Raw genomic sequence first — 47,098 nt, 5'->3', positions numbered from 1 at the left:
GCCCGAAGCAGCCGCCCGCCCCGCCCTCGTCCGCGTGGATCGCCGGCGTCCGCGGCTCCGGCTTCACGCTGCTGGTGATGGGGATCATGATCCTCGCGGTGGTCGTGCTCGCCCCGAGCATCAAGAACTTCGTCGAGCAGCGCGCCGAGATCGCCGAGCTGCAGCGCTCGGTCGACGCGGCTAAGACCCAGGCGCAGAACCTCGACGAGCAGCGCACCCGCTGGTCCGACCCGGCGTTCATCCGCGCGCAGGCCCGCGAGCGGCTGTACTTCGTGATGCCCGGCGAGGTGAGCTACCTCGTGCTCGACGACGTGACGCTCGCCCAGCAGGCGCAGCAGCCCGCGAGCGACACGGTGCAGGAGACCCCGAGCGACTGGGCCGGCTCCCTGCTGTCCTCGATCGCGGTCTCGGGCCTCGGCGAGCCGACCGCCGACGAGCTGACACCGACTCCGTAGCTCCTGCCCGACTCCGTAGCTCCCGCCCGACCCCGTCGCTCCCGCCCGGCCCCGCGTACACTGGAGCGTCCTCCCGGCCGTCCGTCCTCTGGAGCCCCCGTGACCACGCCCCCCTTCGATCCGCCGTCCGAGCGCGACATCGCGGTCGTCTCCGCCCAGCTGGGCCGTCCCGCCCGGGACGTCGTCGGGATCAGCGCACGCTGCGTCTGCGGCGACCCGACGGTGGTCTCCACGAGCCCCCGCCTGTCCGACGGCACGCCGTTCCCCACCTTCTACTACCTGACCCACCCCGCCGCGACGGCCGCGATCTCGCAGCTCGAGGCCACCCAGGTCATGGTCGAGTACAACGCGATGCTCGCCGAGGACGAGGAGCTGCGCGAGGCGTACGCCGCTGCGCACCGGGCGTTCCTGGCCGACCGCGAGAGCGTCGGCTCCGTCCCCGAGATCGCGGGCATCTCCTCCGGGGGCATGCCCTCGCGGGTGAAGTGCCTCCACGCCCTCGCCGCGCACGCCCTCGCGGCGGGCCCCGGCGTCAATCCGATCGGCGATCTGGCCCTGGCCCGCGCCGACTGGTCTCCCGAGCGCTGCGCCTGCAGGCCGCTCGACGCGTAGCCGCTCCTACCGGAGCCACGGAGGCGCCACCACCGGCGCGCTCTTCGCTAAGCTGATTCCCAGTCGGGGTCAGTGCTGCCCACCGCATCGAGAGCGGGCACTTCGCATTGCGTGAGGGTGTTCGCATTGTCCATCCCTCTTGGAGAGTCAACCGTGCCCAGAATCCTGATCGTCGGAGGCGGCTACGCCGGCTTCTACACCGCGTGGAAGCTCGAGAAGCAGCTCCGCCCGCACGAGGCAGAGGTCACGATCGTCGACCCGCTGCCCTACATGGCGTACCTGCCCTTCCTCCCCGAGGTCGCCGCGGGGTCGATCGAGCCGCGCCACGCGATCGTCTCGCTCCGCCGCCACCTCAAGAAGACCGCGATCCTCGCCGCCAAGGTGACGAAGATCGACCACGCGAACCGCACCGCGACGATCACCCCGACCGTGGGCGAGCCCTACGAGTTCGAGTACGACCAGATCGTCGTCACCGCCGGCTCCGTCTCGCGCACCTTCCCGATCCCGGGCGTCGCCGACAACGCGATCGGCCTGAAGACGATCGAGGAGGCGACCGCGATCCGCGACCGCATGCTCACGAACTTCGACAAGGCCGCGTCGCTCCCCGCCGGCCCCGAGCGCTCGCGCCTGCTGACCGTCACGGTCGTCGGCGGCGGGTTCGCGGGCATCGAGGTCTTCGCCGAGCTGCGCTCCTTCGCGAGCGCGCTGCTCAAGCGCTACCCCGAGATCGACTTCGAGGAGACGCAGTTCCACCTCATCGAGGCGATGGGCCGGATCATGCCCGAGGTCGCCCTCGAGACGAGCCACTGGGTGCTGAAGAACCTCGACCAGCGCGGCGCCACCGTGCACCTCGACACGCAGCTCAAGTCGGCCGAGAACGGCGTCATCCAGCTGTCGACGGGCGAGAGCTTCGAGTCGGACCTCATCATCTGGACCGCGGGCGTCATGGCGAACCCGTCGATCAAGAACTCCGACCTGCCCATCGAGGAGCGCGGCCGCCTGCGCGTGCGCGCCGACCTCCGCGTCGGCCACGACGACGTGCTCGTCGAGGGCGCCTGGGGCGCCGGCGACGCGACGGCCGTCCCCGACCTCACCGGCGGCGGCGTCGGCGGCTTCTGCGTGCCGAACGCCCAGCACGCCGTCCGCCAGGGCAAGCTCATGGCCAAGAACATCACCGCGGTGCTCCGCGGCGAGGAGCCGGTCGACTACGTGCACAAGAACCTCGGCGCGGTCGCGGGCCTGGGCATCGGCATCGGCGTGTTCCAGTCCGGCAAGATCGCCGTGAAGGGCTTCCCCGCCTGGGTGATGCACCGCGGCTACCACGGTCTCGCCATGCCCTCGTGGGAGCGCAAGTTCCGCGTGGTCTGGGGCTGGTGGAACAACCTCTGGCTCGGCCGCGACATCGCCTCGATCGAGGCCCGCGAGTACCCCCGCGGCTCCTTCGAGACCTACGCGTCGCGTCCGCGTCCGGCGGCCCCGGCCGCCGAGGCTCCGGCCGCGCAGGCCCCGGCGCAGATCCCCGGCCAGGCCGGTGCTCCGGTCCCGGTCGGCGGCGAGCCCGCCAAGTCCTGACACCGCCGCCGGGAGGGTCGCTCCTCCCGGTGGTCGCCCCCATAGCCCAATCGGCAGAGGCAGACGACTTAAAATCGTCTCAGTCTGGGTTCGAGTCCCAGTGGGGGCACTCCGTCCGACGTGCCGCTCTCTAGGCGGCGCGGGCGTGCGCGCTGCGTCGAGCGGGCTCGAGCAGCCCGGCCTCGAGGGCCTGGGTGATCTCGCCCGGGGTGCAGTCGGCGCAGAGCACGACGAGCTCCTCCTCGGTGTCGCGGCCGCCGGAGCGGTCGAGGACGACGGCGTCGGTTCCGCAGAGTGCGCATTCGATCATGCGGGTACCGTACGTCCGACCTCCGACATGCGCGCGGCAGCGCCCCGGCGCGTCTCGCCCGGATCCGGCAGGGCGCCGGGCGCGCCTCCGGACCGGTCGTCCTTCCGGCCGGAGGAGCCCGGTGTTCGGGAATCGGACGAGGATCCCGCGCGCCCGCGCCGCCTCGCCTAGAGTCGTCACCGGGCGGTTCCGAGCCCGGGCGCCCGCGTCCGGATGCGAGCCGCCCGGTCCACGGCGGGCGCCGGAACGGTCCCGCTTCTCGTGCCCGCGGGCACCGTCATGCACCGCCCGGCGACGGGCGGCCGGGAGGCCCCCATGGGGAAGCTGCTCTACGGAGCCTCGGGAGTCGAGATCGAGTTCGACGACCGCACGCTCACGCACGTCCAGATCGTCATCGCCAACAAGCTGCGCCGCCGCGAGAGCTTCTTCTTCTCCTGGCGGGACGACCCCGCGGTCGGCGACGGCCGCTCGAGCATCTGGCTCGACCCCTCCGTGCCCCTCTACTTCAAGTACTTCGGCGGACGGGTCCCCTCGATCAACCGCACCTGGATCGACCTGCTGACCGTCTCGGCGAACTCGTCCGGCGGGCTGCAGCTCGTGCAGGAGCCGGACGCCGCCCCCACCCCGCCGCCGAAGGGCGAGCAGGGCGCCTGACCCCCACCCGCCACGCCCCGGAGAAGAGCCCCATGCAGCGCGACGTCTCGGCCCACCTGACCCTCGACGTCGCGGCTCCGGCCGCCCTCGTCCTCTCGATCGCGGTGGCCGACGCGTACGGGGCGGAGGAGTCGCTGACGCTCACCGTCGACGGCCGCCCGCTCGCCGCTCGCGAGGTGATCGACCAGCACGGCACCCGGCTGCACGTGCTCGACGCGCCGGTCGGGCACCTCGTCGTGGACTACTCCGCGCGCGTCCTGGGACGCCTCGATCCGCTCGAGGGCGACGAGGTGGACCGGCTGCGGTACCTGCGGCCGAGCCGCTACGCCGAGTCGGACGTGCTGTGGGCGACGGCCCGGGCCGAGTTCGCCGGCCTCGCCGGGGCGGACCTCCTGCACGCGGTGAGCTCCTGGGTCGGCACGCGGCTGGCGTACGTCCCCGGCTCGAGCCTTCCGACGGACGGGGCCGAGCGGACGCTGCTCGCCCGCCGCGGCGTCTGCCGCGACTTCGCGCACCTCGTCGTCGCCCTCCTCCGGGCGCTGGACGTGCCCGCCCGACTGGCGGCCGTGTACGCGCCGGGACTGCAGCCGATGGACTTCCACGCGGTCGCGGAGGCCTGGATCGAGGGGGAGTGGCGCGCGGTCGACGCGACGACGCTCGCGCCGCGGTCGAGCCTCGTGCGGATCGCGACGGGACGCGACGCGGCCGATACCGCGTTCCTCGGCGTCTACGGCGGCATCGCGACGCTGCGCGAGCTGACCGTCGGCGCCGTGGCCGACGTGCTGCCGGGCGACGACCTCGACCGGCCCGTCTCGATCGGCTGAGCGGGCTCCGAGCCCGGCTACTCCGACTCGACGAAGCGCCGCCAGGCCCAGATCGACGTGCACACCGCGCTGAAGGCGACGACGGCGAAGAGCACCGGACCCGCTCCACCGTCGGTCGACCAGGACGCGATGGTCGGGGTGAGCAGCACGAACAGCACGGTCGTCGCGAGGAGCGTGAGCCCGAGCCAGAGCAGCGGGGACCAGCGCAGGATGCTGCGGCCGGCGGGGCGCCCGACCGGGAACAGCAGCACCACGCTCGAGCCGACCGAGATCAGCGTGGTCGCGCTGAGCACCTCCGCGGCGAGCACGGAGCCGAACGAGCCGTCGGGCGGGACCACGGCGGAGGCGCCCCAGGCGAGTCCGGCGAGGCCCAGCAGCGAGACGACGCGGACGGTGGAGAGCTTCGCCCGGTCGACGGCGGATGCGCCCTCGGGGAGGACGAGGCCGATCACCACGCCGAAGAGGAGCGCCGGGTCCAGTCCCGCGAAGCGCGAGACGAGAGCGGCCGCCGCGACCAGGAGCAGCGCGCGCGGAGCGGCGACGACGCCGATCCCGCTGACGCCGATCCGTCGGCCGACCAGCGCGGGGACGGCGGCGGCGACCGCGTTGACCACGGCGACGGCCACGATGACGGCGATCAGCAGGCGCAGGTAGGCGGGCTGGCCGTCGACGCGTCCCGAGAGCAGGACGAGGCCGGCTGCGCAGCCGATCATCCCGACGACCATCAGGCGCGGCGAGGCGGGACCGGTGTCCGGCTTGTCGTCGTACTCGACGGCGGCGCGGTTCCGGCCCGTGAGGTGCCAGCTGCGCTCGGCGCGGGGCGCGCGCCCGGCCGCGGCGAGGCGGGCCGGCACGACGACCAGGGCGAGCGAGAGCAGAGCGAGGGCGAGGGAGCGCATCCAGTCGGCCATCGAGACGACGGGCGATCCGGCGGACAGCGCGGTGGTCATCCCGGTCGCCGCGCTCCAGCCGCCCGGCTCGGATCCGGCGTCGGGGGCGGGCTGCGGCGGCACGTCACCGCCGTCCTGGTCTGGAGCCGGGACCGGTGCTGCGGTGGGCTCGGCGGTCGGCTCGTCCTCGGGCGCGGGCGCGGCCTCTCCGGGGCGGACGGGCGACGGGGACGCGGTCGGCGCCGCACTGCTCGGAGCGGGAGACGCGGCGGCCCCGGGTGCGGTGGGCGCGGCACCGGGGGCGGCCGGCGTCGTCGCGCTGGGCGTGCCGGTGGGAGCGGTCGTCGCCGCCGCGAAGGTCACGTCGATCCAGGGGCTCGGCGGGCTGTAGTTGCCGGCGCTGTCCCCGGCGATGGCGGAGACCCGGTGCGCGCCCGCCGTGATCGTGCCGCCGGTGCAGCTCCAGGCGCCTCCGCTGACCGCCGCGTCGCAGGTGTTGACCCGATCCACGTACACGTAGGCGCGGGTGCCGTCCACGCCCGTCCCCGAGTAGGACGCGCCGCCGAGCGGCAGGGCGGCGCCGTTCGACGGCGAGGTGAGGGCGGGGGCGGCAGGAGCAGCGGTGTCGACCACGAGGGTCACCGGCGCGCTGGCCGGCGAGGCGGCGCTGCCGGCGAAGGAGGCGGTCTGCGTCGCGGTGACGCGGTAGCTGCCCGGCGCCGGAGTGGGGGCGAGCTGGCAGAACCATGCGCCGCCGGAGTCGGCGGTGGCCAGGCACGCGGCGCCGCCGTTCGAGACCGCGGCGACGCTCGCGCCGGGGTAGGCCGTGCCGCGGACCGAGCCCGCGGAGGTCGCCGAGCCGTCGACCGACTCGATGACGGGGGCGCTGAGGACGGCGATCGGGACGGCGGCCGAGGTGGTCCCGCCGCCGGCGAGGAGCTCCACCGCGACCAGGGTCGCCGGCCCGTCGTCGAGGGAGACGGCGCAGCTCCAGCCGCCGTCGGGGCCCGCGGTGGTGATGCAGAGGGGGTCGCCGCCGCCGCGGAGCCCGATCTGCACCTGGTCCCCGGCCGTCGCCGTGCCGGTGACCGTCGTCGCTCCCGTGCTGAGGACCGCGCCGGAGGAGGGAGCGGTGATCGTGAGAGCGGCGGCCTGCGCGGCCGGAGCGGCCAGCCCGGAGACGGAGGCGACGGCCGCGAGGAGCACCAGCAGCAGGGCGGCCGTGCGCCGCGGGGATCGGCGGAGTCGGGGCACCGGCACGACCGGTGAACCCCCCGGTACTGCCACGTCGACGCCCGATTTCACGATGCGTCCATTGCACGGGGGCAGGGGGGAGCTGTCAAGCGCGCCGCACCACTGTTCCCGGATGTACACCATCCGGAGGAGGCGTCTCAGTCGGTCGGGGGAGTCGGGGAGATCCGGGAGAGCGCTTCCGCGAGAATATACCCGTCGATCAGATCCGGAGGACAGTGGAATGCGCGAAGACGAGGCCCGCGGGCGCGATCGGCGGGAGGTGCGCGTCGAGGCTGCGCGCTTCGACGATCCGCGCGAGCTGGGCGGGCTCCTGCCGCCGGGCCTGCGCATCGGACTGGCGCAGAGCGCCTTCCAGACGGAGGGCTCCCTCGAGACGGGCGGCCGGGGCCGGTCGGTGTGGGACGACTTCGCGCTGCGACGGGGGACGATCGCCGAGGAGGCCACTCCCGAGATCGCGACGGACTTCCTCCTGCGCTGGCGCGAGGACCTCGCGCTGCTGGTCGATCTCGGCGTCGACGAGCTCCGGCTCTCGGTCTCGTGGCCCCGGCTGCAGCCCGACGGCCGCGGGCCGATCGACCGCGGAGGGCTCGGCTTCTACGACCGCCTGCTCGACGGGCTCGCCGAGACGGGGATCCGGGTCGCGCTGACCCTGCACCACCGCGACACCCCGTCGGCGCTCAGCGGCGGCTGGATGAACCGCGACACCGCGTTCCGCTTCGGCGATCTCGCCTTCGAGCTCGGCGGGCGGTTCGGCGACCGGGTCGCCGACTGGATCACCCTCGACCAGCCGTCGACGGTGATGCTCGAGGGCTACGCGCTCGCGCGGCAGGCGCCGGGCGCCGGCCGGCTGTTCAGCGCCCTGCCGGCGCTGCACCACCAGCTCCTCGGGCACGGCGTGGCGCTGGAGGCGCTGCGGGCGGCGGAGGTGACCGGGAGGATCGGCCTCGTCGACGCGCTCGCGCCGGTCGAGCCCGCCTCGGACGACGACCGGGACCGCGCCTTCGCCTCCCTGGCGGACGTCCTGCGGAACCGCCTGGTGGCCGACGCCGTGCTGACCGGGTCCTACCCGGTCGGACCGGAGGCGCTGCCGCCGTTCCTCGGCGCCCTCGCGCAGGCGGATCCGGTCGACCTCGCGCGCATCTCGGCTCCGCTCGACTTCTACGCGGTCGCGCCGCTGCCGCCGCTGCGGATCGTGGCGGGCCGCGACCCGGCGCTGCCGACCGGGGTGGGCGCTCCTCCCGCGCTCCCCTTCCACACGGCGCCCTGGCCGGAGCTGGACCGCACGGGCGACGGCTCGCCGGTCGCACCCTGGGCGGTGGTCTCGGTGCTGCGGTCCCTCGTGGAGCGCTACGGCGACGCCCTGCCGCCGCTGGTGGTGACCGCGCTCGGCGCGAGCTACCCCGACGAGCCCGATCGCGAGGGTGCGATCGTCGACACGGAGCGGATCCGCTGGCTCGGGGCTCACCTGGCCGCTCTCGCCGAGGCCGTCCACGACGGACTGCCGGTGGAGGCCGTGCAGCTCTGGACCCTGGTCGACGCGTTCGAGTGGCAGCACGGCTACAGCCGCCCGCACGGGCTCGTGGCCGTCGACACGCGCAGCCGGGACCGCGTGCCCAAGGCGTCGTTCGACTGGCTCCGGCGCGTCCTCGACGCCCGCTCCTGACGCGGGGGCGTGCGAGACTGCCGCCGTGCGCAGCCTCCTCGCCCTCGCCTCCGTCCTCCACGCCGACCCCGCCCCGGTGCTCGCCGCCCTCGCGGACGTCCTCGCCGCCGACGGCGCGTACGAGCGGCGGGGGAGCGGGCTCGAGCGCCGACTCCCCGTGCTCGGCGTCGAGCAGTGGCGGGTCCTGGCGGACGAGGAGGGGGCCCGGGTCGAGTGCGAGCTGGTCGCCGCACCCGCCTCGTCGGCGCTCGCCGGGGTCCTCCTCCGGCGGCGGATCCGCGAGGCGCCGGACCGGTTCCGCGCGGTCGTGACCGCGGTCGCCGACGCGGTGGAGTGACGCTCCGGGGATGCCCGCGCGGGTCCGCTCCGACGCCCGCTCTCCGCTCCGCCCGCCGACCCGCCCGCCGCCCCGCCTCCACACCGCGCCAGCGCCCCCCGAACGGGGAATGCGCGGGCGCTCGCCGCTGTTGTCTACCGATGACGGGACGGGGCTCGGCGCCCCGCCCACCGGACAGCTCGGAGGAGCCAGAGGCAGATGGCAGGAACAGGGATGAACAAGGGTCGAGGGGCGCGCGGCAGTGACGACGAGATCGTCTACCGCCGCCACGCGAACGGACGCGGCATGGTCGCTCCCGGATCGCGCGTCTCGGCGACCGCGTACGTGGAGACCGGCGCCTACGTGGAGCCCGGCGCGACCGTGGGCGAGCGCGCCTGGATCGGCGCGGGCAGCTGGGTCGACCGCGACGCCATGATCGGGCACAGCGCCTTCATCGGCGCGAACGTGCACGTCGGGCCCGAGGCGATCATCGGGCCGGGGGCGCGGATCGGGAGCTACTCCCGCATCGGACGCTCGGCCGTGATCGCGACCGGCGCCCGCATCGACCGCGACACCGTGGTGCCCGACGGCGCCCGGAAGGGCATCGACGAGGCGAGCGAGAGCGGCCGCCGCGCGGCCTGACCCCCACGACCCTGTTCCGCCGGCTCCCCGGAGCGGCGGAATAGGGTCGTTCCATGTTCGAACTCCACCACCTCAGCGCCCAGGAGCAGTGGGACTGGCTGCAGCGCGGAGAGGTCACGCCTCTCGAGCTCGCCGATCACTACCTCGCCAGGATCGAGCGGTGGAACGGGGAGCTGGGCGCCTTCGCCACGGTGACCGCCGATCGGGCGCGGGAGCGGGCGTCATCGCTCGGCACCGGGCCCGGCACCGCTCCGCTCTGGGGCCTGCCGAGCGGCGACAAGGACCTCTGGCGGCGCGCGGGCGTGCGGACCGCATTCGGATCCCGGCTGCGCGAGCACCACGTGCCCACCGCCTCCGACGAGATCGTCGAGGTGCTCGACGCGGCGGGAGCGGTCAGCCTCGGCAAGACCGCGGCGCCCGAGTTCGGGATGCCCTCCTACACCGAGACGCGGATCGGCCCGCCCGCCGTCACGCCCTGGGACACCCGCCTCGGGGCCGGCGGATCCAGCGGAGGAGCGGCGGTCGCCGTCGCCGCGGGACTGCTGCCGTTCGCCCCCGCCTCGGACGGCGGCGGGTCCATCCGCATCCCCGCCGCGGCCTGCGGCCTGGTAGGACTGAAGCCCTCCCGCGGACGCGTCGCCGCGCTCTCCGGCATCGGCGGGGTCGGCGGCCTGACGGTCGCCGGGCCGATCACCCGCTCGGTCGCCGACGCGGGCCTCCTGCTCGAGGGCATGCTGGAGCGGACGAACGGCCGCCTTCCGCAGCGCTGGTCGCTCGGCGCGCCCGGTGACGGCGACGGCTCGTTCCTCGGCGCCGCGGTGCGCGGAGAGGGGCGCTTCCAGATCGGCGTGCTGACGGACTCGCCCTGGGACGAGGAGTACGAGATCGCTCTCGCTCCGGAGGCGCGCGCCGCGCTGGACGAGGGGATCGCCGCGCTGGCCGCCGTCGGCCACGGGCTCGAGGAGGCGTCGCTGCCCCCGAGCGCCCCGTACCCCGCCGCGTTCCGGACGCTGTGGCAGAGCGGCGCGGCGACCCTGCCCGTCGAGGGCGCGGACCTCGATCTGCTGGAGCCGCTGACCCGCTGGCTGGTGGAGGAGGGACGCCGGCGCTCCGCCCGCGAGATCGTCGAGGCGGCGTCCTGGCTCTCGGGCTACGAGCGCGCGGTGATCGCGGCGTTCTCCGGCGTCGACGCGGTCCTGACGCCGTCGCTGGCGATGACGCCGCGCCCCGTCGGCTGGTACGACCTCGAGGATCCCGAGCGCAATTTCGAGCAGCAGTGTCTCTACACGCCGTACACGTCCTTCGTGAACGTGAGCGGCCTCCCCGCGATCACCCTTCCGCTGAGCACCACGGAGGAGGGCCTGCCGATGGGAGTCCAGCTGATCGGGCGACCCGGCGGCGAGGCGACGCTGCTGGCGATCGGCGCACAGCTCGAGCGGCGGGCGCGTTGGCAGAGGCGGCACCCGCCGCAGTGGTGACGGGGCAGGCCGCAGTCGTGACGGGTCCGGGCGCGGCCGCACGGCGGATGGTCAGGTCCGGCTCTGGTCACTGAGGTAAGCCTTGCCTATACTCGAACACGATGTGCATGTTCGAGGACCGCGACGGCTCCGCGCCGGTCGACGTGAAGCAGTTCCTGATCGCGGGCGACGAGACCGTCGTGCCGTGGATCCAGAGCATCCTCGACACCCTCCCCGCGAACGCCCGCGGCCAGGTCTTCGTCGAGGTCGACGACGCGCGCGGACTGCCGCCGCTCGCCGCCCCCGGACGGGTCTGCGTCACCTGGCTCGGCCGCTCCGAGCGCTCGGGCGCCCCCGGCACCGGTGAGCGCTGCTCCCGCGGAGTCGCGCTCGACCGCGCGGTCCGGGCCTGGGTCGGCGAGATGTCGGTCGTCGACGGCGACTACCCGTGGGCCGACGGCCGCCACGACTTCTGCGCCTGGATCGGCGGGGCCGGCCCCGTCGTCGCCGAGCTCGCCGCCGACGTGGAGGCGCGCCTGCGCACCTCCGCCGAGCACGCCGCGCGCTGACCGTCCGCCGGGCGTCCCGGCGGAGTGTTAGGCAAGGCTTACCTTCTGTGCGAGACTGAGGCGATGCCTCCGACGACCGCCGCCCCCGCCCGACCGGCCTACCGGCCGTACCTCGCGACCGTCGCCGCAGCGACCCGGATCGCCCCGCACTTCATCCGCGTGACCCTCACCGGCACCGGCCTCGACCACGTCGGCTGCACCGGCCCCGACCAGCGCATCAAGCTCGTCGTCCCCACCGCCGCCTCCGACGCCCCCGCCTTCCTCGCCTCCGTCTCGGACCCCGACGGACCCGACGGACTCGACCCCGACTGGTACGGCCGCTGGCGACAGCTCCCCGACGAGCTCCGGAACCCGCTCCGCACCTACACCATCCGCGCCGTCCGCCCCGAGGACGCCGAGGTCGACATCGACTTCGCCGCCCACGGCGACACCGGACCGGCCTCCGCCTGGGTCGAGAGCGCCCGCGCCGGCGACCAGATCGTCATCATCGCGCCCGACACGCGCTCCGACCTCCCCGGCGGCGGAGTGGAGTTCCACCCCGGCGCCGCCACCTCCCTCCTCCTCGCCGGCGACGAGACGGCCGTCCCCGCCATCGCCGCGATCCTCGAGAGCCTCGACGACGACGCCACCGGAGCTGCGTTCCTCGAGGTCCCCACCGCCCACGACCGCCTCCCGCTCCACCACCCCGCCGGCGTCCACGTCACCTGGATCGTCCGCGCCGACGCGGCAGCCCCCGGAGCGGCCCTCGGCGACGCGGTCCGCGCCTGGGCCACCCGCTTCCTCACCGCCCACCACCGCGGCGTCGACGTCAGCGACATCGACGTCGACCACGAGATGCTCTGGGAGGTCCCCGACGAGAGCACCGACCCCGGCCTCTACGCCTGGATCGCCGGAGAAGCCGGCGCCGTGAAGCTGATCCGCCGCTGCCTCGTCACCGAGCTCGGACTCGACCGGAAGCGCGTGGCGTTCATGGGGTACTGGCGCCTCGGCCGCCAAGAGTCCAACTGACCCGGAGCGCCGCAGGGCGACGTTCTGCGGCGTTGTCGTCGGGCGCGATACCGCCGGTATCGCTTCCTCCTCCGCCTTGCAGAACGTCGCCCTGCGACGCTCCGGGCGCTGCTCGTAGGGGTGCGGCGCGCCGGGGGCGCGGCCGCGGGGGACGGCGCGCCGGGGGCGCGACCGCGGAGGACGATGCTGATCGAGTGGACCTCGCAGAGGGCGCTTCGAGAGTCATTGCCGACGGATTTCGCGCGTGATCGAGCGGTCCTCGGGTGCCCGGCGAGTCGGGCGATCGCGCCCGGACATGCTGATCGGGCAGCCCTCGGAGAGGGAGTATCGAGATCCACCCCGACCGATCTCGCGGCTGATCGAGAAGCTCGCGGGCACACACCGAGTCGGGCGACCGCGCACAGACCTGCTGATCGGGCAGCCCTCGGAGAGGGGGTGTCGAGATCCTCCCGGCGAGCGCGCCGGGTGCTCCGCGCCGCCCCGCGCCGAGTCGGCGGCGGCGGGGAGCGGCAGCGGCTACAGGGTGGGGGAGACGCCCACGAGGCGGCTGGAGAGAGTCCAGAGGTCGTGGGCGAGAGCGCGGTCGCGGGCCTGGGGGTTCAGGGAGCCGTGCGGCGTCAGCTGGTCGAAGTAGGTGCCGCTGGCGGCGCCGACGTCGGGCTCGGAGGCGAGGGTGATCAGCGGCACCGCACCCGCCTCGGCGGAGATGCCGAAGGAGCCGACCGAGAGGCTCGTCATCAGCTTCATCATCGTGCTGTCGGCGCCGAAGCTCGTCGAGACGACGCCCGGGTGGAACGAGTACGCGTCGACCGACGTCGTCAGCAGCCGCTCCGCCAGCTCGCGGATGAAGAGGATCGTCACCAGCTTCGACGTGCCGTACGCCCGCCAGCCGCCGAGCCACGGACCGCGGCGGTTGTCGAGGTCGTCGAGCCTCAGGCGACCGAAGCGGTTCGCGAGGCTCGCCGTGGAGACGACGCGGACGCCGGCCCGCTCCCTCGAGGTCTCGATCATCCGCGGGAGCAGGAGCCGCGTGAGCAGGAACGGCGCGAGATGGTTGCTCTGGATCGTCCGCTCGTGGCCGTCGACCGTCTCGGCGCGGTGGGAGACGAGCCCGCCCGCGTTGTTCGCCAGCACGTCGATCCGCTCGTAGCGCTCGAGGAGGCCGTCGGCCAGGGCGCGGACGTCGTCGAGCCGGTCGAAGTCGGCCAGGAACGCGTCCCCTCCCACGTCGGCGGCGACCGCGCGGGTGCGCTCGGGGTTCCGCCCGACCACGGCCACGCGGGCACCGGCGGACGCCAGCGCTCCCGCCGCGACCCGGCCGATGCCGGAGCTCGCTCCGGTGAGGACGACGACGCGCCCCGTCATGTCAGTGACCACGGAGATATCCGCCCTTCTCGAGACCGGCTTCGATCTCGAATCGATTGCGCAGCGGATCGCGACCCGCCACCGTGTACGCGAACGGGAACCACATCCCGTAGAGCCGCCACTGCTCCTTGTGCACGGCCTCGTGCTCGAGGACGCTGTCGGAGACGTTGGTGCCCGTGAGGTAGCTCGTGCCGACGCAGGACCCTCCGCGGCCGAACGCCCAGGAGGGCAGACCGGTGAAGACGACGAGGCCGTGGCTGCGCCGGATCGGGCCCGTGCTCCACAGCGCGCCCCAGGCGAGTCCGACCGCGCACGCGAAGAGGTAGCCGGGCCGGGTGATCGCCGGATCCAGGGCCACCGTCGCGACGGCTCGACGGAGCGCGCTCACGCGCTGTCGCGTCCGTAGGTCTCGAGCAGCCGCAGCCAGACCTCGCTGATCGTCGGATAGGAGGGGACCGCGTGCCAGAGGCGCGAGAGCGGCACCTCGCCGACGACGGCGATCGTCGCGGAGTGGATCAGCTCGCCGACCTCCTTGCCGACGAAGGTGACGCCGAGGACGACCTTCCGGTCCTCGTCCACGACCATCCTCGCGGTGCCCGTGTAGCCGTCGGCGGCGAGGGCGGCGCCGGCGACCGAGCCGATCTCGTAGTCGACGACGCGGGTTCGGTAGCCGGCCTTCTCGGCGCCCGCGGCGGTGAGGCCGACGGACGCGACCTCGGGGTCGGTGAAGACGACCTGCGGCACGGCCTCGTGGTCCGCGGTCGCGACGTGCGCTCCCCAGGGGGCGTCGTGGACCTCGGCACCGGTGGCGCGCGCGACGATCACGTCGCCGGCCGCACGGGCCTGGTACTTGCCCTGGTGCGTGAGCAGTGCGCGGTGGTTCACGTCGCCGACCCCGTAGAGCCACGGACGCCCGCCGCCGAGGGGAGCACCGTCGCCGCCCAGCGCGAGCATCGTGTCGTCGACCGTCAGCGAGGAGCCGGGCTCGAGGCCCACCGTCTCGAGGCCGACGTCGCGGGTGTGCGGGGCGCGGCCGGTCGCGGCGAGCACCTGGTCAGCCTCGATGACGTCGCCGCCCTCGAGCGTCACCGCCACGGTGCCGTCGGACCGGCGCTCGACCGAGACGGGCGAGTCGCCGAGGCGCAGGTCGACGCCGAGCTCCTGGAGCGCCGAGCCGACGAGCTCGCCGGCGAAGGGCTCGAACGGCGCGAGGAGTCCGCTGCGGGCGACGAGCGTGACGGAGGAGCCCATGCCGGCGTAGGCGGTCGCCATCTCGGTCGCGACGACTCCGCCGCCGATGACGACGAGGCGCGGCGGCACCTCCTCGGCTGAGGTGGCCTCGCGGCTCGTCCAGGGGGATGCCGCGCGCAGGCCAGGGATGTCGGGGACGACGGCGGTGGTGCCGGTCGCGACGGCGACGGCGGAGCGGGCGCGGAGCACGCGCACCTCGCCGTCGGGTCCGGTCACGGTGACCTCGCGCTCGCCGCTCAGGCGGCCGTGCCCGCGGACGAGCTCGATGCCGGCGCCCTCGAGCCACTGCACCTGGCCGTGGTCGTCGAAGTGGCTGGTGAAGGAGTCGCGGCGGGCCAGGAGCGCGGGCACGTCGACTCCTCCGCTCACCGCCTGCGCCGCGCCGGGGAGATCACGGGCGGCGCGGAGCGCCATCGGCGGCCGCAGCAGCGCCTTCGAGGGCATGCACGCCCAGTAGGAGCACTCGCCCCCGACGAGCTCGCTCTCGACGACGGCCGCGGTGAGGCCGCCCTGGACCGCGCGGTCCGCGAGGTTCTCGCCCACCGGCCCTGCTCCGATGACGATGACGTCGAACTCGTCCGTCGTGCTGCTCATGCTGTCTCCCTGGGGTTCTCGGAGGCGTCGAGCCCCGTCGTCGGTGGGTGCCCGGCGCTCAATGCGCCGGCACGATCTCGGCCCGCCAGCCGTCGTAGCGGCCGCCGTGGCTCTCGACCGCCTCGATCACCTGGCGGAGGAACGCGGTGGTCGACTCCTCGTCGACCGCGGCGTGGTGGCTCGCGACGAGGACCTGCCTCAGCCTCAGCCGCGAGATCGCGATCTGGAAGCCGGAGGCCACGAGGACGCGCCCGGCCCGTCGTGCGGTGCTGCGGCGGGAGAAGACGGCGAAGTGGTCGACCTCGCGCAACTCCCACACCTGGTCGCCGTAGCGGAGCCGGATCTCGAGCTGCTGCGCGGCCCGCTCCTGCTGCGCCTCGAGGGAGGAGCCGCCGGGCGCCGTGACGGTGGTGCTCTCGTCGCTCATCGTCCGGTGAACTCCGCCCTCGTGCGCTGGAGGAAGGCCTCGGTGCCGATGCGCGCATCCTCGGACGCCGCGAGACGCGCGAGCGCCCCGGGGAGCGCGGCCGCGGCCTCGGCGTCGGACGCGGCGACCGCGAGCCGGGCACTGGCCAGGGCGGCCTGCACGGCGAGCGGCGCCTGCGCGGCGATCCGGGCGGCCAGCGCCCAGGCCGCCTCGGCGACCGTCCCGTCGGGGACGACCTGCTGCACGAGGCCGATGCGGTGGGCCTCCTCGGCGTCGAAGAGGTCGCCGGTGAGGATCCAGCGCATCGCGTCGCCCCAGCCGACGGCGCGGGGGAAGCGCAGCGTCGCTCCGCCGAAGGGCAGGATGCCGCGGGCGACCTCGATCTGGCCGAAGCGGGTGGACCGCTCGGCGAGGACGACGTCGCTCGCGAGCGCGAGCTCGATGCCGAGTGTGAGGCAGGTGCCCTGGAGGCCGATGACCACCGGCTTGCTCACGGGGCGGGTGCGCAGGCCCCAGGGGTCGAGACCGCCCTCGGGCACGAAGTCGAGGCCGTCGGAGCCCAGGCGGGGCCCGATGTCGGCGAGGTCGAGCCCGGCCGTGAAGTGCCCGCCCTCGGCGAGGACGACGCCGGCGCGCAGCTCCGGGTCGCGGTCGAGCTCGCCGTACGCGGACGCCAGCTCCGCGAGCAGCCGCAGATCGGCGGCGTTGCGCTTCTCGGGCCGGTCCAGCACGATCGCGAGCACGGTCCCGCGCCGCTCGGTGCGCACGCGCGGTCTCTCGTCGCTCATCGTTCCTCCGCTCGGTCGCGTCCGACCATCTTGCCGGGTGCCGCCGACACGCGCTCGGGCTTGCGCGCCGATGGCAGGGCTCTCTCAGGCCCCGCGGGACAGAGCGCCGAGGAGGCGGAGGATCGTGGGCAGGTCGTCCTCGGCCGCGGTCGGCGACGACGGGGCGAACGAGGTGACGCCGGCGCCCGCGAGCGGGAAGCGGGACCGGAGGGCGTCGAGGCTCGCGACGAGGCGCGAGGCGGGCACGCCGAAGGGCACCGGGTCGAACAGCCCGGCGAGATCGGCGGGGTCGAGCACGTCCAGGTCGAGGTGCACGTAGACGGAGGCGGCACCGGTCGCCTCGACCGCCGCGACGAGCGACTCCGGGTCGAGGGCGTCCGCGGGCAGCACCGCGGCGCCCCGCTCGACCAGCCGCTCGAGCTCGCCGTCGTCGGCGGAGCGGACACCTCCGAGGACGACGCGCTCGTCGGCCACCCGCTCCTCGGCGCCCGCGCTCAGGAGGCCGACGCCGCGTCCCAGCGCGGCCGAGAGGACCATGCCGCAGAAGGCGCCGCTGGGGGAGGACTCGGGAGTGTGCGCGTCCGGGTGGGCGTCGAGCCAGACCAGCGCGACCGGGCCCGGTGCCGAGCGCACGGCGTGCCCGATCGCCGCGAACTCGACGCCGCAGTCGCCGCCGATCGTGATCACGGGACCGGTGCGGCCCGAGAGGGCCTCGCGCACCCGCTCGGCGACGGTGGCGACCGAGGCGTAGCGGCGGATGCCGGTGTCCTGGGCGTCGCCCGCCTCGGCGGGGATGTCGAGGGTCGTGGTGGCGGAGGAGGGCAGATCTCCCCGGATCGCCTCGGCTCCGTCGACGAGGCGCATCGCGCGCGTCGACGCCGAGCCCTGCCACTGGGGGACGACGAGGAAGGAGGCCATGTCCCTCACTATGGCACGCGCGCCGGTGCCGGGTGCCTGCGTGCTCAGGCCGCGGGCAGGCCTCCGGGAACGGCTGCTGGGCGGAGCGACGGGGGTGCGCCGTCGAGGTCGACCAGGGCCTCGTCGAGCGCGGAGCGGGCGCGGTCGGCGGCGGCGCGGGCCTCGTCCAGAGCGCCGGCCGGATCGCCTGCCGCACGGCGCACCGCGGTGTTCAGCTGCCCGAGCGTCTCCTCCGCGAGGATCCGGGGTGCCGCGGTGATGCGCTCGCCGTGCACGGCGGCCAGGAGCAGCACCGACTCGGCACCGAGCCGGGCCGCGGTGCGCGCCGCCTCGAACAGGAGGAGCTGGCGCTCGGCCTGGGCCCGCGGCTCGCGGTACCCGGAGACGACGGCGTCCAGAGCGGAGTCGGCGTCGAGCAGCAGGACCAGCAGCGCGGCCGGATCGTGGCGGGCGCCGGCCGACCGGGCGTCGTCGGCGTCGAGGAGGAGCGACCGTGCCGCGGCGCACGCGACGGCCACGTCGGCGGCGGAGGCGAGCTGCGCCGAGGTGCGCAGGTCGGAGAGGGTGGCGGCCCGCTCCAGGTCGTCCCGCACGGAGCGCTCGACGCCGCTCAGCTGCACCTCGGCGCGGGTCACGAGCCCGACCAGCGAGTCGACCGCGTCGAGCAGGGCGTCGGGATCGGGGGAGCCGCCGGCGGCGACGTGCTCGACGGCCTCGCGCAGCGGTCGGACCCGGCGCTCGGGAGTGGTCCCGGCGAGGACGGAGACCTCGGAGCGCGCCTGCTGCACGCGCTCCAGGAGGGACGGGCTCGGCGAGGTCACTCCGTGATCGTACGGCCGGAGTGTGACACCGCGTGACACGGCGGTTCGACCGGCGGCGGCGGCGTGCCCAGGATGGAGTCATGACCCGCTCACTCGCCATCGTCGAGGTCGCCCGCGTGCGACCGGGCCGCGAGGAGTACCACGCCTACGTGCAGATCCTGAACGGCCGCATCCTCGCCCTCGCGCACGAGCGCGGCTGGCGGGCGGAGCGCTTCGCCGCCGAGGAGCTGGGCACGGAGGAGCTGCTGGCGCGCACGGCGGGGGCGGACGCCCTCGTCCTCGCGGGCGGCGAGGACATCGCTCCCGAGCAGTACGGCGCCGACCGCGGCTACCCGGCCGAGGGCCCCCACGCGGAGCGCGCGGACGCCGCCCAGATCGCGCTGGTGCACCGGGCACTGGCCCGCCGGACCCCGCTGCTGGGCATCTGCCGCGGCCTGCAGATCGTCAACGTCGCGCTCGGCGGCACGCTGGTGCAGGACCTGGGTCCGGAGGCGGAGCACGTCAACGCGGCGGCCCCCGCTCACCAGCGCATGCACCGGCACGAGGTCGGGCTCGCGGCGGGCTCCGTGCTCGGCGGGCTCTTCGGGTCCGAGGCGCTCGCGGTGCAGAGCGCGCACCACCAGGCGGTCGACCTCCTCGCTCCGGGGCTGCGGGTCGTCGCCCGGGCGGAGGACGGCGTGATCGAGGCCGTCGAGCACGTCGCGGCCCCCCTCGTGGGCGTGCAGTGGCACCCCGAGGACCCGGACGCTCCCGCCGGTCAGCTGGCGACGCTGCTCGACGGGCTGGCGCTCGCCGCCGCCCGCGGGGAGTTCGCGCTGCCCCTCGCCGCCTGAGCGGCCGGGGCTCCCCGCGGGCGACCGGGCTCAGCGGGCCAGTCGGGCCATCCACGCCTCGATGTCGTCGGCCGAGCGCGGGATGCCGGCCGAGAGGTTCTCGGCGCCGTCGGCGGTGACGAGCACGTCGTCCTCGATCCGGACGCCGATGCCGCGCAGCTCCTCCGGGACCGTGAGGTCGTCGGGCTGGAAGTAGAGGCCGGGCTCGATCGTGAAGACCATGCCCTCCTCGACCAGTCCGTCGAGGTACATCTCGCGCCGTGCCCGGGCGCAGTCGTGCACGTCGAGCCCGAGGTGGTGGCTGGTGCCGTGGACCATGTAGCGGCGGTGCTGCTGGTTGTCGGCCTCGAGCGCCTCCTCGGCGCTGACCGGCAGCAGGCCCCACTCGGCGGTGCGCCGCGCGATGACGGCCATCGCCGCGGCGTGAACCTCGCGGAAGCGGATGCCGGGTCGGACGATCGCGAACGCGGCGTCGGCCGCCTCCCGCACCGTCTCGTGAACCTGGCGCTGGGCGTCCGTGTAGCGGCCGTCCACCGGGAAGGTGCGCGTGATGTCGGCGGTGTAGTAGCTGTCCTGCTCGACGCCGGCGTCCAGCAGCACCAGCTGGCCGGGGCGCACCGGCCCGTCGTTGCGCGTCCAGTGCAGGATGCAGGCGTGAGGGCCCGCCGCGGCGATGGTGTCGTAGCCGACCGCGTTGCCGTCGGCGCGCGCGCGTCCGTTGAAGACGCCCTCGATCAGGCGCTCGCCCTTCTCGTGGGCGATGATGCGCGGCAGGTCGGAGAGGACGTCCTCGAAGCCGCGGCCCGTCGCGTCGACGGCGGCGCGCAGCTCGGCGATCTCGTAGGCGTCCTTGACCAGGCGGAGCTCGGCGATGTCGCGCTCGAGCGCCGCGTCGCGGTCCGCCCGCTCGTCGGCCTCGACCGCGTCGAGACGGCCGGTCACCGCCGGGTCGGCCTCGCGCAGCACGGCGAGGGGGACGCCGTCGTGCGCGTCGAGGGCCGCGTCGAGCTCGGCGATCCCGCGGGTGGCGAGGCCGAGATCGCTCGCGACCTGCGCGAGCGACGGGCGCGGCCCGATCCAGAACTCGCCGATCTCGGGGTTGGCGTAGAACTCGTCGGAGTCGCGGCCCGCGCGCTCGCGGAAGTAGAGCGTCGCGCTGTGGCCGGACCCGGCGGGCTCGAGGACGAGGACCGCGCCGGGCTCGGAGTCGGAGCCCCAGCCGGTGAGCCAGGTGAAGGCCGAGTGCGCACGGAACGGGTAGTCGGTGTCATTCGCGCGCTGCTTGAGGCGGCCCGCCGGGACGACGATGCGCACGCCGGTGTGCAGCGCGGAGAGGCGCTCGCGGCGGGAGGCGGCGAAGGACGCCTGCTCGCGCGGAGCAGGCAGCGGCTCCTCCCGCTCGGCCCAGCCGGACGCGATGAAGTCGCGGAAGCGGTCGGAGGCGGGGGTCGTCGAGCGGTTCGCGGTGGCGCGGGGGCGCGGGGCGGCGGCGGGGTCGGGCGTCTGAGCGGCGGTCCGCTCCTCCGTGTTCGTCATGGCTCCTATTGTCCTCCTCCGCACGGCCGCGGGGGCCGCCACGGGCCGAGCGGGGGAGGAGGACGGGGAGTCGGCGTCCGGGGAGGAGCGTCAGGACGCGTCCTTCACCATCCCGCGGACCGAGAGCTGGACGACCAGCGGCCGGTGGTCGCTCCCGGCGTCGTCGCGGTCGTCGACGACCTGGTAGCCCGAGACCTCCCAGCGTCCGGAGAAGAGGACGTGGTCGATCGGGGCGCCGAGCGCGGGCGGGACCGAGGACGGCCAGGTGCCCAGGGCGGCGCCGCCCGCGACGGTCCCCGCGTCGCGGCAGCCGCCCAGCGTGGCCGAGCCCGGCAGCCCGGTCCAGTGGTCGACCGTGGAGTTCAGATCGCCGAGGACCACGACGTCCTCCTCCGCGGAGCAGAGCGCGGAGACCGAGAGCAGATCGCTCCGCCACTCCGCGAGGCGCGAGGGGATCGGCGCCATGGTGTGCACCGCGGCGAGGACGGGGCGCTCGGGAGTGTCGGGGCGTGCGACGAGGGACGGTGTCGATCCGGTGACGACCGCGGCGGTGTCGACGCTGTAGCCGCCGAGCGAGGGGGAGAGCAGCAGGGCCGCCCCGTCGTCGGCGCCCGACCCGGCGTAGTGGAGGGTCATCGACATCCCCTGGGCGCTGAGCGCGTTCACGACGTCCTGCGCGTGCGTCTGCGAGACCTCGAGGAGGGCGATGCCGTCGACCGCGCTCTCCCGGGCGAGCGAGGCGATCGTGTCGACGGGCACGCCGTCGTGCAGCACGTTCCAGGTCGCGAGGCGCACGTCGGCGAGGCGGTGGGCGCGCGGAGCGGCGGAGTCGTAGCCCCGCGCTCCCTGCACTCCCGCGAGCACGAGCGCGAAGACGACGCCGAGCGCCGCGAGGGCCAGCGCGAGGCGCCTGACCGGAGCGACGAGGACCGCGATCACGACCAGGACAGCGGCGAGCCCGACGGCCGCCGCGCCCGTCGCGAGCCGGAACGGCACCAGCTGGGCGAAGGGGGCCTCCCGGGCGATCCCGAAGAAGCCGGGCGCCGCGACCACCAGCAGAGCGATCGCCACGATCACCGCCACCGCGGTCTTCACCAGTCTCGTCCCCATCGCCGCCCAGGCTACTAGGGCATCGGAGGGCTCGCAGGCGGCGCGTCTACGATGAGCGCATGCATGTCGACGGGGGCCGTTACGACCTCCACACCCACTCCGTCGTCTCCGACGGCACCGAGGCTCCGGCCGTCCTGGTGCGGGCCGCGGCCGCGGCCGGGCTCGCCGGAGTGGCGCTCACCGACCACGACACGACCGGCGGCTGGGCCGAGGCGCTCGCCGCGGCCGAGGAGGCGGGCATCGACCTGCTGCCCGGCATGGAGCTCTCCTCCCGCGTCGGCTGGGCCAGCGTCCACGTCCTCGCGTACCTCGTCGATCCGGCGGATCCGGGGCTCGTGGCCGAGACCGCGCGCATCCGCTCGGCCCGCACGCACCGCGCGGAGGCGATCGTCACCGCGATCGCGGCCGACTACGACCTCACCTGGGACGACGTCCTCGCCCAGACCAGCCCGGGCACGACCATCGGGCGTCCGCACATCGCCGACGCGCTCGTCGCCCGCGGCCTGGCCACCGACCGCTCCGCGGCCTTCGCGGGGATCCTCGACTGGCGCGGCGGCTACTACCGCCCGCACTACGCGCCCGACCCGGTCGACGCCGTGCGCCTGGTCCGCGCGGCGGGCGGGGTCCCGGTCATCGCGCACCCGGCCGCGAGCGCCCGCGGGATCGCGGTCGAGTCGATCCTCCCGCAGCTCGTCGACGCCGGCCTGTTCGGCCTCGAGGTCGAGCACCGCGAGAACACGGCCGACGGCAAGCGCCGCCTGCGCGAGCTCGCCGAGCAGTACTCGCTCGTCACCACGGGCTCGAGCGACTACCACGGCACGGGCAAGCCCAACCGCCTGGGCGAGAACACGACCGCGCGCGCGACCGTCGACGCGATCCGCTCCTCCGCCCGCTGAGTCGCGGAGAGCCGCTGACAGGCGGAGAGCCGCCGGATCACCGTGACCGCTGAGAGGCGGAGAGCCGCTGAGTCGCGTGGGGACACCGCTGAGTCGCGGGAGAGCCGCTGAGACGCCGGGAGCCCGCCCTCCCGCGACGGATCGCGGGGGGACGGGCTCGGGGCGCGGAGGCTCAGGCCTGCGCGTCAGGGCGCGGCGAGCGGCGGCGCGACCGGGTGCGGCGGCGCGGCTCGCTGTTGCCGTCGTGGTGCTCCTTGCTCTCGCTCGAGGGAGCGGGGCCGGTCTGCTGCGGAGCGGTCGAGTCGGCGGAGTCGGAGCGGGTGCGGCGACGCGGCGGCCGGTCGCCCCGCTCGGAGCGCTCGCCGCGGTCGGAGCGCTCGCCCCGGTCCGGGCGCGCGTCGGCCTTCGCCTCGGCCGGGATCGGGGTCGGCTTCAGCCGTCCCTTGGTCCCCGCGGGGATGTCGAGGTCGGTGTAGAGGTGCGGCGACGACGAGTAGGTCTCGACCGGGTCGGGCTGGCCGAACTCCAGCGCCCGGTTGATGAGGGCCCACTTGTGCAGGTCCTCCCAGTCGACGAAGGTCACCGCGATGCCGGTCTTGCCCGCGCGCCCGGTGCGGCCGACGCGGTGCAGGTAGGTCTGGTCGTCGTCCGGGATCGTGTGGTTGATCACGTGGGTGACGTCGTTCACGTCGATGCCGCGCGCGGCGACGTCGGTGGCGATCAGGATGTCCTTCTTGCCGGCCTTGAACGCCGCCATCGCGCGCTCGCGCTGCTCCTGGTTGAGGTCTCCGTGCACGGCCGCCGCGTTGAAGCCGCGGTCGTTGAGCTCCTCGACGATGCGGGCCGCGGCGCGCTTCGTGCGGGTGAAGATGACGGTCTTGCCGCGGCCCTCGGACTGCAGGATGCGCGCGATGACCTCGTCCTTGTCGAGCGAGTGCGCCCGGTAGACGATGTGCTTGATGTTCGCCTGCGTGATGCCCTCGTCGGGGTCGGTCGCGCGGATGTGGATGGGCTTGTTCATGAAGCGGCGCGCGAGCGCGACGATCGCGCCCGGCATCGTCGCCGAGAAGAGCATGGTGTGGCGGGTGGGCGGCGTCTGCGCGAACAGCTTCTCGATGTCCGAGAGGAAGCCCAGGTCGAGCATCTTGTCGGCCTCGTCGAGGACCATCACCTGCACGTTGGCGAGCGAGAGCAGGCGCTGCCCGGCGAGGTCCAGGAGGCGGCCGGGGGTGCCGACGACGATCTGCGCGCCGGCCTTCAGCTGCTCGATCTGGCCCTCGTAGGCCTTGCCGCCGTAGATCGAGACGATCTTGGTCGGCCGGTTGGAGGCGGCCAGCTCGATGTCCTCGGTGACCTGCACGGCGAGCTCGCGGGTCGGGACGACGATGAGCGCCTTGACGCCCGGCTCCGGGCCGGTGCCGAGGGCCTGGATGAGGGGGAGGCCGAAGCCGAAGGTCTTGCCGGTGCCGGTCTTGGCCTGGCCGATGATGTCCTGCTTCTGCAGGGCCAGGGGGATCGTCTGCTCCTGGATGGGGAACGGCTCGAGGATGCCCTTGGCGGCGAGTGCGGCGACGATGTCGTCGTCGATGTTCAGATCGGAGAAAGTCACGGAGTGAAGCGCCTGTCGTGTCGAACGGTCTACGCCCCTGTACGACTCCGGGCGCAGGGTCACCGATCCAACGCCGGTGACATCCCGGCGAGTCTACTGCTCCCGGCCCCGCCGGCCCCGGAACCCCGCTCCTCCGGCGCCCTATGCTGAGGAAATGGCTGCCTGGTTCCGACGTCGACGTCCCCTGCTCGAGGTGCCCCGCCTGACGCCCCGCGGGGAGTCGAGCCAGAAGCGCGACCGCGTCGACCTCGCCGACCTCACCCCCGAGGTGCTGCCCTACCTCGGCCAGGTCGCCTACCTCCAGCTCGCGGTGTTCGAGGTGCTGGCGCGCGCCGTCGCCGAGACCGACGACCTCGCGGACAAGGAGGCCATCTCCTCCGCCGCCGGCACGGCGCTCGCGAAGCACCACGCGGTCGTCGCCGAGCTGCGCCGCCGCGACGTGGAGCCCGGCGAGGCCATGACTCCGTTCCGCCCCGCGATCGACACCTTCGAGCGGCTCACCCGCGGTGCGGACCTCCACGAGACGCTGCTCTCGGCGTACATCACGGCGGGCCTGCTCGACGACTTCTTCATCCGCCTCACCGGCGGGCTGCCCACCGACGTGGGGCCGCGCATCGCGCAGACGCTCGGCGCGGACACGGGCGTCGACGGCGTGATCGCGATCCTCCGCCGCGAGATCGCCGCGGACGAGCGCCTGGGCTCGCGCCTGGCCGTCTGGGGCCGCCGCCTGGTGGGCGACACCCTTCTCGTGGCGCGCTCCGCGCTGATGGGGTCGGGCAACCACGACTCCGACGAGTCGCGGATCGAGCCGGTGTTCACCGAGCTCATCGCCTCGCACACGCGCCGGATGGACGCGCTGGGGCTCACGGCCTGACGGTTCCCGGCGTCGCACTGCCCCGGAATCCGGAACGACGGAGGCGCGGAAGTCCGAGGACTCCCGCGCCTCCGGCTCGGATCAGGGGGCGACGCGTCCCGAGAGCATCGCCTGCAGGGAGGCCTCGTCGCGGCGGGCGCGGCTGCGCCCGAGCGAGAGGCCGACCGGGACGACGACCACGGCGGTCGCGACGAGGGACAGGACCCAGATCAGGCCGCCGTCCCACGGCAGGCCCGCCCAGGTCAGTGCGACCCAGACGACTGCGGCGACGAGGCCGCCGATCGCCGGGACCAGCACGGAGCCGTGCAGGTGCCGGTGCGGCAGCCCGTAGCGCGCGGCGAGACCGATCAGGACCCCGAACAGGGTGATGAAGAGGAGCTCCACGACGTGTCCGCCCGGGACGCTCTAGGCGACGAAGCCGACGCGGCGCGACTCCTCGGAGCCGACCTCGACGAAGGCGATGGTGGCGGTCGGGACGATGTAGATCTTGCCCTTCTCGTCGCGGAGGCGGAGGACGGCGGTGCCGGCCTCGAGAGCGGTGGTCACCGTCTTCTCGACCTCGGTCACGGACATCGACGACTCGAAGTTGAGCTCGCGCGGGGTGTTGACCATTCCAATACGGATTTCCACCAGCAGTGCCTTTCGGGAGGGGACGAGGGTGTCAGGATACGGGACCGCGCTCGGACGACCGCGCCGGTTTCGCGGTGAGCGGAGCGGGCGGCCGGGGCTCCCGGCGGGGACGGGCGGGAGTGTCGGACCCGGTGGCTACCGTGGTCGTGTGACCGCTCCCGCGACCCCCGCTCCCTCCACCGCAGCCTCCGTCGGCGAGGCTCTCCCGGGCGAGCCCGCGGTCGTGCTGGACGACTCCCAGCGCGCGGTGCTCGCGCTGCCCGAGGGCCGCAGCGCCGCCGTGCTCGGGGCGCCGGGGACGGGCAAGACCGCGACGGTCGTCGAGCTGGTCGCCGAGCGCGTCCTCGGGCGGGGGTACCCGCCCGAGTCGGTCGTGGTGCTCGCGGCCAGCCGCACCGCCGCCACCGCCCTGCGCGACGTGCTCGCCCTGCGGCTGGGAGTGCCGACCCGGGGCCCGCTCGCCCGGACCGCGACCTCGCTCGCGTTCGAGGCGGTCACCTCCTCCGCCAAGGAGCGCGGCCTCGAGCGGCCGACCCTCCTGACCGGCGGCGAGCAGGACGCACTCCTGTCGGAGCTCGTCGAGGGCCACCTCGAGGAGGGGACCGGCCCGCGGTGGCCGGAGGAGTTCAGCCCCGAGGTGCTGCGGCTGCGGAGCTTCCGGACCGAGCTCCGCGAGTTCGGGATGCGGGCGACCGAGCACGGGCTCGACTCGGACGCGATCCGCGCCCTCGGGGTCGACGCCGAGCGAGGGGAGTGGAGCGCGGCGGCCGACGTGCTCGACGAGCTGCGCGAGGTGGTCGAGTGGATGGCGCCCCAGGCGGGCACCCGTCTGGACGCGGCGGAGTTCGCGGCCTACGCGGCCGAGGCGATCCGCGCCGGCGAGGGCGGCGAGCGGATCGACGCGCTGCGCCTCGTCGTCGTCGACGACCTCCAGGAGGCGAGCGAGTCGACGCTCGTGCTGCTGCGCGCGCTGACGGAGCGCGGGGTGACCGTGATCGCGCTGGGCGACCCGGACGTGGCGACCAGCGCCTACCGCGGCGCGGCCTCCGACACGCTCGGCCGGTTCGCCACGAGCATCGGCGCGTCCGACGTCGAGACGCTGGTGCTCGCGCGCGTGCACCGCCACTCGGCCGCGCTGCGGGCGGTCGTGTCGGCGGCCACCGAGCGGATCGGCACCGCGGCGGCCGGCCGGCAGCGGGCGGCGGTCGCGGCTCCGGCCCCCGAGGCGGGCCCGGCACCCGTCCTGGTGCTGCACGCCCCGACGGCGGCGCGCGAGGCGGCGACGGTGGCGCGGCTGCTGCGCGAGCGGCGGCTGCGCGACGGAGTGGCGTGGCGGCGGATGGCGGTCGTCGTCCGCTCCGGAGCCGCGGTCCAGCCGCTGGTGAAGGCGCTCGCGGTGGCGGAGGTGCCGACCCGCTCCGTGCTCGCCGGACGGGCGCTGCGCGACGATCACGCGGCCCGGGCGCTGCTCGTGCTGGTCGGCGTCGCGATCGGCGAGCGGCCCCTCGAAGCGGAGCTCGCGGCGGAGCTGCTGCTCGGCCCGTTCGGCGGGGTCGACCGGCTGGGGCTGCGCAGGCTCCGGCTCGCGCTCCGGGCGGAGGAGCTGGCCGGCGGCGGCATCCGCGCGAGCGACCCGCTGCTGGTCGAGGCCCTCGCCGCGCCCGGCCGATTCGCGACCATCGACTCCGCTCCCGCCCGGCAGGCCGAGCGGCTGGCCGTGACGATCGACCGGGTCCGCCGCCTGCACGAGGAGGGGGGCTCGATCGAGGAGCTCCTGTGGTCGGCGTGGGAGTCCAGCCGCGTCGCGTCCTCCTGGCGCGAGCTCGCCCTCGGCACCGGCCTGACCGCCGCCGAGGCCAACCGCAACCTCGACGGCGTGGTCGCCCTCTTCAGCGCCGCGCGCCGGTTCGTGGAGCGGGCGACCGGGCACTCCGCGGTCGGCTTCGTCACCGAGATCCTCGAGGCGGAGGTCCCCGAGGACACGCTCGCTCCGCGCTCCGTCGAGGACGCGGTCCTCATCGGCACGCCCTCCTCCGTCGTCGGCCTCGAGTTCGACGTCGTGGTGGTGGCGCGACTGCAGGACGGCGTCTGGCCCAACCTCCGCCAGCGCGGCTCGCTGCTCGATCCGGACGGCCTGCTGCGGCACGCCCGCGGCGAGGGCGGACTGCCGCTCGACGCCCGCAAGGCCACTCTCGACGACGAGCTCCGGATGTTCGCCCTGGCCGCCTCGCGCGCCCGGCGGCAGCTGGTGCTCAGCGCCGTCGCGGGCGAGGACGAGACGCCCTCCCTCTTCTTCCGGCTCACCCCGCCGGACGCGCCGCGGCTCGATCCGGCCTCCGCGGTGCCGCTCACGCTGCGCGGGGCGGTGGCGGCGCTGCGCCGGACCGCCACCACACCGGACTCGACCGAGGCTCCCGCCGCCATCCGAGGGCTCAGCGCCCTGGCGCTCGCGGAGGTCCCCGGCGCCGACCCCTCCTCCTGGTCCGGGGTGCTCGAGCCCTCGACCACGGAGCCGCTCTTCGACGTCGGCGACCCCGAGCGTCCCGTCTCCGTCTCGCCGAGCCGCCTCGAGGCCTTCGAGCGGTCCCCTCTGGACTGGTTCGTCGACGCCGTCTCCGGCTCCACGACGAGCACGGCGATGGGGGTCGGCACCCTCGTGCACTGGGTCCTCGAGAACGCCGAGCGGCCCGATCCGCAGGAGCTGTGGGCGGCTCTCGAGTCGCGGTGGCCCGAGCTGGTCTTCGAGTCGCCCTGGCTGGGGGAGCGGCAGAAGCGCGTCACACGGCGGCTGATCGACGGCCTCGCGGGCTACCTCGCCGACTTCGAGCGCGGGGGAGGCGTGGTGCTCGGCCGCGAGCAGCAGTTCGAGCTCGACGTCCCGCCCGCCCGGGTGCGGGGCTCGATCGACCGCGTCGAGCGCGCGCCCGACGGCTCCGTCACGATCGTCGATCTCAAGACGGGCCGCAGCACCCCCCGCAAGGACGACATCGCCGAGCACGCGCAGCTGGGCAGCTATCAGCTCGCCGTCGCCGAAGGGGCGATCGAGGCGGCCGACCCGGCCGACGGGGGAGGCGCGAAGCTGCTCTTCGTGGCGACGGGCGTGCGCGGGAAGCCGTACCGCGAGGTGGTCCAGGAGCGCTTCGGCGAGGAGGAGCTGGAGCGGCTGCGCGATCGCGTCCGCGCCGCGGCCCTGGGCATGGCGGCGGCGGGCTTCTCGGGCCTGCTCGACGCGACCCCGTTCTCCCCCGGCGACGCCCTGCGGTACCGCATCCACGCGGTGCCCGAGGTCCCGGGGGACGGACTCCTGGCGATCGACGAGGTCGACGAGACAGAGGACCTGGAGGACTCCGAGGAGCCGGGTCCCGATGCGCCGGCCGATCCTTCCGGCCCCGCCGACCCCGACCCCTCCGCCGTCTCCGAGGAGGAGCTGCCGTGATCGACGCCCTGACCATCGCCGAGCGCCTCGACCTGCGCCCGCCCACCGCCGAGCAGCGCGCCGTCATCGAGGCGCCGCTCGAGCCTGCCCTGGTGGTCGCCGGTGCAGGCAGCGGCAAGACCGAGACGATGGCGAACCGCGTCCTCTGGCTCCTCGCGAACGGCCACGCGGCGCCGTCGGAGGTGCTCGGCCTCACCTTCACCCGCAAGGCGGCGGCCGAGCTCGGCGAGCGCATCGGGCGGAGGATCGACCAGCTCGGCGCGGCGGGCCTGCTCCCGCTCGCGCCCGGGCAGTCGGCGCCCGACCCGTTCGAGGCCGCCACCGTCTCGACCTACAACGCCTTCGCGAACACGATCTTCCGCGACAACGCGGCCCTGATCGGCCGCGAGGGGGACGCGACCGTGCTCTCCGAGGCCTCCGCCTGGCATCTCGCGCGGGGAGTCGTGGCCGACACGGCCGATCCGCGCATCCTCGAGGTGGAGGCGGGCATCGACCGGCTGACCGACCTCGTCGTCTCGCTCGCGCACGACCTCGCCGACAACCTCGCCGATCCGGCCGCGGTCGCCGCGTTCGCCGAGGACTTCCTCCGCCTGGGCGAGCTGCCGCGCGGAGGCAGCGGCTCGGGGCTCTACCGCGAGCTCGAGAAGGCGCTGCAGGCCGTGGGCGCGCTGCCGGTGCTGACGGCGCTCGCCGAGCGGTTCCAGGAGGCGAAGGCCGAGCGCGGCTTCGTCGAGTTCTCGGACCAGGTGGCCCTCGCGCTACGGATCGTCGACCGGGTGCCGCGGATCGTGGACGAGCACCGCGCGAGGTACCGGGTGGTGCTCCTCGACGAGTACCAGGACACCTCCGTGCTGCAGACCCGCCTCCTCTCGCGGCTCTTCGCCGGGCAGGGAGTGATGGCCGTGGGCGACCCGCACCAGTCGATCTACGGCTGGCGCGGTGCGAGCGCCGAGGGGCTCGGCCGCTTCGGCACCGATTTCGGGGGAGCGGGCCGCTTCTCCCTCAGCACGAGCTGGCGCAACGGCCGCCGCGTGCTGACCGCCGCGAACGCGATCGTGGAGCCGCTGTCGGCGGGGAGCGCGGTCGCGGTCGACACGCTGAGCGCGGGTCCGCAGGCCTCCGAGCACCCGGTCGAGCTCACCTTCCCCGAGACGATCGAGGAGGAGGCGGACGACGTCGCCGCCTGGTTCGCCGGGCGCCTGCGCCAGAGCGCCGAGCCGCCGTCGGCCGCGGTGCTCTTCCGGGTGCGCGCGCACATGGACCGCTTCGCCGCCGCGCTGGCGAAGCACGGCGTCCGGTACCACATCCTCGGCATCGGGGGCCTGTTGCGGCAGCCCGAGATCGCCGACCTCGTCGCCGCGCTCACCGTGGTCGAGGACCCGGCCGCCGGCAGCGAGCTCGTCCGCCTCCTGGCCGGCGCCCGCTGGCGTCTGGGCGTCCGCGATCTCAAGGCGCTGCGCGACCTCGCCTCGTGGCTCGCGGCGCGCGACCACGCGCACAGGCTGTTTCCGGAGGAGGTGCGCGAGCGGATGCGCGCCTCCGTCACCGAGGGAGAGGGCGGCTCGATCGTCGAGGCCCTCGACTTCATCGCGGCGCGCCGCCCCGGCGACGACGGGCGCATCGACCACTCCGCGCTCGGCGGGTTCAGCGCCGAGGGCCTGCGGCGCCTGCACGAGGCGGGCACCCTGTTCGCCCGGCTGCGCGCCCGGGCCGGGCTCGACCTCCTCGACTTCGTCACCCTGGTCGAGCAGGAGCTGGGCCTGGACATCGAGGTCGAGGCGAACGAGTCGCGCGGGGACGGCCGCGCCAACCTCGAGGCCTTCCGCGAGGCGGTGGCCGGGTACCTGCAGACGGACGACCGCGGCGCCGGCACCGGCTCCTCCCTCCGCGGATTCCTCCGCTGGCTCGTCCTCGCGGACAAGCGCGACGGCCTGGCCCCGCGACCGGAGGACCCGGAGCCGGGGACGGTGCAGCTGCTGACGATCCACGGCTCCAAGGGTCTGGAGTGGGACCTCGTCGCCGTCCCGCGGATGGTCGACGGCGAGCTCCCCGGCACGCCGGTCGAGGGCTTCCGCGGGTGGGTCAGACTGGGCGCGATGCCCTACGCGTTCCGCGGCGACGCCGCCGAGCTCCCCGATCTCGCCTGGCGCGGCTGCAGCACGCAGAAGGAGGTCGTCGACGCGATCGGAGCGTTCGGCGACACCCTCCGCGAGCGCAACGAGGCGGAGGAGCGGCGTCTCGCCTACGTGGCCGTCACGCGGGCGCGTCACCACCTCCTGCTCAGCGGCTCGTGGTGGGCCGGCCAGGCCAAGCCGCGCGGACCGGGCGTCTTCCTCCGCGACCTCGAGGAGGCCGGCACGATCCCGCCGCTGCCGACCGAGCCCGCGAACGAGGAGAACCCGCTCGAGCGGGCCCCGCGCACGTTCCGCTGGCCCCACGATCCGCTCGGCTCCCGCGGCGACCGGGTCCGCGCCGCCGCCGCCCGGGTCCGCAGCGCCGAGCCCGCTCTGCTCGGGGCGCGCGGCGACGACATCCGCCTGCTGCTCGCCGAGCGGGCGGTGCGGCTGGCCGGGGGCGAGCGCACGCCGCTGCCCACCCGCATCCCCGCCTCCCGGTTCAAGGACATCGTCAGCACGCCGGACGAGGTCGCGGCGCAGCTGCGCCGGCCGATGCCGGAGCGCCCCTATCGGCAGACCCGGCTCGGCACGACGTTCCACTCCTGGGTCGAGAACCGCTTCGGCGTCCAGGGCGGGGCGGAGGCGGTCGACACCTTCCCCGACGAGCTCGACGACGCCGGCCCCGCGTCCGTCGAGCAGGAGCGGCTCGACGCCCTGATCGCCACGTTCGAGCGCTCGGAGTGGGCCGACCGGCGCCCGGAGGCGGTCGAGATCGAGATCCACCTCCAGCTCGCCGGCCACGTCGTCGTCTGCAAGCTCGACGCGGTGTACCCGACGGAGGACGGCGTGCAGATCGTCGACTGGAAGACCGGGCGAGCGCCGAAGGACGCCGCCGACCTCGAGCTCAAGCAGTTCCAGCTCGCGCTGTACCGGCTCGCCTACTCGCGCTGGCGGGGGGTGCCGCTCGAGAGCGTCGACGCCGTGTTCTATTTCGTCGCCGACGACCTCGTGCTGCGGCCCGAGCGGTTCTACTCCGAGCGCGAGCTCGCGGAGTCGCTCTCCTCGGCGACGGGAGCGAGCCCGCGGCCGTGAGCGGAGGAGCCCGTGCGGGCTCCCGGCGTGCGGTTGAGCAGCTCCTCGACCTCCGAGACCGCCAGCACCGGGCCGGTGTCGGTCGAGAGGGGCGCGGAGAGGTCGCCGAGCACGCTGTCGACCAGCGTGTCGAGCATGGCGACCGCGTCGTCCACGATGGCGGAGTCGTCGGTCTCGGTGCCGTGCAGCAGCCAGCGGGCGAGTTCGAGTTCGGCGTAGAGCTGGGCGCGCTGGCGGATCGTGCGGTCCACTGCTCCCGCGCGCATCCGGGAGTAGGCGGAGAGCGCCGTCTCGGAGCCCGGGGCGCTCAGCAGCCAGTGCAGGTCGCGCGCCGGGTCGCCGACCCGCAGCGCCGCCCAGCCGAGCACGGCCGCGACGACGTCGCCCGAGCGGAGGAAGGAGTCGGCGGTCATCGAGCCGTTCACCACGGTCGAGTCGAACTGCCAGAGCGCCTCGTCGGAGGAGGCCGACTCCCAGCGCGCGACGAGCGCCGCCGGGACGTGGCCGGTGTCGGCCGCGCGCTCGATCACCGCGACCGTCTCGTTCACGCTGTCGCGCGCGGTCGCGATCGGCAGGCCCGCCTCCTGGACGAAGGACACCGGGAGCGAATGGATCGCCCCGACGGCCCGGCCGATCGAGTCCGCGAGCCCGCTCTGCGCGGCCACGTCGTCGATGAGGACGCGATCTCCCTCGAGGTACTCGTAGACGACCGCGCGGGTGCCGTCGAACGGCGTCTGCCCGACGCTCTCCTGCAGATCGAAGGGCAGGCGGCTGCGGATGCCGGCGGTCAGCGCCCGGAGCGCGACGAGGTCGCCGAGCTGCTCCTGCTCCGCGAGCGCGGACGTGGGCACGCGCACGACGAGGCGGGCGCCCTCGCGCGTCGTCAGCAGGGCGGAGTCGAAGTCGCCGTGCGTCGAGGAGGTGAAGGGGCGCGCGGAGCGGACGTCGAGGCCCTCGACGGCCGAGGTGGCCAGCGCGGCTAGAGTGAGATGGGATCTGGCCATGGTTTCCAGGGTAGGCGGCTCGTGCCCGGCCGGCCCGCCACCACGCGCTGTCCTGCCGATGCCGTCGAAGGCCCGCGACAGCGGTCCTCGCGGCCCCCGTCACGAAATGAGCCCCGGATGTCACTGCCCTTCGCCGATCGCCTCCCGCTCTCGCGACAGGCGGCCGACCGCGACGGCGTCGGACGCTCGCGGCCCGCGCTCTTCGACGAGCTGCTCGCCGATCCCGCCACCCGCGTGCTCGTCCTGCACCACGACCGGACTCTGGTCGAGGCCGACCGCCTCCTCCTGCGCCGCCCCGAGGACGTGACCGCCGGAACCCTCCGGATCTACCTCGGCCGCACGCTCGCCGAGGCCCCCGGCGAGCCGGTCGGAACCCCCGTCATCGCGACCGTCCTCACCGACGCGGCCGCCGCCGAGCTCGAGCCCGACGAGGAGCGGTGGAGCGGCCTGCGCCCGATCGCCGAGCGCCTGAGCGACCGCGACGCGGGCCTGTTCACCGAGGCTCTCGCCATCGCGAACTGGCACGCCTCGCACGGCTACTCGCCCCGCAACGGCGACCCGACCGTCGTCGAGCAGGGCGGCTGGGTCCGCCGCTCGCCCACCGACGGCAGCCAGGTCTTCCCGCGCACGGATCCGGCGATCATCGTCTGCGTCCTCGACGCGGACGACCGCCTCCTCCTCGGCTCGAACGCGATGTGGGGCACCGGCCGCTTCTCCCTGCTCGCCGGCTTCGTCGAGCCGGGCGAGTCGCTCGAGGCCGCCGTGATCCGCGAGATCGGCGAGGAGTCGGGCATGCGCGTCGTCGACCCGCAGTACCTCGGCTCGCAGCCCTGGCCCTTCCCCGCCTCCCTCATGGTCGGCTTCACCGCCCGCCTCGCCGAGGACCAGTCCCCGGAGGATCTGCTCCCGGACGGCGAGGAGATCGTCGAGCTGCGCTGGTTCACCCGGCAGCAGCTGCACGACTCGCTCGAGTCCGTGCTGCTGCCCGGCCGCTCGTCCATCGCCCGCGCGATGATCGAGGACTGGTACGGAGGCGAGCTGGAGAACGGCCCGATCGCGTGACCCTGCTCGACGGACTCGACGAGGGGCAGCGCGAGGCTGCGGAGGCGCTGCTGGGGCCGGTCTGCGTCCTCGCGGGAGCGGGCACCGGCAAGACCCGGACGATCACGCACCGCATCGCGCACGGAGTGGCGACCGGCGTCTACACGCCCGGTCGCGTCATGGCACTGACCTTCACCAGCCGCGCCGCGGCCGAGCTGCGCTCGCGCCTGCGGGTGCTCGGCGCCGGGGGCGTCCAGGCCCGCACGTTCCACGCAGCGGCTCTCTCGCAGCTCGGCTACTTCTGGCCGCAGCTGGTGGGGGGCACGATGCCGCAGCTGCTCGACGGCAAGGCCCGCCTGCTCGGGCACGCGGCCGAGCGGCTCCGCCTGAAGCTCGACACGGCGACGCTCCGCGACCTCTCGGCCGAGATCGAGTGGCGGAAGGTGTCCGCCCTCTCGCTCGAGCAGTACGCCGTCGCCGCCCGCACGCGCCCCCTGCCCGGACGGCTCACCCTGGAGCAGACGGTCGCGCTCGTGGACGAGTACGAGGGGCTGAAGGACCAGCGCCGCCAGATCGACTTCGAGGACGTCCTGCTCGTGACCGCCGGGATGCTCGAGTCCGAGCCCGCGATGGCGATGCAGGTGCGCGAGCAGTACCGCTTCTTCGTCGTCGACGAGTACCAGGACGTCTCGCCGCTGCAGCAGCGGCTCCTGGAGCTCTGGCTCGGCGACCGGAGCGACCTCTGCGTCGTCGGCGACGCCAGCCAGACCATCTACTCCTTCGCGGGTGCGCGGGCCGACTACCTCCTCGACTTCCCGTCCCGCTGGCCGGCCGCCACCGTGGTGCGCCTGGAGGAGAACTACCGCTCGGCCGTGCCGATCGTGCAGACCGCGAACCGCCTCATGCGGGGCAGGCCCGGCGCCCTCTCGCTCCACGCCGTCGCCGCCGCCGAGGCGCCGGAGCCCGCGATCGACGCCTACCCGGACGACATCGCGGAGGCGCGCGGGATCGCGGCGCGGGTCGCGGCCGACATCGAGGCGGGGGTGCGCCCCTCCGACATCGCGGTCCTCTTCCGCACCAACAGCCAGTCGGCGGTCATCGAGCACGCCCTGCACGAGCGTGGAGTGAGCGCGCACATGCGCGGCGGCAAGCGCTTCTTCGACCTGCCCGAGGTGAAGCAGGCCGTGATGCAGCTGCGCGCGGCGTCCGTGTCGATCAGCGGCGAGCCGCTGTTCAAGTCGGTGAGCGACGTCCTCCGCTCGCTCGGCTGGAGCGCCGAGCCCCCGTCGGCGCCCGGTGCGGTGCGCGACCGGTGGGAGTCGCTGGACACGCTGGCCCGCCTCGTCGACGAGGCCCCTGCCGGATGGACCTTCCGCCAGTTCACCGACGACCTGATCGCACGCCAGCAGGTGCACCACGAGCCGGACCGCGGCGCGGTCACCCTCGCCACGCTGCACTCGGCGAAGGGCCTCGAGTGGGAGTCGGTGCACCTGATGGGGCTCGCCGAGGGCCTGCTGCCGATCTCGTACGCCGCCGGCCTCGAGGCGATCGACGAGGAGCGGCGCCTCCTCTACGTCGGCATCACCCGGGCCCGCCGGCGCCTGCGCCTCTCGTGGGCGCGCTCGACGGTCGGCCGCGTCACGCGGAGGGAGCCGTCGCGCTTCCTCGAAGAGCTCGGCACGCGCACTCGGGGTGCGGCTCCCGCTCCCGCACGGTGAACGCTCCGGAGGCGTCGCTGTAGACCCGCTCGGCCCCGCGGAGCCCTCGCCAGCCCGCGAGCAGCCGCCGCAGCGCGGCGTCGGCGGCCGCCACGGCGATCGCGGCGCTCGCGAGCGGCGTGCGGGTGGGGGCCGTGCGGCCGAGCACCTGGATCACGAGGCGCGCACGATCCGGGTCGAGATCCATCCGGTCCCGCTCGGCGCAGTGCAGGCACGGTCCGGCTCCCGGCTCCACCAGGGGTCCGAGGCGCACCGATTCGTCGCCGAACACCACCGCCAGGTGCGGCACGTCGGCCGCGAGCCAGTGCGCGGCGCGGGCGGGGGCGACCGCGAAGTCGGCGATCAGCACGGCGAGGTCCGGCGTTCCGACGTCGGCGAGCAGCGAGCAGCCCTCGCTCCGGAGCAGCGTGCGCAGTGCGTCCGGTGCCGCGCCCGTCCCCTCGACGACGACCCGCGGTGCCGGGGCAGGGCCTGGCTCGACGCTGCGCAGCAGGACCGGCCGGAGCGCCTCGAGCACCTCGTCGACCCGCGCCTCGCTCGCTCCGGCGCGCGCCGCGATCAGGCGGACGGTGCCGGCGCTGGTGCCCACGCGGAGGGCGTCGAGCAGCAGCTCCTCCGGGTAGCCGACGCCGTCCAGGACCGCGTGCGGCCGGTCGAGGCCGAGCTGCACCGCGGTCGCGGAGCGCCAGAGCAGGGGGAGTCGGGGATCGAGCCGGAGCACCATCCGGCGATCATGGCCGAGACCGGCCCGGCGCCGCGCGAGTTGTCCACAGGCGGGCGCCGGACGGGGGGTCAGACGGGGCGGTCGCCCGTGGGGGAGGAGCCGCGGTCGTCGTCGTCCGGCGAGCCGGCGTCGTCGGTCGTGTCCGGAGCGTCTCCGGAGGCGCCGTCGCCCTCGCGCGGCATCGTGCCGTTCAGCAGGTCCTCCAGCGCGCGGTCCATCTCGTCGGGCTCCGGGGTCTCGCCGCGGGCCTCGGCCGTGAGCCGGGCGACGAGCGCGCTCGGGTCGTCCAGGTCCTCCGAGCCGGGGAGCAGGTCGGGGTGCGACCAGAGGGAGTCGCGGGCCTCGGGCCCGACGGCGTCGGTCACGGCCTGCCACATCGCGGCGGCCTCGCGGAGGCGGCGCGGGCGCAGCTCCAGGCCGACGAGGGTCGCGAAGGCGGATTCGGCCGGGCCGCCGGAGGCGCGGCGGCGGCGGACCGTCTCGGCGATCGCCCCGGCGCTGGGCAGGCGGGTGGTCGCCGCCGCGGTGACGACGTCGACCCACCCCTCGATGAGGGCGAGGACGGTCTCGAGGCGGCCGTGCGCGGCGAGCTGCTCCTCCGTCTTCGGCGGGATGAGCGCGCCGGAGGTCATCGCGTCGCGGAGCTCCTCGGGGTTCGACGGGTCGAAGCCCTCGGCCAGCTCCTCGAGGCGGGTGGTGTCGATGCTGATCCCGCGCGCGAAGTCGGTGATCTGCGAGATGAGAGCGAGACGGAGCCACTTGCCGTGCCGGAAGAGGCGGGCGTGCGCGAGCTCGCGGACCGCCAGGTACAGCTGCACCTGGTCCAGCGGGATGTCGAGGCCCTCGCCGAACGCGGCGACGTTCTGCGGCAGGATCGCCGCGTCGTTCTCCTCCAGCAGCGGGATGCCGATGTCGCCGCCCGAGACGACCTCGGCGGCGAGCTGCCCGACGACCTGGCCCAGCTGCAGGGCGAACAGGGTGCCGCCGATCCCGCGCATCATGCCCTCGGCACCGGCGATCATCGCCTGCATCTCCTCCGGGGCCTGCTCGCGGAGCACGCGGGTCAGCGCGTCCGAGATGCTCAGCGCCACCGGCTCGGCGAGCTGGGTCCAGACCGGCATCGTCAGGGAGATCCACTCGAGGCGGCTGATCGAGCGCGGCGTGCGGCTCAGCTCGGAGACGTACGCGACCTCGTCGAGCCAGAGCGCGGCGACGCCGAAGGCCGCGTCGATCGGAGCCCGCACGGAGTCGGACACCGGCGCGGACTCGGCGCGCGCGAGCTGCTTCGCCTGCTCGAGCGAGAGCGTCCAGTTGACGCCGCCGTCGCCGTTCTGCTGCATCGCGCTCTGCAGCTGCGAGAGCAGGTTCTGCAGGGCCACCGGGTCGTTCGGCAGTCCCGCCGCTCCGGCGAGCTGCGAGGGGTCGACCGGGCCGTTCCCCGAGAGGAACTGCCGCAGCATCTCCCGGAACTCGTCCTCGGAGCCGCCGCCCGCTCGGTCCGCACTGTCGCCATCGGCCATCGGGATCAGCCCTCCGTCGCTCACGTGAATCCGGTCGCCGCACCGCCTCCGCGGCCCTGCACAGGGCGCCGGTTCCGGCGCGACTCCCAGTCGTGCAAGCTACGTTAGCCCGAGCGCCCGGGGCCTCGGCGTGCAGAGCACCGCTCGGGCCCAGCCCGCTTCCGCCCGCCGCGAACATCCCGGCGGAGCCGCTCCACCCGTTGCCAGAAAGGCCCCCGTGTCGCTGTTCTCCGACGACCCGCGCCCCTCCTCCTCCTCCTCGCGCCGCCCGTGGGTCGGACCGGTCGTCCTCCTCTCGGGTGTCGCCGTCGTGGTCGGTCTGGGCGTCGCGCCCGCCCCCTACGTGATCGAGCAGCCCGGCCCAGTGTTCGACACCCTGGGCAGCAGCAAGGACGTGCCCCTCATCTCGATCCCGGACCGCACCACCTACCCCACGGCCGGCACGCTCGACATGCTCACCGTGTCGGTCGTCGGCAACCCGCAGAGCCTGCCCACCTGGGTCGAGGTCGCGAGCGCCTGGTTCGACAGGACCAAGGCGGTCGTCCCGGTCGACGCGATCTTCCCTCCCTCCTCCACGGTCGAGGAGCGCGACGAGGCGAACCAGGCCGAGATGACCGACTCCCAGCAGGAGGCGATCGCCGCCGCGCTCACCGAGCTCGGCTACCCCGTCGAGCAGCGCGTCTCGGTCGTGCAGGTGCCCGAGGGCTCCCCGGCCGAGGGCGTCCTGGAGGCGGGGGACGAGATCCTCGCGGTCGCGGGCACCCCTGTCGCCGACGCGACCGCCCTGCGCGCGACCCTGCAGACCCTCGGCACCGGCTCCCCGGTGCAGGTCAGCATCGAGCGCGAGGGCGTCCGGCAGGAGGTGGAGGTCACGCCGTGCGACTCGAACGGCGCCGCCGTCATCGGCGTCCTCCCCGGAGCGGCCTTCGACTTCCCGTTCGAGGTCGACATCCAGCTGGACGACGTGGGCGGGCCGAGCGCGGGCATGATGTTCGCCCTCGGGATCATCGACAAGCTCACCGAGGGCGAGCTCAACGGCGGGCGGAGCGTCGCCGGGACCGGCACGATCGACGCGGCCGGCGAGGTCGGCGCCATCGGCGGGATCCGCCAGAAGCTCTACGGGGCGGAGGGCGCCGGAGCCGAGTACTTCCTCGCCCCCGCGACCAACTGCAACGAGGTCGTCGGCCACGTCCCCGACGGGCTCGACGTGCTCGCGGTCTCGACCCTCGACGACGCCCTCGCCGCACTGAAGGGCATCGCCGCGGGCGACACCTCCGGGCTGCCGGACTGCAGCACCGCCGCTCCCCTCGACTGATCCCGCCCGCCGACCCCGGGTCGACGCCCAGGTGAGCCGGACAGCCGTCGCATAGCATGGGTGGCCTCCCCTCACATCTCGACAGCAAGAGGCCCTCACGTGAGTTCCACAGCAACCGAAACCCCGCCGCGGAAGAGACGGAGCGTCCTCGCCGTCACTGTCGTGGTGGTGGCCGTCCTGGTGGTGGCGTTCTTCGTCTTCGCCGGTCTGTACACCGACATCCTCTGGTACGACCAGCTCGGCTTCCTCTCCGTGCTCACGACGCAGTGGGCGGCGGCGGGCGGTCTCTTCGTCATCGGCTTCGTCGCCATGGCGGTGCCGGTGTTCATCAGCCTGATGCTGGCTTACCGCCTCCGGCCGGTCTACGCGAAGCTCAACTCGCAGATCGACCGCTACCAGCAGGTCGTGGAGCCGCTGCGGCGCCTGGCCACCTTCGGGATCCCCGCGGTGCTCGGCCTCTTCGCCGGCGTCTCCTCCGCCACCCGCTGGCAGACGAGCCTCACCTTCTGGAACCGCACGCCCTCGGGCACCACGGATCCGCAGTTCGGCCTCGACACGTCGTTCTACCTCTTCGAGCTGCCCTTCTACCAGAGCATCGTCGGCTTCGCGTCGGCGGTCCTGCTGATCTCGGCGTTCGCGACCCTCGCCACCGGCTACCTCTACGGAGCGATCCGGGTGAACGGCCGCGAGATCCGCATCTCGAAGGCCTCGCGCATCCAGCTGGCGGTCATCGCCGCCCTCTACCTCGCCGTGCAGGCGGTCAGCCTCTGGCTCGACCAGTACGCGACGCTCGCGCAGCAGGGGCCCCGCATCACCGGCGCCACCTACTCCACCGTCAACGCGACGATCCCGGGCCTGCAGATCCTGGCCGGCATCGCGGCGCTGGTCGCGATCCTCTTCGTCGTCACCGCCTTCATCGGCCGCTGGCGCTTCCCGGTCATCGGCACCGCGCTGCTGATCGTGTCGAGCCTGCTCGTCGGCTCCCTCTACCCGTGGATCGTGCAGAAGTTCCAGGTCGAGCCCAACGAGCGCACGCTCGAGCAGCCCTTCATCCAGAACAACATCGACATGACGCGCCAGGCCTACGGCGTCAGCGACGTCGACGTCATCCCCTACGACGCGACCACCGACGCGGAGCCGGGCGCCCTGCGCTCGGACGCCGAGACCACCGCGAACATCCGCATCCTCGACCCCGCCGTCGTCACCGACGCGTTCTCGCAGCTGCAGCAGTTCCGCCAGTACTACAAGTTCGGCGACACGCAGAACGCGCTCGACGTCGACCGCTACTCCATCGACGGATCGACGCAGGACGCCGTGGTCGGCGTCCGCGAGCTGAACCTCAACGGCCTCGGCACCAACCAGACCTGGTACAACCAGACGCTGGTCTACACACACGGCTACGGCCTGGTCGCCGCGTACGGCAACCAGCGCTCGGCCGACGGAGAGCCGGTGTTCATCGAGTCCGGTGTCCCGACGACGGGCGACCTCGGCGACTACGAGCCGCGGATCTACTTCGGCGAGAACTCCCCGCCGTACTCGATCGTGGGCGGCAACGACTCGCGCGACATCGAGCTCGACTACCCCTCGGGCACCGACGGCGCGCAGCAGACCTACACGACCTTCGACGGCGAGGGCGGCCCCGCTCTCGACAACGTCTTCAAGAAGCTCGTCTACGCGATCAAGTTCCAGTCCGAGCAGATCTTCCTCTCGGACGGCGTGAACGACGACTCGCAGATCCTCTACGACCGCGATCCCGTGCAGCGCGTCCAGAAGGTCGCGCCGTACCTCAAGCTCGACTCCGACGCCTACCCGACCGTCGTCGACGGCCGCGTGAAGTGGGTCGTCGACGGGTACACCACCTCGGCCGACTACCCGTACTCGGAGGTGCAGAGCCTCTCGCAGGCGATCGCCGACACGAACACGCAGCAGCAGTTCCCGACCGACGACGTCAACTACATCCGCAACTCGGTGAAGGCGACCGTCGACGCGTACGACGGCAGCGTCACGCTCTACGCGTGGGACACCGAGGACCCGATCCTGCAGACCTGGCAGAAGATCTTCCCGACCACGGTGAAGCCCGTGAGCGACATGTCGGGCGAGCTGCTCAGCCACGTCCGGTACCCGGAGGACCTCTTCAAGGTCCAGCGCGCGGTCCTCGGCACCTACCACGTCACCGACGCGGGCTCCTTCTACTCCCGCGAGGACGCCTGGGCGACGCCGAACGACCCGACGAGCGGAGCCGCGACCACGGCCGCCGCGACCGGCACCAGCCTGCAGCCTCCGTACTACCTGACGCTGCAGACGCCGGATCAGGACGTGCCGTCGTACTCGCTCTACTCGACGTACATCCCGGCGAGCGTCCAGGGCGCGCAGGCCAGCCGCAACGTGCTGACCGGCTACCTCGTGGCCGACTCCGACGCCGGCTCGACGGCGGGCTCCGTGGCCGACGGCTACGGCACGCTCCGCCTGCTCGAGCTGCCGAAGGACGACACGGTGCCCGGCCCCGGCCAGGTGCAGAACGCGTTCACCACCGACCCGACGGTCGCGAACGAGCTGAACATCCTCTCCCGCGGCGACACCACCGTCACGAGGGGCAACCTGCTCACGCTGCCGGTCGGCGGCGGCCTGCTCTACGTCCAGCCGATCTACGTGCGCTCCAACGGAGACACGAGCTTCCCGCTCCTGCAGAAGGTGCTGGTCGCGTTCGGTGACGACATCGCCTTCGAGGACACCCTCGACGCGGCCCTCGACAGCCTCTTCGGCGGCGACTCGGGAGCCGACGCGGGCGACACCGGCACGCCGACGACTCCGGACGCCGGCACCGGCACCTCGGGCGGCGACACCGGAGGCGACGCGGGCGGCACGACCGGCGGCACCGGCTCCACGCCGGCCTCGGGCGACCAGACGGCGCTGCAGCAGGCGCTGAACGACGCGCGGGACGCACTCACGGCTCGCGAGAACGCCCTCAAGGCGGGCGACCTCACCGCCTTCGCGGCGGCGGACGAGCAGCTGACCGAGGCGCTCTCGCGGGCGCTGCAGGCCGAGGGCGGCCAGTAGCCCGCATGGTGCAGGTCGACCGCGGCGAGCACCTCCGCTCGGGGGAGTGGCTCGAGCTGAACCGCACGTACTGGGAGGAGCGCACCGGCGAGGGTGCGCTCCACCCGGAGCTCGTCACCGCGGCGCTCCTCGACCCCGGGCCGAGGATCCTCCAGCTCGGCTCGGGCGACGGGCTCGACGCGCTCGAGCTCGCCGAGCGCGGCGCCCGCGTGGTGGGCGTCGACTTCTCGATGCCCGCGGTGCGCCGAGCACGCGCCGCCGCCGCGGACAGGGACCTCGCCGGCTCCGCCCGCTTCGTCAGCGCGAACCTCTACGAGCTGCGGCACATGCTGCCGGAGCCCGACTCGTTCGACGTCGTGCTCTGCAGCGCCGGCGTCGTCTCGTGGCTCCCCGACCTGGAGGAGTGGGCGCGGCTGGTGGAGTGGTTCGTCGCCCCCGGCGGAGCGGTGCTCGTCGCCCCGTCGTCGTCCGCTCCCGTCGGCGCCGACGTCCGCACCTGGTCGCGCACCTCGTCCGAGCTCGCAGCCGCCCTGACGGCGGTCGGGCTGAGCGTGGACGGGAGCGCCGTGCTGCGCGCCGCCAAGCCCGCCTGAGACCGGAGCCCGCTCCCACCGCCGCGTCGATTTGCATCGGCGCCGGAACGCGTGTAATGTTTCTTCTTGTGCCGCGGGGTGGAGCAGTTCGGTAGCTCGCTGGGCTCATAACCCAGAGGTCGTAGGTTCAAATCCTGCCCCCGCAACAAGAAAGCGAAAGCCGGTCCTGAGAAGGGCCGGCTTTCGTCGTTAACACGGGTCGCGGACGTGCTGCCCGCGGCTGACAGTGGGCGGGCGGAGACCTCAGTCGCCCTCGATCACGCTCAGCACGTTGCCCGCCGGATCGCGGAACCAGCAGATCGTCGGCCCGTGGCCGCGCATCACTCCGTCCGCATCGGTCGGCAGCGACGGGTCGTCGTAGATCGCCGTGGTGACGCCTGCCGCGTGCAGCTCGGCGACCGCCACGTCGACGTCCTCCACCGAGAAGTTCAGGATCGTGAACGACGCCGGCTCGTGGTCCGGCTTCGGGTACGCGATCGCGCGGCCTCCGCCCGGCAGCCGGATGTCGAGGATCCCCATCGCGTTCAGCTCGACCTCGAGCCCGAGCACTCCGCCGTAGAAGGCCCGCGCCGCCTCCACGTCGTCCACGCTGAAGCCGCTGAAGGCCCTCTCGCTCCGGATCATCGCCGTCCTCCGTCCCGCGGCCGCACCGTCGCGCCCGCTCCGCTCCGGACGCTACTCCGGTCGCCCGTCCGCGTCACCGTCGGATCCGCCTGCGGCGCCGCCGACCGCGAGCCGGTCTCGCGCGACCCGCATCCGCGGACCGGCCTCCCGACGCTCCGCGCCGACGCGTGTGCCGGACCGGCCCGCACGTTAGGCTCGACCCCGATGCGAGGGGTGCTGCTGTGAGGGACGAACGCGGGGACGACGGCTCGAACGAGGGGCTCGGCGACCGCCCGACCCGGCGGAGCCCGCGGCAGGCGCCGCACGCGCTGCCCGCGGCACGCGTCGCCACTCCGGTCCTCACGCCCGTCCGCCCCGTGCGCCGCCGCCGGGGCCGTGTCTTCCGCGCGACCGTCAGCACGGTCGCCCTCGCCGCCATCGCGGGCCTCGTGGCGGTCTCCGCGCTCCCCGCCTACTCCTTCGACCCGGCACCCGATTCGCAGGCCGCCGTCGAGGCCGCCGCCCGCGTGCAGGCGCTCGGCAACCAGAAGCTCACCGTCGCGCCGACCGCGGTCCAGGAGCAGGTCATCCGCGACTCCTTCACCGCACCGACCCAGGCCCAGCTCGACGAGGCGGCCGCCCAGGCGCGCGCGCTCGCCGCCGCCGAGCAGGCCGCCCGCGACGCCGAGACCGCCCGCCTCGCCCAGGAGGCGCAGGCCGCGGCAGGCACGACCGGCGCGGACGGCGCCGCCGCAGGCAGCGGCGGCACCAGCACCTCGGTCACGCCCCGCGAGGAGGGCGACGACTACCCCTGGCGCGACCAGCTCACCGACGACCAGGGCGGCGGCCTCTCGCCGCTGCGGTACTACTACCGCGAGTGCGTCGACTTCGTCGCGTGGCGGATCAACCGCGACCAGGGCTCGACGAGCGCACCCTTCAAGTGGACCTGGGGCAACATGACCCCGGGCGGGGGCAGCGCCTACGCGTGGGCCGGCCAGTGGGCCTCCCACGGCTGGGTGACCAGCAGCACGCCCGTCCCCGGCGCGGTCGCCTGGTTCACCGGCAACCACGTCGCGTACGTGCAGGCCGTCAACTCCGACGGCACCGTCTCGCTCGAGGAGTACAACTGGGGCAACGACCACGCGTACCACAAGCGCACCATCCCGGCCTCCCAGGTCGCCCTCTTCCTCTACCCGCCGAGCTGATGACCGGCGCCGTCGGCATGGCCGTGGCGCAGTTCGCCCCCTCGACGGACCGGGAGGCGAACATCGCGACGATCGGGCGCCTGGCCCGGATCGCCGCCGAGCGCGGCGCGAGCCTGGTGGTGCTGCCGGAGTACAGCTCCGCCTTCACCGATCCGCTCGGGCCCGATCTGGTCGCGGCGGGCGAGGCGCTCGGCGGCCCGTTCGTCACGGCTCTCGCGGCCCTCGCGCGCGAGCTCCGGATCCACCTCGTGGCGGGCATGGTCGAGGCGGTGGACGGGCGCCGCATCGCGAACACGCTCGTCGCGCTCGACCCCGAGGGCGCGCTCGTGGCCCGCTACCGCAAGCTGCACCTGTACGACGCCTTCGGCCAGACCGAGTCGGAGTGGGTCGCCGCGGGGGAGATCGCCGCACCCGAGACGTTCGAGGTCGGCGGCCTCGTCGTCGGGCTGCAGACCTGCTACGACCTGCGCTTCCCGGAGGTCAGCCGCTGGCTGGTCGACGCCGGGGTCGACGTCATCGCGGCACCGGCCGAGTGGGTGCGCGGCCCGCTCAAGGAGGCGCACTGGCGGACGCTGGTCACCGCCCGCGCGCTCGAGAACACGGTGTACCTCGTCGCAGCCGACCAGACCCCGCCGATCGGGGTCGGCACGAGCATGATCGTCGATCCGATGGGCGTCGAGACCGTCACCCTCGGCGAGGTCGAGGATGTCGCCGTCGCCTGGGTCTCGCGCGAGCGGATCGACGCGGCGCGCGCGAAGAACCCCGCTCTGGCGCTGCGGCGCTTCCGGGTGCTGCCGCTCTGACCGCCGCCCCCAGCCCGACGGCGCCGGGCATCCGACCGAATCCGCTGAGGCCGGCTCCTCAGCGCGCCATGCGGGCGAGGCCCGCGACCGCGGTCTCCAGCACCTCGAACCGCTTGCAGAAGGCGAAGCGGACGAGCGAGCGGTAGGGAGCGGCGTCCTCGGGGCGGCAGAACGCCGACACGGGCACCGCCACCACTCCCGCGAGATCCGGGAGCGCTCGGCAGAGCTCGACCCCGTCGTCGTAGCCGAGCGGTGCCGCGTCCGCGACGACGAAGTAGCCGCCCGAGGAGGGCGCGACGCCGAAGCCCGCAGCAGCCAGGCCCGTCGACAGCAGGTCCTTTTTGGCGGCAAGAGTCTGCGCCGCGCCGGTGAAGAAGGCGTCCGGGAGCCCGAGCCCGAGGGCGACGGCCCCCTGGAACGGCGAGCCGCTGACGTAGGTGAGGAACTGCTTCACGGCGAGGACGGCCGTGATCAGCTCGCGCGGGCCCGTCACCCAGCCGATCTTCCAGCCCGTGGTGCTGAAGGTCTTGCCCGCCGAGGAGACGGACAGCGTCCGCTCGAAGGCTCCGGGAAGGGAGGCCAGCGGGACGTGCGGGGTGTCGAAGCGAAGGTGCTCGTAGACCTCGTCCGTCAGGATCACGGCGTCGTGCCGCTCGGCGAGCCGCACGATCAGCTCGCGGGTCTCGGCCGGGAGGACGGCACCGGTCGGGTTGTGCGGGTCGTTCACCAGGATGACGCGCGTGCGGTCGCTCACCGCGGCGGTCAGCTCGTCGTGGTCGACCGCGAAGGAGGGGCCGCGCAGGAGCACGGTGCGATGCACCCCTCCGGCGAGGGCGATCAGGGCTCCGTAGGCGTCGTAGTGGGGAGTGAAGGTGACGACCTCGTCGCCCGGCTCGAGCAGGGCCAGCAGAGCCGCGGCCAGGGCCTCGGTGGCGCCCGTGGTGACGAGGACCTCGCCGTCGGGGTCGAGGGAGATCCCGGAGAAGCGCAGC

General features: G+C 74.3%; 42 protein-coding genes and 2 tRNA genes (1 of these 44 only partly in view). 25 read left to right on the top strand and 19 right to left on the bottom strand.

The annotated features are described in order from the left end of the window. The 4 genes from C5C44_RS07245 to C5C44_RS07230 all read left to right on the top strand — a co-directional run. The coding region (locus tag C5C44_RS07245; protein ID WP_104225017.1) for a septum formation initiator family protein at nucleotides 1–455 on the top strand (455 nt) is incomplete at its 5' end. Between the two features lie 99 nt (nucleotides 456–554). Beyond that, complete coding sequence (locus tag C5C44_RS07240) at nucleotides 555–1,067, top strand: DUF501 domain-containing protein (protein WP_104227430.1); 513 nt, start codon at nucleotides 555–557, stop codon at nucleotides 1,065–1,067. Between the two features lie 153 nt (nucleotides 1,068–1,220). Further along, nucleotides 1,221–2,639, top strand: coding sequence for an NAD(P)/FAD-dependent oxidoreductase (locus tag C5C44_RS07235; protein WP_104225019.1), 1,419 nt, complete (start codon nucleotides 1,221–1,223; stop codon nucleotides 2,637–2,639). A 35-nt stretch (nucleotides 2,640–2,674) separates the two neighbouring features. Further along, nucleotides 2,675–2,748, top strand: a tRNA-Leu gene (locus tag C5C44_RS07230). A 21-nt stretch (nucleotides 2,749–2,769) separates the two neighbouring features. Here the strand turns inward: C5C44_RS07230 and C5C44_RS07225 are convergent. Then, nucleotides 2,770–2,949: a hypothetical protein gene (locus C5C44_RS07225; protein WP_104225020.1), complete on the bottom strand. Its 180-nt coding sequence runs from the start codon at nucleotides 2,947–2,949 to the stop codon at nucleotides 2,770–2,772. 315 nt (nucleotides 2,950–3,264) lie between these two features. Between C5C44_RS07225 and C5C44_RS07220 the strand changes: the two genes are divergently transcribed. Together C5C44_RS07220 and C5C44_RS07215 are read left to right on the top strand one after the other, a co-directional pair. Further along, the gene (locus C5C44_RS07220) at nucleotides 3,265–3,603 is read left to right on the top strand and encodes an ATP-dependent DNA ligase (RefSeq protein ID WP_068211888.1); all 339 of its coding nucleotides are present in this window, start codon (nucleotides 3,265–3,267) and stop codon (nucleotides 3,601–3,603) included. 32 nt (nucleotides 3,604–3,635) lie between these two features. Next, nucleotides 3,636–4,427: a transglutaminase family protein gene (locus C5C44_RS07215; protein ID WP_104234572.1), complete on the top strand. Its 792-nt coding sequence runs from the start codon at nucleotides 3,636–3,638 to the stop codon at nucleotides 4,425–4,427. Between the two features lie 17 nt (nucleotides 4,428–4,444). Here C5C44_RS07215 and C5C44_RS16680 read toward each other — a convergent pair whose 3' ends face one another. Beyond that, nucleotides 4,445–6,571 carry a hypothetical protein gene (locus C5C44_RS16680; protein ID WP_181068120.1) on the bottom strand — a complete coding sequence of 709 codons (2,127 nt, stop codon included), beginning with the start codon at nucleotides 6,569–6,571 and terminating at the stop codon, nucleotides 4,445–4,447. A 220-nt stretch (nucleotides 6,572–6,791) separates the two neighbouring features. Between C5C44_RS16680 and C5C44_RS07210 the strand changes: the two genes are divergently transcribed. From C5C44_RS07210 to C5C44_RS07185, 6 genes are all read left to right on the top strand, one after another. Continuing rightward, nucleotides 6,792–8,234 (top strand): glycoside hydrolase family 1 protein, encoded by a 1,443-nt coding sequence (locus tag C5C44_RS07210; RefSeq protein ID WP_181132757.1) that lies wholly within the window; start codon nucleotides 6,792–6,794, stop codon nucleotides 8,232–8,234. Between the two features lie 25 nt (nucleotides 8,235–8,259). Beyond that, nucleotides 8,260–8,571: a hypothetical protein gene (locus C5C44_RS07205; RefSeq protein ID WP_104227427.1), complete on the top strand. Its 312-nt coding sequence runs from the start codon at nucleotides 8,260–8,262 to the stop codon at nucleotides 8,569–8,571. Between the two features lie 213 nt (nucleotides 8,572–8,784). After that, entirely contained in the window at nucleotides 8,785–9,192 is a 408-nt protein-coding gene (locus C5C44_RS07200; protein ID WP_104334124.1) for a transferase, read from the top strand. Nucleotides 9,193–9,245: 53 nt separating this feature from the next. Further along, complete coding sequence (locus C5C44_RS07195; RefSeq protein ID WP_104335597.1) at nucleotides 9,246–10,670, top strand: amidase; 1,425 nt, start codon at nucleotides 9,246–9,248, stop codon at nucleotides 10,668–10,670. A gap of 101 nt (nucleotides 10,671–10,771) precedes the next feature. Then, nucleotides 10,772–11,218: an SIP domain-containing protein gene (locus tag C5C44_RS07190; RefSeq protein ID WP_104248226.1), complete on the top strand. Its 447-nt coding sequence runs from the start codon at nucleotides 10,772–10,774 to the stop codon at nucleotides 11,216–11,218. 63 nt (nucleotides 11,219–11,281) lie between these two features. Further along, nucleotides 11,282–12,226, top strand: a complete 945-nt coding sequence (locus tag C5C44_RS07185) for a siderophore-interacting protein (protein ID WP_104250109.1) — start codon at nucleotides 11,282–11,284, stop codon at nucleotides 12,224–12,226. A gap of 516 nt (nucleotides 12,227–12,742) precedes the next feature. Here C5C44_RS07185 and C5C44_RS07180 read toward each other — a convergent pair. The 7 genes from C5C44_RS07180 to C5C44_RS07150 all read right to left on the bottom strand — a co-directional run bounded on the left by C5C44_RS07180 (nucleotide 12,743) and on the right by C5C44_RS07150 (nucleotide 18,390). Further along, nucleotides 12,743–13,603 carry an SDR family NAD(P)-dependent oxidoreductase gene (locus tag C5C44_RS07180; protein ID WP_244230659.1) on the bottom strand — a complete coding sequence of 287 codons (861 nt, stop codon included), beginning with the start codon at nucleotides 13,601–13,603 and terminating at the stop codon, nucleotides 12,743–12,745. Beyond that, entirely contained in the window at nucleotides 13,593–13,979 is a 387-nt protein-coding gene (locus C5C44_RS07175) for a Fe-S oxidoreductase (protein ID WP_104227423.1), read from the bottom strand. The genes C5C44_RS07180 and C5C44_RS07175 overlap by 11 nt, the downstream gene beginning before the upstream one ends. Further along, complete coding sequence (locus C5C44_RS07170; RefSeq protein ID WP_104335596.1) at nucleotides 13,976–15,436, bottom strand: NAD(P)/FAD-dependent oxidoreductase; 1,461 nt, start codon at nucleotides 15,434–15,436, stop codon at nucleotides 13,976–13,978. The genes C5C44_RS07175 and C5C44_RS07170 overlap by 4 nt, the downstream gene beginning before the upstream one ends. 58 nt (nucleotides 15,437–15,494) lie before the next feature. After that, entirely contained in the window at nucleotides 15,495–15,863 is a 369-nt protein-coding gene (locus C5C44_RS07165; RefSeq protein ID WP_104225032.1) for a ribonuclease E inhibitor RraB, read from the bottom strand. Beyond that, nucleotides 15,860–16,651, bottom strand: coding sequence for a crotonase/enoyl-CoA hydratase family protein (locus C5C44_RS07160; RefSeq protein WP_104335595.1), 792 nt, complete (start codon nucleotides 16,649–16,651; stop codon nucleotides 15,860–15,862). Before C5C44_RS07160 ends, C5C44_RS07165 begins: the two co-directional genes overlap by 4 nt. An 84-nt stretch (nucleotides 16,652–16,735) precedes the next feature. After that, entirely contained in the window at nucleotides 16,736–17,569 is an 834-nt protein-coding gene (locus C5C44_RS07155; RefSeq protein WP_104248221.1) for an arginase family protein, read from the bottom strand. Between the two features lie 44 nt (nucleotides 17,570–17,613). Further along, entirely contained in the window at nucleotides 17,614–18,390 is a 777-nt protein-coding gene (locus C5C44_RS07150; protein ID WP_104227419.1) for a hypothetical protein, read from the bottom strand. An 80-nt stretch (nucleotides 18,391–18,470) separates the two neighbouring features. Between C5C44_RS07150 and C5C44_RS07145 the strand changes: the two genes are divergently transcribed. Continuing rightward, the gene (locus tag C5C44_RS07145) at nucleotides 18,471–19,223 is read left to right on the top strand and encodes a gamma-glutamyl-gamma-aminobutyrate hydrolase family protein (protein WP_104225036.1); all 753 of its coding nucleotides are present in this window, start codon (nucleotides 18,471–18,473) and stop codon (nucleotides 19,221–19,223) included. A 30-nt stretch (nucleotides 19,224–19,253) separates the two neighbouring features. Here the strand turns inward: C5C44_RS07145 and C5C44_RS07140 are convergent, their stop codons facing one another. Continuing rightward, on the bottom strand, nucleotides 19,254–20,759 hold the full coding sequence (locus C5C44_RS07140; protein WP_104335594.1) for an aminopeptidase P family protein: 1,506 nt from the start codon (nucleotides 20,757–20,759) through the stop codon (nucleotides 19,254–19,256). A gap of 90 nt (nucleotides 20,760–20,849) precedes the next feature. After that, nucleotides 20,850–21,869 (bottom strand): endonuclease/exonuclease/phosphatase family protein, encoded by a 1,020-nt coding sequence (locus tag C5C44_RS07135; protein WP_146078796.1) that lies wholly within the window; start codon nucleotides 21,867–21,869, stop codon nucleotides 20,850–20,852. Nucleotides 21,870–21,928: 59 nt separating this feature from the next. Between C5C44_RS07135 and C5C44_RS07130 the strand changes: the two genes are divergently transcribed. Beyond that, nucleotides 21,929–22,765: a PHP domain-containing protein gene (locus C5C44_RS07130; protein ID WP_104224845.1), complete on the top strand. Its 837-nt coding sequence runs from the start codon at nucleotides 21,929–21,931 to the stop codon at nucleotides 22,763–22,765. A 172-nt stretch (nucleotides 22,766–22,937) separates the two neighbouring features. Here the strand turns inward: C5C44_RS07130 and C5C44_RS07125 are convergent, their stop codons facing one another. Continuing rightward, nucleotides 22,938–24,374 carry a DEAD/DEAH box helicase gene (locus tag C5C44_RS07125; RefSeq protein WP_104335593.1) on the bottom strand — a complete coding sequence of 479 codons (1,437 nt, stop codon included), beginning with the start codon at nucleotides 24,372–24,374 and terminating at the stop codon, nucleotides 22,938–22,940. Between the two features lie 154 nt (nucleotides 24,375–24,528). Between C5C44_RS07125 and C5C44_RS07120 the strand changes: the two genes are divergently transcribed. Beyond that, nucleotides 24,529–25,248 (top strand): ferritin-like fold-containing protein, encoded by a 720-nt coding sequence (locus C5C44_RS07120; protein WP_104224843.1) that lies wholly within the window; start codon nucleotides 24,529–24,531, stop codon nucleotides 25,246–25,248. A gap of 81 nt (nucleotides 25,249–25,329) precedes the next feature. On the opposite strand, the gene C5C44_RS07115 is transcribed toward C5C44_RS07120, so the two are convergent. Together C5C44_RS07115 and C5C44_RS07110 are read right to left on the bottom strand one after the other, a co-directional pair. After that, nucleotides 25,330–25,632 (bottom strand): hypothetical protein, encoded by a 303-nt coding sequence (locus C5C44_RS07115; protein WP_104226942.1) that lies wholly within the window; start codon nucleotides 25,630–25,632, stop codon nucleotides 25,330–25,332. Between the two features lie 21 nt (nucleotides 25,633–25,653). Beyond that, nucleotides 25,654–25,878, bottom strand: a complete 225-nt coding sequence (locus tag C5C44_RS07110; protein WP_104224841.1) for a DUF3107 domain-containing protein — start codon at nucleotides 25,876–25,878, stop codon at nucleotides 25,654–25,656. Nucleotides 25,879–26,026: 148 nt separating this feature from the next. Between C5C44_RS07110 and C5C44_RS07105 the strand changes: the two genes are divergently transcribed. Further along, entirely contained in the window at nucleotides 26,027–29,314 is a 3,288-nt protein-coding gene (locus C5C44_RS07105) for a UrvD/REP family ATP-dependent DNA helicase (protein WP_104335592.1), read from the top strand. Next, nucleotides 29,311–32,523: an ATP-dependent DNA helicase gene (locus C5C44_RS07100; RefSeq protein WP_104335591.1), complete on the top strand. Its 3,213-nt coding sequence runs from the start codon at nucleotides 29,311–29,313 to the stop codon at nucleotides 32,521–32,523. The genes C5C44_RS07105 and C5C44_RS07100 overlap by 4 nt, the downstream gene beginning before the upstream one ends. On the opposite strand, the gene C5C44_RS07095 is transcribed toward C5C44_RS07100, so the two are convergent. Further along, nucleotides 32,460–33,527, bottom strand: coding sequence for a phosphotransferase (locus C5C44_RS07095; RefSeq protein ID WP_104335590.1), 1,068 nt, complete (start codon nucleotides 33,525–33,527; stop codon nucleotides 32,460–32,462). The genes C5C44_RS07100 and C5C44_RS07095 overlap by 64 nt on opposite strands. Nucleotides 33,528–33,644: 117 nt before the next feature. On the opposite strand from C5C44_RS07095, the gene nudC reads away from it, so the two are divergent. Together nudC and C5C44_RS07085 are read left to right on the top strand one after the other, a co-directional pair. Continuing rightward, nucleotides 33,645–34,589, top strand: a complete 945-nt coding sequence (gene nudC, locus C5C44_RS07090; protein ID WP_104233180.1) for an NAD(+) diphosphatase — start codon at nucleotides 33,645–33,647, stop codon at nucleotides 34,587–34,589. After that, nucleotides 34,586–36,286 (top strand): ATP-dependent helicase, encoded by a 1,701-nt coding sequence (locus tag C5C44_RS07085; RefSeq protein ID WP_104224836.1) that lies wholly within the window; start codon nucleotides 34,586–34,588, stop codon nucleotides 36,284–36,286. Before nudC ends, C5C44_RS07085 begins: the two co-directional genes overlap by 4 nt. On the opposite strand, the gene C5C44_RS07080 is transcribed toward C5C44_RS07085, so the two are convergent. Together C5C44_RS07080 and C5C44_RS07075 are read right to left on the bottom strand one after the other, a co-directional pair. Beyond that, nucleotides 36,207–37,010, bottom strand: a complete 804-nt coding sequence (locus C5C44_RS07080; protein WP_104335589.1) for a hypothetical protein — start codon at nucleotides 37,008–37,010, stop codon at nucleotides 36,207–36,209. The genes C5C44_RS07085 and C5C44_RS07080 overlap by 80 nt on opposite strands. A 68-nt stretch (nucleotides 37,011–37,078) precedes the next feature. Next, the gene (locus tag C5C44_RS07075) at nucleotides 37,079–38,530 is read right to left on the bottom strand and encodes a zinc-dependent metalloprotease (RefSeq protein ID WP_104238192.1); all 1,452 of its coding nucleotides are present in this window, start codon (nucleotides 38,528–38,530) and stop codon (nucleotides 37,079–37,081) included. 217 nt (nucleotides 38,531–38,747) lie between these two features. On the opposite strand from C5C44_RS07075, the gene C5C44_RS07070 reads away from it, so the two are divergent. From C5C44_RS07070 to C5C44_RS07055, 4 genes are all read left to right on the top strand, one after another. Further along, on the top strand, nucleotides 38,748–39,845 hold the full coding sequence (locus tag C5C44_RS07070) for a PDZ domain-containing protein (protein WP_104335588.1): 1,098 nt from the start codon (nucleotides 38,748–38,750) through the stop codon (nucleotides 39,843–39,845). Nucleotides 39,846–39,944: 99 nt separating this feature from the next. After that, nucleotides 39,945–42,902: a UPF0182 family protein gene (locus C5C44_RS07065; RefSeq protein ID WP_181132755.1), complete on the top strand. Its 2,958-nt coding sequence runs from the start codon at nucleotides 39,945–39,947 to the stop codon at nucleotides 42,900–42,902. A gap of 5 nt (nucleotides 42,903–42,907) precedes the next feature. Next, nucleotides 42,908–43,495 carry a bifunctional 2-polyprenyl-6-hydroxyphenol methylase/3-demethylubiquinol 3-O-methyltransferase UbiG gene (locus C5C44_RS07060; RefSeq protein WP_104335587.1) on the top strand — a complete coding sequence of 196 codons (588 nt, stop codon included), beginning with the start codon at nucleotides 42,908–42,910 and terminating at the stop codon, nucleotides 43,493–43,495. Between the two features lie 72 nt (nucleotides 43,496–43,567). Next, a tRNA-Met gene (locus C5C44_RS07055) sits at nucleotides 43,568–43,641 on the top strand. A 97-nt stretch (nucleotides 43,642–43,738) separates the two neighbouring features. On the opposite strand, the gene C5C44_RS07050 is transcribed toward C5C44_RS07055, so the two are convergent. Continuing rightward, nucleotides 43,739–44,119, bottom strand: a complete 381-nt coding sequence (locus C5C44_RS07050; RefSeq protein ID WP_104308148.1) for a VOC family protein — start codon at nucleotides 44,117–44,119, stop codon at nucleotides 43,739–43,741. Between the two features lie 221 nt (nucleotides 44,120–44,340). Between C5C44_RS07050 and C5C44_RS07045 the strand changes: the two genes are divergently transcribed. Continuing rightward, complete coding sequence (locus C5C44_RS07045; protein ID WP_104262670.1) at nucleotides 44,341–45,303, top strand: CHAP domain-containing protein; 963 nt, start codon at nucleotides 44,341–44,343, stop codon at nucleotides 45,301–45,303. Beyond that, entirely contained in the window at nucleotides 45,303–46,106 is an 804-nt protein-coding gene (locus tag C5C44_RS07040) for a carbon-nitrogen hydrolase family protein (protein ID WP_104335585.1), read from the top strand. The genes C5C44_RS07045 and C5C44_RS07040 overlap by 1 nt, the downstream gene beginning before the upstream one ends. A gap of 58 nt (nucleotides 46,107–46,164) precedes the next feature. Here the strand turns inward: C5C44_RS07040 and C5C44_RS07035 are convergent, their stop codons facing one another. Continuing rightward, nucleotides 46,165–47,098 carry the 3' portion of an aminotransferase class I/II-fold pyridoxal phosphate-dependent enzyme gene (locus C5C44_RS07035; RefSeq protein WP_104335584.1) on the bottom strand. Its footprint extends 263 nt past the window's final position, so only the last 934 of its 1,197 coding nucleotides appear in the window; its start codon lies off the right edge, out of view — the gene reads right to left on this strand; its stop codon occupies nucleotides 46,165–46,167.

It is taken from the genome of Rathayibacter sp. AY1F6 (genome assembly GCF_002932035.1).
Classification (GTDB): Bacteria; Actinomycetota; Actinomycetes; order Actinomycetales; family Microbacteriaceae; genus Rathayibacter.
The sequence above is the reverse complement of the archived record's forward strand: the minus strand, read 5'-3'. Positions and strand labels throughout refer to the sequence as shown.

Coding starts and splice junctions, on each gene's coding strand:
- C5C44_RS07225 (WP_104225020.1), bottom strand. CDS start 2,949: ATGATCGAATGCGCACTCTGCGGAACCGACGCCGTCGTCCTCGACCGC.
- C5C44_RS07185 (WP_104250109.1), top strand. CDS start 11,282: ATGCCTCCGACGACCGCCGCCCCCGCCCGACCGGCCTACCGGCCGTAC.
- C5C44_RS07130 (WP_104224845.1), top strand. CDS start 21,929: ATGCATGTCGACGGGGGCCGTTACGACCTCCACACCCACTCCGTCGTC.
- C5C44_RS07060 (WP_104335587.1), top strand. CDS start 42,908: ATGGTGCAGGTCGACCGCGGCGAGCACCTCCGCTCGGGGGAGTGGCTC.
- C5C44_RS07190 (WP_104248226.1), top strand. CDS start 10,772: ATGTGCATGTTCGAGGACCGCGACGGCTCCGCGCCGGTCGACGTGAAG.
- nudC (WP_104233180.1), top strand. CDS start 33,645: ATGTCACTGCCCTTCGCCGATCGCCTCCCGCTCTCGCGACAGGCGGCC.
- C5C44_RS07080 (WP_104335589.1), bottom strand. CDS start 37,010: ATGGTGCTCCGGCTCGATCCCCGACTCCCCCTGCTCTGGCGCTCCGCG.
- C5C44_RS07165 (WP_104225032.1), bottom strand. CDS start 15,863: ATGAGCGACGAGAGCACCACCGTCACGGCGCCCGGCGGCTCCTCCCTC.
- C5C44_RS07170 (WP_104335596.1), bottom strand. CDS start 15,436: ATGAGCAGCACGACGGACGAGTTCGACGTCATCGTCATCGGAGCAGGG.
- C5C44_RS07050 (WP_104308148.1), bottom strand. CDS start 44,119: ATGATCCGGAGCGAGAGGGCCTTCAGCGGCTTCAGCGTGGACGACGTG.
- C5C44_RS07075 (WP_104238192.1), bottom strand. CDS start 38,530: ATGGCCGATGGCGACAGTGCGGACCGAGCGGGCGGCGGCTCCGAGGAC.
- C5C44_RS07210 (WP_181132757.1), top strand. CDS start 6,792: ATGCGCGAAGACGAGGCCCGCGGGCGCGATCGGCGGGAGGTGCGCGTC.
- C5C44_RS07200 (WP_104334124.1), top strand. CDS start 8,785: ATGAACAAGGGTCGAGGGGCGCGCGGCAGTGACGACGAGATCGTCTAC.
- C5C44_RS07155 (WP_104248221.1), bottom strand. CDS start 17,569: ATGGCCTCCTTCCTCGTCGTCCCCCAGTGGCAGGGCTCGGCGTCGACG.
- C5C44_RS07160 (WP_104335595.1), bottom strand. CDS start 16,651: ATGAGCGACGAGAGACCGCGCGTGCGCACCGAGCGGCGCGGGACCGTG.
- C5C44_RS07220 (WP_068211888.1), top strand. CDS start 3,265: ATGGGGAAGCTGCTCTACGGAGCCTCGGGAGTCGAGATCGAGTTCGAC.
- C5C44_RS07195 (WP_104335597.1), top strand. CDS start 9,246: ATGTTCGAACTCCACCACCTCAGCGCCCAGGAGCAGTGGGACTGGCTG.
- C5C44_RS07135 (WP_146078796.1), bottom strand. CDS start 21,869: ATGGGGACGAGACTGGTGAAGACCGCGGTGGCGGTGATCGTGGCGATC.
- C5C44_RS07095 (WP_104335590.1), bottom strand. CDS start 33,527: ATGGCCAGATCCCATCTCACTCTAGCCGCGCTGGCCACCTCGGCCGTC.
- C5C44_RS07040 (WP_104335585.1), top strand. CDS start 45,303: ATGACCGGCGCCGTCGGCATGGCCGTGGCGCAGTTCGCCCCCTCGACG.
- C5C44_RS07215 (WP_104234572.1), top strand. CDS start 3,636: ATGCAGCGCGACGTCTCGGCCCACCTGACCCTCGACGTCGCGGCTCCG.
- C5C44_RS07145 (WP_104225036.1), top strand. CDS start 18,471: ATGACCCGCTCACTCGCCATCGTCGAGGTCGCCCGCGTGCGACCGGGC.
- C5C44_RS07140 (WP_104335594.1), bottom strand. CDS start 20,759: ATGACGAACACGGAGGAGCGGACCGCCGCTCAGACGCCCGACCCCGCC.
- C5C44_RS07120 (WP_104224843.1), top strand. CDS start 24,529: ATGGCTGCCTGGTTCCGACGTCGACGTCCCCTGCTCGAGGTGCCCCGC.